This is a genomic window from Rhizobium chutanense (genome assembly GCF_002531935.1).
GTDB lineage: Bacteria > Pseudomonadota > Alphaproteobacteria > Rhizobiales > Rhizobiaceae > Rhizobium > Rhizobium chutanense.
In genome coordinates, this window is the sequence record NZ_NWSV01000004.1 from 1 (window position 1) to 56,538 (window position 56,538).

General features: G+C 61.8%; 55 protein-coding genes, 2 pseudogenes and 1 riboswitch (1 of these 58 only partly in view). Of the genes and pseudogenes, 28 read left to right on the top strand and 29 right to left on the bottom strand.

Annotation, left to right across the window (positions count from 1 at the left end):
- Positions 1–3,146, bottom strand: a 3,146-nt coding sequence (locus CO666_RS07315) for a toxin TcdB middle/N-terminal domain-containing protein (protein ID WP_179869631.1), incomplete at its 3' end; no start/stop codon positions are given.
- Positions 3,147–3,337: 191 nt separating this feature from the next.
- Positions 3,338–3,571 (bottom strand): hypothetical protein, encoded by a 234-nt coding sequence (locus CO666_RS33555; protein WP_143540258.1) that lies wholly within the window; start codon positions 3,569–3,571, stop codon positions 3,338–3,340.
- Positions 3,572–3,677: 106 nt separating this feature from the next.
- On the opposite strand from CO666_RS33555, the gene CO666_RS07320 reads away from it, so the two are divergent.
- Positions 3,678–3,959 (top strand): hypothetical protein, encoded by a 282-nt coding sequence (locus tag CO666_RS07320; protein WP_097611792.1) that lies wholly within the window; start codon positions 3,678–3,680, stop codon positions 3,957–3,959.
- 49 nt (positions 3,960–4,008) lie between these two features.
- Here the strand turns inward: CO666_RS07320 and CO666_RS07325 are convergent.
- A pseudogene (locus tag CO666_RS07325) lies at positions 4,009–6,046 on the bottom strand (SPFH domain-containing protein).
- A gap of 676 nt (positions 6,047–6,722) precedes the next feature.
- Here CO666_RS07325 and CO666_RS07330 point away from each other — a divergent pair.
- Both CO666_RS07330 and CO666_RS07335 read left to right on the top strand, forming a co-directional pair.
- Entirely contained in the window at positions 6,723–7,199 is a 477-nt protein-coding gene (locus CO666_RS07330) for a hypothetical protein (RefSeq protein ID WP_245436751.1), read from the top strand.
- Between the two features lie 81 nt (positions 7,200–7,280).
- Positions 7,281–7,697: a hypothetical protein gene (locus CO666_RS07335; protein ID WP_097611427.1), complete on the top strand. Its 417-nt coding sequence runs from the start codon at positions 7,281–7,283 to the stop codon at positions 7,695–7,697.
- 54 nt (positions 7,698–7,751) lie between these two features.
- On the opposite strand, the gene ligD is transcribed toward CO666_RS07335, so the two are convergent.
- Entirely contained in the window at positions 7,752–8,804 is a 1,053-nt protein-coding gene (ligD, locus tag CO666_RS07340; protein ID WP_097611428.1) for a non-homologous end-joining DNA ligase, read from the bottom strand.
- Positions 8,805–9,060: 256 nt separating this feature from the next.
- On the opposite strand from ligD, the gene CO666_RS07345 reads away from it, so the two are divergent.
- From CO666_RS07345 to CO666_RS07355, 3 genes and pseudogenes are all read left to right on the top strand, one after another.
- On the top strand, positions 9,061–9,243 hold the full coding sequence (locus CO666_RS07345; RefSeq protein WP_097611794.1) for a hypothetical protein: 183 nt from the start codon (positions 9,061–9,063) through the stop codon (positions 9,241–9,243).
- Between the two features lie 347 nt (positions 9,244–9,590).
- Positions 9,591–10,259 (top strand): annotated as a pseudogene (cysC, locus tag CO666_RS07350) (adenylyl-sulfate kinase); the annotation flags it as partial.
- 26 nt (positions 10,260–10,285) lie between these two features.
- The gene (locus tag CO666_RS07355; RefSeq protein WP_097611430.1) at positions 10,286–11,023 is read left to right on the top strand and encodes a sulfotransferase; all 738 of its coding nucleotides are present in this window, start codon (positions 10,286–10,288) and stop codon (positions 11,021–11,023) included.
- A gap of 69 nt (positions 11,024–11,092) precedes the next feature.
- Here the strand turns inward: CO666_RS07355 and CO666_RS07360 are convergent, their stop codons facing one another.
- The 5 genes from CO666_RS07360 to CO666_RS07380 form a co-directional block, all read right to left on the bottom strand.
- A complete protein-coding gene (locus CO666_RS07360) occupies positions 11,093–12,007 on the bottom strand; it encodes an SMP-30/gluconolactonase/LRE family protein (protein WP_097611431.1) in 915 nt (304 codons plus the stop codon).
- Between the two features lie 14 nt (positions 12,008–12,021).
- Positions 12,022–12,972: an ABC transporter permease gene (locus tag CO666_RS07365; RefSeq protein WP_097611432.1), complete on the bottom strand. Its 951-nt coding sequence runs from the start codon at positions 12,970–12,972 to the stop codon at positions 12,022–12,024.
- Positions 12,969–13,916 carry an ABC transporter permease gene (locus CO666_RS07370; RefSeq protein ID WP_097611433.1) on the bottom strand — a complete coding sequence of 316 codons (948 nt, stop codon included), beginning with the start codon at positions 13,914–13,916 and terminating at the stop codon, positions 12,969–12,971. The genes CO666_RS07365 and CO666_RS07370 overlap by 4 nt, the downstream gene beginning before the upstream one ends.
- Positions 13,913–15,364 (bottom strand): sugar ABC transporter ATP-binding protein, encoded by a 1,452-nt coding sequence (locus CO666_RS07375; protein WP_097611795.1) that lies wholly within the window; start codon positions 15,362–15,364, stop codon positions 13,913–13,915. The genes CO666_RS07370 and CO666_RS07375 overlap by 4 nt, the downstream gene beginning before the upstream one ends.
- Before the next feature lie 70 nt (positions 15,365–15,434).
- Positions 15,435–16,451, bottom strand: a complete 1,017-nt coding sequence (locus CO666_RS07380; RefSeq protein WP_097611796.1) for an ABC transporter substrate-binding protein — start codon at positions 16,449–16,451, stop codon at positions 15,435–15,437.
- Between the two features lie 111 nt (positions 16,452–16,562).
- Between CO666_RS07380 and CO666_RS07385 the strand changes: the two genes are divergently transcribed.
- Entirely contained in the window at positions 16,563–17,966 is a 1,404-nt protein-coding gene (locus tag CO666_RS07385) for a GAF domain-containing sensor histidine kinase (protein WP_425352402.1), read from the top strand.
- Between the two features lie 13 nt (positions 17,967–17,979).
- The gene (locus tag CO666_RS07390; RefSeq protein ID WP_049735793.1) at positions 17,980–18,702 is read left to right on the top strand and encodes a response regulator transcription factor; all 723 of its coding nucleotides are present in this window, start codon (positions 17,980–17,982) and stop codon (positions 18,700–18,702) included.
- A 284-nt stretch (positions 18,703–18,986) separates the two neighbouring features.
- Here the strand turns inward: CO666_RS07390 and CO666_RS07395 are convergent, their stop codons facing one another.
- The gene (locus CO666_RS07395) at positions 18,987–20,009 is read right to left on the bottom strand and encodes a class I SAM-dependent methyltransferase (protein ID WP_097611435.1); all 1,023 of its coding nucleotides are present in this window, start codon (positions 20,007–20,009) and stop codon (positions 18,987–18,989) included.
- A 199-nt stretch (positions 20,010–20,208) separates the two neighbouring features.
- The gene (locus CO666_RS07400) at positions 20,209–20,616 is read right to left on the bottom strand and encodes a carboxymuconolactone decarboxylase family protein (protein ID WP_097611797.1); all 408 of its coding nucleotides are present in this window, start codon (positions 20,614–20,616) and stop codon (positions 20,209–20,211) included.
- Positions 20,617–20,935: 319 nt separating this feature from the next.
- Between CO666_RS07400 and CO666_RS07405 the strand changes: the two genes are divergently transcribed.
- Positions 20,936–21,865, top strand: coding sequence for a TauD/TfdA dioxygenase family protein (locus CO666_RS07405; RefSeq protein ID WP_097611436.1), 930 nt, complete (start codon positions 20,936–20,938; stop codon positions 21,863–21,865).
- A 124-nt stretch (positions 21,866–21,989) separates the two neighbouring features.
- Here CO666_RS07405 and aspA read toward each other — a convergent pair whose 3' ends face one another.
- The 12 genes from aspA to CO666_RS07465 all read right to left on the bottom strand — a co-directional run bounded on the left by aspA (position 21,990) and on the right by CO666_RS07465 (position 36,084).
- Positions 21,990–23,417 carry an aspartate ammonia-lyase gene (aspA, locus tag CO666_RS07410; RefSeq protein ID WP_097611437.1) on the bottom strand — a complete coding sequence of 476 codons (1,428 nt, stop codon included), beginning with the start codon at positions 23,415–23,417 and terminating at the stop codon, positions 21,990–21,992.
- 107 nt (positions 23,418–23,524) lie between these two features.
- Positions 23,525–24,613, bottom strand: a complete 1,089-nt coding sequence (locus CO666_RS07415; protein WP_097611438.1) for an asparaginase — start codon at positions 24,611–24,613, stop codon at positions 23,525–23,527.
- Positions 24,614–24,677: 64 nt separating this feature from the next.
- The gene (locus tag CO666_RS07420) at positions 24,678–26,150 is read right to left on the bottom strand and encodes an amino acid permease (protein WP_179869632.1); all 1,473 of its coding nucleotides are present in this window, start codon (positions 26,148–26,150) and stop codon (positions 24,678–24,680) included.
- 178 nt (positions 26,151–26,328) lie between these two features.
- On the bottom strand, positions 26,329–27,033 hold the full coding sequence (locus CO666_RS07425; protein WP_097611440.1) for a FadR/GntR family transcriptional regulator: 705 nt from the start codon (positions 27,031–27,033) through the stop codon (positions 26,329–26,331).
- 52 nt (positions 27,034–27,085) lie between these two features.
- Positions 27,086–27,805, bottom strand: coding sequence for a FadR/GntR family transcriptional regulator (locus CO666_RS07430; protein WP_097611441.1), 720 nt, complete (start codon positions 27,803–27,805; stop codon positions 27,086–27,088).
- A gap of 96 nt (positions 27,806–27,901) precedes the next feature.
- Complete coding sequence (locus CO666_RS07435; protein ID WP_097611442.1) at positions 27,902–28,723, bottom strand: bifunctional allantoicase/(S)-ureidoglycine aminohydrolase; 822 nt, start codon at positions 28,721–28,723, stop codon at positions 27,902–27,904.
- A gap of 84 nt (positions 28,724–28,807) precedes the next feature.
- Positions 28,808–30,643 carry an ABC transporter ATP-binding protein gene (locus tag CO666_RS07440; protein ID WP_097611443.1) on the bottom strand — a complete coding sequence of 612 codons (1,836 nt, stop codon included), beginning with the start codon at positions 30,641–30,643 and terminating at the stop codon, positions 28,808–28,810.
- 17 nt (positions 30,644–30,660) lie between these two features.
- The gene (locus CO666_RS07445) at positions 30,661–31,857 is read right to left on the bottom strand and encodes an aminotransferase class V-fold PLP-dependent enzyme (RefSeq protein WP_097611444.1); all 1,197 of its coding nucleotides are present in this window, start codon (positions 31,855–31,857) and stop codon (positions 30,661–30,663) included.
- A gap of 69 nt (positions 31,858–31,926) precedes the next feature.
- A complete protein-coding gene (locus tag CO666_RS07450; RefSeq protein ID WP_085739953.1) occupies positions 31,927–32,439 on the bottom strand; it encodes a RidA family protein in 513 nt (170 codons plus the stop codon).
- A gap of 48 nt (positions 32,440–32,487) precedes the next feature.
- Positions 32,488–33,357 (bottom strand): ABC transporter permease, encoded by an 870-nt coding sequence (locus tag CO666_RS07455; protein WP_097611445.1) that lies wholly within the window; start codon positions 33,355–33,357, stop codon positions 32,488–32,490.
- Entirely contained in the window at positions 33,357–34,298 is a 942-nt protein-coding gene (locus CO666_RS07460) for an ABC transporter permease (protein ID WP_179869633.1), read from the bottom strand. The genes CO666_RS07455 and CO666_RS07460 overlap by 1 nt, the downstream gene beginning before the upstream one ends.
- A gap of 259 nt (positions 34,299–34,557) precedes the next feature.
- Entirely contained in the window at positions 34,558–36,084 is a 1,527-nt protein-coding gene (locus CO666_RS07465; RefSeq protein ID WP_097611446.1) for an ABC transporter substrate-binding protein, read from the bottom strand.
- A gap of 229 nt (positions 36,085–36,313) precedes the next feature.
- On the opposite strand from CO666_RS07465, the gene CO666_RS07470 reads away from it, so the two are divergent.
- The 12 genes from CO666_RS07470 to CO666_RS07525 all read left to right on the top strand — a co-directional run bounded on the left by CO666_RS07470 (position 36,314) and on the right by CO666_RS07525 (position 47,246).
- Entirely contained in the window at positions 36,314–36,898 is a 585-nt protein-coding gene (locus CO666_RS07470; protein WP_097611447.1) for a DUF1349 domain-containing protein, read from the top strand.
- A gap of 116 nt (positions 36,899–37,014) precedes the next feature.
- Positions 37,015–37,111, top strand: a riboswitch (TPP riboswitch).
- 50 nt (positions 37,112–37,161) lie between these two features.
- A complete protein-coding gene (gene thiM, locus CO666_RS07475) occupies positions 37,162–37,965 on the top strand; it encodes a hydroxyethylthiazole kinase (protein ID WP_097611448.1) in 804 nt (267 codons plus the stop codon).
- Complete coding sequence (gene thiE, locus CO666_RS07480; protein ID WP_097611449.1) at positions 37,962–38,597, top strand: thiamine phosphate synthase; 636 nt, start codon at positions 37,962–37,964, stop codon at positions 38,595–38,597. Before thiM ends, thiE begins: the two co-directional genes overlap by 4 nt.
- The gene (gene thiD / locus CO666_RS07485; protein WP_097611450.1) at positions 38,594–39,403 is read left to right on the top strand and encodes a bifunctional hydroxymethylpyrimidine kinase/phosphomethylpyrimidine kinase; all 810 of its coding nucleotides are present in this window, start codon (positions 38,594–38,596) and stop codon (positions 39,401–39,403) included. The genes thiE and thiD overlap by 4 nt, the downstream gene beginning before the upstream one ends.
- 223 nt (positions 39,404–39,626) lie before the next feature.
- Complete coding sequence (locus tag CO666_RS07490) at positions 39,627–40,106, top strand: GNAT family N-acetyltransferase (protein ID WP_097611451.1); 480 nt, start codon at positions 39,627–39,629, stop codon at positions 40,104–40,106.
- A gap of 23 nt (positions 40,107–40,129) precedes the next feature.
- The gene (locus tag CO666_RS07495) at positions 40,130–41,152 is read left to right on the top strand and encodes a glycoside hydrolase family 3 N-terminal domain-containing protein (RefSeq protein WP_097611452.1); all 1,023 of its coding nucleotides are present in this window, start codon (positions 40,130–40,132) and stop codon (positions 41,150–41,152) included.
- A 43-nt stretch (positions 41,153–41,195) separates the two neighbouring features.
- The gene (locus tag CO666_RS07500; protein ID WP_097611453.1) at positions 41,196–42,842 is read left to right on the top strand and encodes an ABC transporter substrate-binding protein; all 1,647 of its coding nucleotides are present in this window, start codon (positions 41,196–41,198) and stop codon (positions 42,840–42,842) included.
- Between the two features lie 99 nt (positions 42,843–42,941).
- Positions 42,942–43,919 carry an ABC transporter permease gene (locus CO666_RS07505; RefSeq protein WP_097611799.1) on the top strand — a complete coding sequence of 326 codons (978 nt, stop codon included), beginning with the start codon at positions 42,942–42,944 and terminating at the stop codon, positions 43,917–43,919.
- A 1-nt stretch (position 43,920) separates the two neighbouring features.
- Complete coding sequence (locus CO666_RS07510; protein WP_097611454.1) at positions 43,921–44,799, top strand: ABC transporter permease; 879 nt, start codon at positions 43,921–43,923, stop codon at positions 44,797–44,799.
- On the top strand, positions 44,796–45,599 hold the full coding sequence (locus CO666_RS07515) for an ABC transporter ATP-binding protein (protein ID WP_097611455.1): 804 nt from the start codon (positions 44,796–44,798) through the stop codon (positions 45,597–45,599). The genes CO666_RS07510 and CO666_RS07515 overlap by 4 nt, the downstream gene beginning before the upstream one ends.
- Positions 45,596–46,495, top strand: coding sequence for an ABC transporter ATP-binding protein (locus tag CO666_RS07520; protein WP_097611456.1), 900 nt, complete (start codon positions 45,596–45,598; stop codon positions 46,493–46,495). The genes CO666_RS07515 and CO666_RS07520 overlap by 4 nt, the downstream gene beginning before the upstream one ends.
- A 70-nt stretch (positions 46,496–46,565) precedes the next feature.
- Entirely contained in the window at positions 46,566–47,246 is a 681-nt protein-coding gene (locus CO666_RS07525) for a spermidine synthase (RefSeq protein WP_097611457.1), read from the top strand.
- Positions 47,247–47,340: 94 nt separating this feature from the next.
- Here the strand turns inward: CO666_RS07525 and CO666_RS07530 are convergent, their stop codons facing one another.
- Positions 47,341–47,541 (bottom strand): hypothetical protein, encoded by a 201-nt coding sequence (locus tag CO666_RS07530; protein WP_097611458.1) that lies wholly within the window; start codon positions 47,539–47,541, stop codon positions 47,341–47,343.
- An 89-nt stretch (positions 47,542–47,630) separates the two neighbouring features.
- On the bottom strand, positions 47,631–48,536 hold the full coding sequence (locus CO666_RS07535) for a choline sulfate utilization transcriptional regulator (protein WP_097611459.1): 906 nt from the start codon (positions 48,534–48,536) through the stop codon (positions 47,631–47,633).
- 95 nt (positions 48,537–48,631) lie between these two features.
- Between CO666_RS07535 and betC the strand changes: the two genes are divergently transcribed.
- Positions 48,632–50,146, top strand: a complete 1,515-nt coding sequence (gene betC, locus CO666_RS07540; protein WP_097611460.1) for a choline-sulfatase — start codon at positions 48,632–48,634, stop codon at positions 50,144–50,146.
- Between the two features lie 18 nt (positions 50,147–50,164).
- Here the strand turns inward: betC and CO666_RS07545 are convergent, their stop codons facing one another.
- Positions 50,165–51,025: a sugar phosphate isomerase/epimerase family protein gene (locus CO666_RS07545; protein ID WP_097611461.1), complete on the bottom strand. Its 861-nt coding sequence runs from the start codon at positions 51,023–51,025 to the stop codon at positions 50,165–50,167.
- A 65-nt stretch (positions 51,026–51,090) separates the two neighbouring features.
- Complete coding sequence (locus CO666_RS07550; protein ID WP_097611462.1) at positions 51,091–52,461, bottom strand: amidase; 1,371 nt, start codon at positions 52,459–52,461, stop codon at positions 51,091–51,093.
- 275 nt (positions 52,462–52,736) lie between these two features.
- Here CO666_RS07550 and CO666_RS07555 point away from each other — a divergent pair, with 275 nt between their 5' ends.
- Positions 52,737–53,015: a hypothetical protein gene (locus CO666_RS07555; RefSeq protein ID WP_179869648.1), complete on the top strand. Its 279-nt coding sequence runs from the start codon at positions 52,737–52,739 to the stop codon at positions 53,013–53,015.
- A 107-nt stretch (positions 53,016–53,122) separates the two neighbouring features.
- A complete protein-coding gene (locus tag CO666_RS07560) occupies positions 53,123–53,560 on the top strand; it encodes a DUF1810 domain-containing protein (RefSeq protein ID WP_097611464.1) in 438 nt (145 codons plus the stop codon).
- Here the strand turns inward: CO666_RS07560 and CO666_RS07565 are convergent.
- Together CO666_RS07565 and CO666_RS07570 are read right to left on the bottom strand one after the other, a co-directional pair.
- Positions 53,557–53,745, bottom strand: a complete 189-nt coding sequence (locus CO666_RS07565; RefSeq protein ID WP_085739927.1) for a hypothetical protein — start codon at positions 53,743–53,745, stop codon at positions 53,557–53,559. The genes CO666_RS07560 and CO666_RS07565 overlap by 4 nt on opposite strands.
- A 71-nt stretch (positions 53,746–53,816) precedes the next feature.
- Positions 53,817–54,437 (bottom strand): TetR/AcrR family transcriptional regulator, encoded by a 621-nt coding sequence (locus CO666_RS07570; RefSeq protein ID WP_097611465.1) that lies wholly within the window; start codon positions 54,435–54,437, stop codon positions 53,817–53,819.
- 127 nt (positions 54,438–54,564) lie between these two features.
- On the opposite strand from CO666_RS07570, the gene CO666_RS07575 reads away from it, so the two are divergent.
- The 4 genes from CO666_RS07575 to CO666_RS07590 form a co-directional block, all read left to right on the top strand.
- Positions 54,565–54,780 carry a hypothetical protein gene (locus CO666_RS07575; protein WP_097611466.1) on the top strand — a complete coding sequence of 72 codons (216 nt, stop codon included), beginning with the start codon at positions 54,565–54,567 and terminating at the stop codon, positions 54,778–54,780.
- Between the two features lie 191 nt (positions 54,781–54,971).
- Positions 54,972–55,220 carry a type II toxin-antitoxin system Phd/YefM family antitoxin gene (locus CO666_RS07580; RefSeq protein ID WP_097611467.1) on the top strand — a complete coding sequence of 83 codons (249 nt, stop codon included), beginning with the start codon at positions 54,972–54,974 and terminating at the stop codon, positions 55,218–55,220.
- Positions 55,220–55,642: a type II toxin-antitoxin system VapC family toxin gene (locus CO666_RS07585; protein ID WP_097611468.1), complete on the top strand. Its 423-nt coding sequence runs from the start codon at positions 55,220–55,222 to the stop codon at positions 55,640–55,642. The genes CO666_RS07580 and CO666_RS07585 overlap by 1 nt, the downstream gene beginning before the upstream one ends.
- 161 nt (positions 55,643–55,803) lie before the next feature.
- On the top strand, positions 55,804–56,538 hold the 5' portion of the coding sequence (locus CO666_RS07590; protein WP_097611469.1) for an IclR family transcriptional regulator. The gene runs 105 nt beyond the window's last position; the window shows 735 of its 840 coding nt (coding positions 1–735); its start codon is at positions 55,804–55,806; its stop codon lies off the right edge, out of view.

Sequence of the window (56,538 nt, forward strand, 5' to 3'; positions counted from 1 at the left end):
TTGCCCTTGACCGGCGGCGTCGCAACGGCCGTGGCGTCGTCATAGAGATATTCCTCCTTGCTGCCGACCGGTGATGCGGCATCCGGGCCGAGACGGACCGTCTTGGAGGTGGGCAGCGAGACGATGTAAGCCGACGTGTTCGGCGCATAGGTGACCGTCGTCGTCTTCTCGTCGCCGGTGGTGTTCACATTCTCGGTGCCGGCGGCGTCCACCGTGCGGCCGCGATTCTTGAGTTCGGTCACGTTGCCGTAGGCGTCGAAACTCCGCTCCGTCCGCAGATACGCCGTCGTGCCCCCCTCCGTCAGCTTCGTTGTCGTCGCAGTATTCTTGAATGAATAAGGCTTCGATGTCGTGTTGACAGTATAGGTTTCGCTGACCGTTTTGGATGCCGTATTCGCCCCGTTCTGGATCGTCGTAGTTTCTGGCAGACCGTAGCTTGCAACATCCGTTCGGTAGTAAGTTATAACCTTGGCAGGGGTCGTCTCCCCAGAGGCGATCGGCAAGGTCTTTTCCAAATAACGGTATGTATAAAACCTACGTAGCGTGGCGTTGTATGTTGCCGATGAAAATTTGTAATCTGTGTTATTTATGTTTCCTTTGCCATCGTTGACAGATATCCTGCTCACAACATTAATCACTGGCATGAAAGTGTTTGTTACCCGGGACGACGGCTTATAATCGACGGAAACAGTCGCTCCGGTTTCGAGCGTCATGCGGCGCAGAAGGTTGGGATTGCCGGCTCCGGGATTGGAGAGAAGTAGGCTGGTGCGGGACCTCATGAAATCCGGCAGACCGTCCCCGTTGAAATCGCCGGAAATATTGGAGCCGGCAGCAGCAAATGGAGACTGGACCAATCGGGTGGCTGCCGGCTCGAACCAGACTCCGTAAGCATTGGTCGTCTTATAGGGACTGGCCTCGGTAGCACCCACCGCAACCAGAATGTCAGTCATACCGTCATTGTCGAAGTCACGCAGCAAGGGCGAGCCCGAAAATGGCGCGTTCGAGAGAAATGAAGAATAACCGCGGCCTGTCCATAGCCAGATCGATAGACCGCTGTACTTCCCGTTCGAGAAGGACGTGTTCTGTACGAGGTCGGTAGCGCCGTCGCCGTTCACGTCGGCGAGAGCGCACTTTCGGTCGCGGCAATCGATCGAAGCCTCCACAACCGTCACCCAACTGCCGGTGTATCGGAAAACCTTCGTGGTTGAGGACGCACCGCCGGTGACGACGCCCTGCCGGCCGTTGCCGAGCAGGTCGGCTGCACCCAGGATGTATGCGCTGCTCCCGCCCAAGGACGCAGTAGTGAATTTGAAAAGCTGATCAACACCGTTCCCGTCAGTATCGGCTTTAAATGACTGGGTCTGAGAAAATGGGTCGACCGACGCATTGGAGGCGGAAGGAAGTGCCGCGCAAATTGCCGCGTGGCCGGACAAGCTGCAATCTGAACCGGATACCGATTGATCCCAAAACGTGGCGACCACGCCATTTAGCGTCTGGTAACCGTTTGAATTGTGGGTGATCGAGCTATAAGGTATATCAAAAGCACTTCCGGCAAAATATCTGCCAGGATAGGCGACCATATGGACCGCGTCACCGAGATCTTTCCGAGAGACATTGTCGGTATAGACCGCACGCCCATCTTCACCGAAGTGATATAGCGTCATTCCCCAAGTATGACTAACAATAAGGTTTCCGAAGCTATCCTTAGACTCCCTTCTTGTTGTTCGATTTATGTACAACTCATCCCTGGCGTCGAGATTCATGTCTCCCGTGCCGGCGGTTTCCACATCTCCAGCGTACAGAGAGGGAGGAGAAAACAATCCTTGCGCTTCATCATAAGTATAATTCAAGTCATCATAGACCATCGTCCGGATTGACTTGTAGTCCTGTCCGGACACCCCGCCGTCGGAAGTAATAACAGAGCCGCTGCCGAAGCGCTTCACCTGCGTCAGCCGGGTCCTATTAGAAAAAGGGGCTTGATTGTAAGAAAACTTATAGGCGGCCTGCACTAGACCGTTCACTTCCACCGCAAGCGATTTGAGTTTATTCTTCGTGTAAGAAAACCCATAGCCGTTGGCCATGATGATTTGGTCGGGCCGCGCTTCATATCGAAACTTTACTGCAGCATTGCCATAGGAAACCGTGTCGGGATAACAGACCGGCAGATCGGCACATGTATACGTGTAACTGACGGTGTTTCCATTCGGATCGGCAACCGAGCTCAGCAGCCAACGCGAACTGCGATACAGATCATAAAGCGGCCCCGGAGCCGGATTTACGTTGGCAATCGCGCCAACCGACCGGAATGTCAGTGTGACGCCGTCGGGATTTGTAATAATCCATTCGCCGGCGGAGGAATTGAAGGCGATGCGGCGGTTGCTTTCAACCTCGGTAGCATGGGTGCCGCCGGTCGCGCACGACGGCGAAACAGTGTTTGTCGCGCAGGGGACGAGCTCCTCGCCGTTCAACAGGTAAATATCAGTCGAATTGAATGCCGGCAGACCATTTCCAATGCTGGCGCGCTCGATCACATCGAAGCCTTTGAGCCCCCAACCATAACCCAACCAGCCCTGATAGAGCCCACCGATCTTTGTCTTGCGCGACGAGGCATACTGAAGCGCGATTTCCGGCTGAATGCCATGAAAGGCCGGGATTTCGATGCCGATTTCGTCGTTGAACGTGCCGGAGCCGGAAACTTCCGGTATCGGCGTCGTCGCACGCGCCGATGTGCCGACAGGCGGCGCATCCGGATCGACCGGTGCTGCTGCGGCCGCCGCCGCCGTGGTAGAGGTCGATGCTGCAGCTTTCGGTTTTACGCTGGGGGTCGACACGTCGCTTTTGGTCGCATCCTCGGCGGTATCGTCAGCCGGCGCCACACCAGCCTTGCCGAGAGCAGTCCGGTCGACTGCCTTATCGGGCTGAGGGGAAGTCGCCGCAGGATCGGCGCCAGCATCGGATGTCGAGGGAACATTCTCGGCTGCACCGCCAAGCCCCGAACTTCCGTTGCCAAGGCCGCCCGCGCTGGTTTTCCCGGCATCGGCGGCAAGCGCAGTCCCGACAAAGGATTGATTTAAGTCCGGCCCAAAAAACAACGCAGCAAGAACCGCTGCAGCAGAAGCTGCAACACCAGATCGAAATTTACGCATGAATCCCCCAGATGAAATCACGACGTTCTGAAATTTCCGCATTTTAAAGTCGAAAATATTTTTATTTGCAAGTAGGCCTGATGCGGAAACCGAGTTAAATGCACGTTTCTGGATGCTTTATTCACGTGCAAATGATCGGGCAGGTTTCAAACACGGGTCAATTCTCGATGGAAGTATCCGCGACTGCGGGGTCAAAAATTGGCCGCCGGAATACACTGAGCCAGTTGGGCGGCACTGATGACAATCTTCGGAATTGCTGACAAGCGAAAGCGTCCCAATCTTTCAGATTCGCTCCTCGCGCTATAGGTCTGAAAGGACAGCGGCCGATGCTTGCCGACCTCTCGAGGCATCAGCAAGGATCGACGCGAAATAGTAATTGAGCCGCCCGTCTTGCTGCACATATGCGTGAAGCGCGCGGCAGCCATGCTTTGCTTCTGCAGACATCCATCTCCATCTGACAGTCACAGCCACCCCTCTCTAATCGAGAAATCGGCGCTGCGGCCCGCCTTGGACACGCGCGAGGAGACAATCATGAACGGCATTTCGAAAACCCTGAACGACATGACGCTTGTTGAACGCTCAAGCCTGCTCGACACCGTCGCCGATGCCCTGGAAGCCACCGCCGAGGAGGCCGAAGGGGAGGGCGATGCCCGCTTCGTCGCCAACTCCGTCTGCATCGCCAACACGATCCGCGGACTGTCCGGGGCGCTTGGCCCGCACGATCTGCGGGCGGCCGAACTGCTGCTCGAGCAGGGCATAATGCTCGTCCACCAGTTCGCCAACCGGGCGAAACCACGCGGAATGGTTCATTAAAGCAGGATGCATAGATGGGCCGGCACAACCGGCCCATCTGTAATCGATGCTATTCGGCCGGCGCCGGCACCACATCAGGGGAATCCTGTCGTCCCAGCCGGTCGGCGACCAGCATCGACAACATCATTTCCACCAGGCCGTTTGCACCGCCCTTCTCGCCGCCGGCACCGCCGAGCTGGATCTGCGGCACGAGCGGCAGCCTGCCGTTCTCGATTGCCTCGGCAAACCGCATCAGAACCTGCGAATGCAGCTGGTAGTCCGGACCGCCAAAGGCTGCGACCTTCTTCTCCGTGGCTTCCGCTTCCGCCAGACCGACGGCGCGCACCTTCTGGGCATCGGCAAGGCCGGTCGCCTTGATACGTTCCGCGTCGGCAAGGGCGATCGCCTTGATCCGGTCGGCCTCGCCAAGGCCTGCAAGCCGAACCTTTTCCGCTTCGGCCTTGGCGGTGACCTGGATGGTCTCTGCCTGCTGGCGGGTGCGGGCGAGCTGCGCCTTGCCTTCGTTCTCGCTGATCTCGATGGTGAGTGCCGATGTCGTGATCTTGGCCTGCTGTTCGGCGAGCGCTTCCTTCTCGCGCAATGTGCGCTCCTGGATCGCAGCCGCCTCCTGCAATTTATAGGTCTCGACCTTTTCGACGGCGATCTGACGCTCGCGCAGCTGGATCAGGATCTGCTCTATGCTGTTCTGGCCGTTGCTGGCGCGGGGCGTACCGATCAGCACCTCCTGCAGCTCGAGGCTGTAGGAGCCGAATTTCTCGCGCATTTCGTCGCCGGATTTGCGCTGGATTTCGCTGCGTTCCTGCAGCAGTTGGATCAACGTCTTGGTCTGGGCGATATTCTTGAAATAGGCCGAGACCATCGGATCGAGCGTCTGTTCGACCAGCCGTTTGATATCGCCGAAGCGCTGCACCACCAGCGGCGCCTTCATATAGTCGATATGCACGACGACCGAGAGCGGCAGCACGGGTTCGAATGCATCCTTGGTGATCAGCGACACTTCGGAAAGATTTTCGTCCAGCCTGTGTTCGCCGAACTGTTCCTTCGTCCATTTGAGCACGAAGTTGGTTGTGGGCACGATGATGATATTGCCGGCATAGGTGTTGAAGGCATATTTGCCCGGCAGAAGCGGCGTCGACCAGACACCGCGTGCCCCCGTCTCGACCAGCTCGCCATGGCGATAGGACTGGCCTGAAATATCCGCGCTTCGCCGGCCGGTATAGGAGACGACGACGCCCACCGTGCCGACCTCGATGATGGTCTTCTCCACAAGCTCGACGGTGGCAAAGATGCGGTTGAGGAAATAACTGCCGTCGGCAAGCACCTGCAATTGCCGGCCGCGATAACCGCCGGCATTGAGAAACTTCTCCGGATCCTGGAAATTATTGTGGAAGTTCGGGTCCTTCGGGTTGTTGGCAACCGTCGGCGCGATGATCGCCGTCCGGCAGCGCCGGACCGTCATGGATGGTGACGATGCCGATCAGGTCCTCGGCATCATGGATGACGACGGGCTCGAAACCGTTGCGCTCGCTGATCAAAGTCGACATGTCGGCAAACAGTTTCTGTTCCGACGCGTTCAGGTTGACGGCATAGGTCGATTGCGCGGTCAGCACGATGAACTGGGCGAGATTGATGGCATAGGTGCCTTCGCGCAGGATCTTGCGTTGCGGACCCTTCTGGCCGCCCTTGGTGAGAAAGCTGCGCACATCCTGAAAATCATCGGCATCGATATTCGAGGCCAGTGTCTGGGTCGGCGGCAGCGGCTCGCCGTCACGGGCGAAGACATAGCCGATCTGACCCTGTGGAATGGTGACGAGATTGGCGCGATGCATCGAATACTGGAACGGCATGAAGAAATGCAGGCCGCCGCGCACGACTTCCGGCTGGAAGCCGGCCTCGCCATAGAGCGCGATGAAGCCATTGTCGACGGAGCCGCGAAAACTCCAGAGCTTTTCGAGAATGCCGAGCCTGTCGTTCGGGATATAGCGGATCACGCCGCTCCACCGGACCAGCATGACCACCACGATGAACGGAAATGCGATGACGATCGCCCTCCATCCCATCGGACCAAGATATTGCAGGTTTTCCATCTTTTCTCTCGTATGGGCGCACGGGTTCATCCACCCGATGGTCGCCCGGTTGCTATTGGTTGATAAAACGGGGAGATGGCGCGCCTGTTGGCTCGACGCACTCAGAGTGTGTCGAACGTTTAGGCTGCTCATTGTCCGGAAAAAATGACCGCGCGTCCCTGGTCGCCCATGAGGGGCGGCGTGGTCGTGAATGCTCTTACATCGGTGTCGCCTTGATAGACATGACGATGGAGGACGTAAGGATTGCGCCTACAGGTTTAAAGATGTTGGATGCGGATATCGAGCAAGTACTTCCAACGATTTCGATATTTCGAGCATTCAATTCTACTGAATTACACCATTTCAGCTAGTTGGGCGACAGCTCGTTCGTGTTTCCCGGCGCGGAGCAGCACAAACGGAACCGAAAATTGCACGTTCTTGTAGATATTTCCAATCCGCCCTTTGTTCTCAGCCAAGAACTGAGTAAGAGCTTAAACATAAGTTTAGGCATCATTAATTTCAGCGGGCCGTGAGATGCTGGTTTTAAGACCTTTCAATTTAACCGGGCACCATTCTTTGCCGCTGGGCTTTTGCTTTTCTGCAGCACTGCGCGCGATCCATATAAGGACAGCTATCGTTTCGAACGCTGGAGCGGCGTCGGTCTAAACGCTTGTCCGTCGCCGCAGGAAGTATCGTCATGAAATCTTCCGTGGCGCCAAAACACGAAATCAACAATGACAAAGAGGTTCCAATGAAGAAAGCATTTATTCTGCCGCTTGCCGCGATGTGTGTCGGTGCAACAGCATTGGCTGGTTGCACGACGATCGGTCCGGATGGCTTGGAGCATTACCAAAGGAATATTAGCGTGGCGAGCGGCGAGCGCACCAAGATTGGCGTCGCCTTCAGCCTCAACCCTGACTGTAGCGCGAAAGTTGTACCCGAGGTCCGCATCCGCGAGGCCCCGCAACATGGCAAGGTGGAGAGCCTGCGCGAACTCGCCTTTCCCCATGGCAAGGGCGAATATAAGAAGTGCAATGGTACAAAGGTACCTACCACGGTAGGGTACTATACGTCTGACAAGGGCTTTGTCGGCAAGGACAGAATTGTAATTCGCACATCCGATAAAAACGGCATTGTCACCGAAGGGGTGCTGAATATTACGGTTGTCGAATAGTCATACTGCGTCGGCGGCCGGTATCGTGATCTTGTGATACCGGCCGCCCCGGAACCCATTTCAATACTGGTGAGAATTTCCATGAACATCCGATACGGGCTTTTTGGTTCGGCCCTCCTTCTCATTGCCGTGGGACATGCCCAAGCGCAGGAAATCAAGAAGGTGAATACGTCCGGTACAACCGTCTCCGGCAGTCGAACCATCATTTATCAATCGTCATTTGTGAATCCCGACTGCAGCGTGGCTGCCGTGCCGCGTCTAAAGATTCTGGACGGCGGCAAACATGGAAAGATTGAGATCGTCCGTGAAAAGGTGTTTCCGAATTTTGAGCGAAGCAATCCCCGCTTCAAATGCAATGGCCGCAGGGTCGATGGAGCTGTGGTCTACTATACGGCCGGCGCCAAGTTCACGGGATCCGATCAAGTAAGGTTGCGCGAGTCGAGCGAGTCGGAAGCCGGCGTTTGGGAGATCACCGCCCGTATAACCGTCGTTGACTGACACAGTTCTCCAAATTTGAGATTTTCCAGGGGGATCACTGACGATCGTGATCCCTCAACTGCCGAAGCCGGCCATATCGAACACGGCCGCATTGTCCTGAACTTCACGCAGCCCCTTGTAGGAGGCGTGACGAAGGCTGCCGTCATCGGTCCAGCCGCGGAACTCGATCTCGGCGATGAGGGTCGGCTGCACGAAGACGAAGCGCTTGCCCTTCAGGGGAACGACCGGCCGGCTCGTCTTCAGCCGGTCGAGTGTCTTTTTCAGCTGCTCGGCATCCCTGGCATTGAAGCCGGTTCCAACCGACCCGACGTAAATCCAGTCGAAGCCCTTTTTGCCGGCGAGCAGCAGACTGCCGATGCCGCCGCGGGCGGATGCCGATTGTTCGTAGCCGACGATCATGAAGCTCTGGCTCTCGACGCACTTGATCTTCAGCCAATCGCCCGTGCGGCCGCTGCTGTAGGGCCGGTCGCGATGCTTGGCGATAATGCCTTCCAGCCGATGATGGCAGGCATGCGCGAGCAGCTCTTCGGCCGGCAGTTCCAGCTCTTCGGAGAAGCGGATCGTCCCATCGCCGGCTGGGATCAGGTCTTCCAGAAGGTGCCGGCGCACGGCGAGCTCTGTGCCTGTGAGGTCATGCCCGTCGAGATACAGAAGGTCGAAGACGTAGAACATGGACTCGGTCGAAGCCCGCTTGCCGCCTCGGCCGCCGAGCGAACGTTGCAGCGCGCCGAAATCCGATCGGCCGTGATCGTCCAAAACCACCGCTTCCCCGTCCAGTATGGCGGTGGCGACACCCAGTTCTTTTGCTGCCGCGGCGATGGTGGGAAAGCGGTCGGTCCAGTCATGGCCGCCGCGGGTGATGACACGAACGCCCTTCGGCTCGATGTGGATCGCCAGCCGGTAGCCATCCCACTTCACCTCATAAAGCCAGTCCGATCCTAGCGGTACCGCGGGCTTCAGCAGCGCCAGGCATGGCTCGATCCTCGACGGCATCGGGTCGAACGGCAGGCTCGGCTGGTCAGGATCGCGCTTGCGGATCGGACGAGACTGCAGCGTCGCATTGGACTCGTTGAGGAATGGCAATGAGGGGCGGCGCGAGCGCGTCATGATCGATGTTCACCCTTCCCGGACCGGTTTCGGCCTCGATCGAATATGCAGTGTGTCCAGATATTGGACGTGACGCAACCGGTGCGAGTCAACCCGATCGGCCGGCGGATTGTTCCGCGTCGAAAAGAATCAAAATTCAATGGCATGGGACCCATGCACCGCTTGTATCGCCAGCCGTGAGATGCCGTTGATTCCATGCATCTTTTTGCGGCGTCGCGCGTTCTAACCAAACGGCAACCACATAGGAATGAATCACATGGCAAAGCGCGAACTCATCGATACCGGCACCGACAAACGCTACACCCGACGCAATGAAAAGGGACAATTCAAGGAAAGCGACGATGTCGGCCGCTCTCTGTCAGCCGATCGTCGCCAAACGGCAAAGACCAAAGCAAAGCCGGGCGAGGGAGATCGCGGCGATCGGGCCGCCAAGCACTGACAAGGCACCCCGCAGTCGATCAGGCAGGGGAGGCGGCCGCTCGCAATGCCTGGCTGGCGGCCTGTGGCGCAAGTGGCGGCAACTCCAGATTGGAACGGAAATCGTCTCCGGTTCTCCGCAGAAGCGCTTCGCCCCGCCAAAGATCGCTATTGCAAATGGCTAGCATCTTATTTATGGTACCTACAGGTTCCGTAATGCGTTCACACCTCCCTTATCCGTCATATAGGAGCGCCCGTGATCACAAGCACGTCAATATCCGCCGCCGCATCGTATCGTTGCTCGTCCGTCTCATTTCGTCTTGAACACCAGATCCATGGCGGCTGCAGCGTGAACGCGATCATGGCAGACGCATCGCCAGCAATTGCACTCTGAGCGACCGGATGGCCAACCTGACTGTCGGCGCCGCTATGATCGATCTTCCGCTGTATCGAACAGAAAATATTCGTTGGCAGGCGCTTGAGGTTAGTCGCAAGTCGCGTGCCGCTCTGCTGAATCAGCGACCGGCGGTCGTTTGGCTCACCGGACTTTCAGGATCCGGCAAGTCGACCATTGCCAATAGTGTCGAGAAGCTGCTCAACGGCAAAGGGCGCTCCACTTATGTGCTGGATGGCGACAATATTCGCCACGGCCTCAACCGCGACCTCGGCTTCACCAATGAGGATCGCATCGAAAACATCCGCCGCGTTGCGGAAGTGGCCAAGCTGATGGCCGATGCGGGCCTCATCGTGCTCGTCTCCTTCATTTCGCCCTTCCGTGCAGAGCGGCAGCTTGCCCGCGAGATGATGGAAAAAGGCGAGTTCTTCGAAATATTCATCGACACGCCGATAGAGGAATGCGCCAAGCGCGATCCGAAGGGACTCTATAAGCGCGCGATGGCCGGCGAGATCAAACACTTCACCGGAATCAGCTCCCCCTATGAGCCGCCGGAGAATCCGGAACTCTGTCTTCGCACGGTGGATTCCGATCCCTATCAGCTCGCCATCCAGATCGAGGCATTGCTCGACGCCCGCCCTTAGCGGAGCGATTGCACAGGAGATATTTTTTGAACAACTTATTGGCGAGGCACATTGCTGAAGCTCGAAGCGCCCTTGCATCCCGACGGAATTTCAACAAGGTATTCGGGATCGGCGGTCACAAGACCGGGACGACGACTCTGGCCGACGTTTTTACTCTCTGCGGCCTGAAAGTCGGAAATCAGGTTGAGGGCGAGTTGACAAGCTACTCGGCGCGCCGGGGAGATTATAGTAAGCTCATTGCCTATGTGCAAAATGCCGATGCTTTTCAGGACAGTCCGTTTGCCGAAAGCGAAGTTTTCATCGCCCTCGACGCGCTCTTTCCCAACTCGCGTTTCATCCTGACGGTCCGAGATCCGGAAGACTGGTTTCGCTCTCAAATGCGGTTTACGGCCAAGCGTTTCGGCCTCGCCGACCCCAGCCGGATAACCAAGGAACATATTCAGCAAGATGAGTATATTTTCAGGGGGTACTGTGAGGAAGCGCATGCCTACGCCTTCCTGATGCGGACGCCTGACTACAAGTTTCATTCATCATTCGACATCGGCGAGGATGCGATAGAATGGGAAAACCTCTTCGATAAAGACACGTATATTCGGGCCTATCTGACCAGGAACGAGTTGATCAGACGGTTCTTTCGCGGCCGGCCACATCAGTTGCTTGAAATTGACATGACCACGGCCGAGACCATTGAAAATATCGCCGAGTTCCTGGGGCTTCCCGAAAGTCTGTCCAAGTTGCCGATGCCGCATGCAAACAAGACGTGAACTCGTGGCCTGTCAGCATGGAAGAGCAAGCAGTATGGGGCCACACCGGCCGCATCATCACGCTGCATGTCACGGCAGCTGAGCCCCATTCACCGCAAGGTACACCGCATAAACCGACCGCGTCGCCGCAATGAACAGCCGGTTGCGTCTGGGTCCGCCGAAGGTGAGGTTGGCGACGGTTTGCGGCACGCGGATCTTGCCGATCAGCTTGCCTGTCGGCTCGAAGCAATGCACGCCATCGGCCGCACTCGACCAGAGGTTTCCGTTCACGTCGGTGCGGATGCCGTCAGGAATGCCGCTGTCGATCAGGCAGAAGACGCGGCCGTTGGCGAGCCTTTCGCCGTCGATCACGTCGAAAGCGCGGATGTGGCGCGGCAGGCTTTCATCGTGGCTGGCGGCCGAATCCGCGACGTAGAGAATGGTCTCGTCGGGGGAGAAGGCGAGGCCGTTCGGCTGGGTGAAATCCTTGACGACGGCCGCGAGAGCGCCGGTTGCCGGGTCGAGCCGGTAGACGTTGCGGGTCGGCTGCTCCGGCACGGCGCGATAGCCTTCATAGTCCGACATGATGCCGTAGGTGGGATCGGTGAACCAGATCGTGCCGTCCGATTTCACCACCACGTCGTTCGGCGAATTGAGCCTGGCGCGTTCGAAACGGTCGGCGAGCACGGTGATCGAGCCGTCGACCTCGGTGCGGGTGACGCGGCGCGCGCCATGTTCGCAGGAGATCAGCCGGCCCTGCCGGTCGCGCGTGTGGCCGTTTGTGAAGTTGGAGGGTTGCCGGTAGACGGAGACGCCGCCCTCGGGCGTCCATCGCAGCATGCGCTGGTTGGGAATGTCGCTCCACAAGAGCTGGTTCGCATCGTTGAACCAGACGGGGCCCTCCGCCCAGCGGCAGCCGGAATAGAGTTCGTCGAGGCCGGCGCTGGTGACGATCAACTGCCGGAAGCGCGGGTCGTGGATTTCGTAGATGCTGGCCTCGGCCATGGCGGTCTTCCCAATTATCGCATACCGGCCCGGCGGCCGCCGGCGAGCATGATGACGCTGATGATGATGAGGCCGGTCATGATCAGCCGGATGCCGGCGCCGACCCCATAGGTGTTGAGCATGGAAACAACAAGAAACATGAAGAGCGACGCGCCCCAGATGCCCGGCACGTTGGAATCGCCGCCGGCGACCGCCGTGCCGCCGATCACGACGACGGCGATCGAGGTCAGCAGATATTCCGAGCCCATGTTGAGTGCGGCACCGCCGGAGAAGCAGGCGAGCAGATAACCCGCGACCGATGCGAGCACGGCGCAGAAGAGATAGGTGACGAAACGCGTGCCATCGACCGGGATACCGGCCATGCGCGCGGCCGGCATGCTCTGGCCGATCGCCGAGATCCAGCGCCCGTAGATCGTCTTTTCCAGCAGGAACCAGGCGAGAAGCGAGATGAGGAGTGCCACGATCGCCACATTCGGCACGCCGAGCGTATTCGCAGTGGTGAATTCCGCCAGCACGCTCGGAGGCTTGATGCGCAAGCCCCGGTTCGTCCAGATCGCGGCGGACTGCACGATGAAGCTCATCGACAGCGTCGCGATGATCGGCGGAATGCGCAGCGCCTTGATGAGCGCATAATTGCCGAGGCCGACGACGAGACCGATGACGATGGCGACGAGAAGGCCGGGCAGGATCAGACCGTTTTCAACATTCATCAGCTTCAGCGCCACCGTGCCGGCAAGCGTCATCGTGGCGGGAACCGAGAGATCGATATTGCCGGGGCCGAGGGTGATGACGAACATCTGGCCGATGCCGACGACCACCGAGAAGGCGGCAAACGTCAGGGCGGCCTGCGACAGGCCGAGCGTGCTCGCCCCGAGCGTCACCATGATCGTCAGGAACCAGACGATGAAGGCGGCAAGCCAAGACCAGATCCAGGGTCTGCCGAAAAGGCGAAGCAGCAGGGTCATCGGCGTTTCTCCCGCTTTTCCAGGCGGTTCAGCATCAGGCGCAGTGCCAGCACGATGATCAGGATCGCCCCCTGCGCCCCGATCTGCCAGTCCGGCGAGATCCGCAGGAAGGACAGGAACGAGCCGGCGAGCGTCAGCGTCAGCGCGCCGATGACCGCGCCGACGGGGGAGACGCGGCCGCCGATGAATTCGCCACCGCCGAGGATCACCCCGGCGATCGACAACAGCGTGTAGCGCAGCGCGATATTGGCGTCGGCCGAGGTGGTCAGACCGACGAGGGCGATGCCGGCGAGCACCGCGAAGAAGCCGGCAAGTCCATAGGCAGTGGCCCGCGCCCCGACGATCGACCAGCCGGCGCGTTCGACCGAGCGCTGGTTGCCACCGATGCCGCGGATCAGCACGCCGAGCGAGGAGCGCATGACGAGAAGATGGGCGACCGCGGCGATGACGATGCTGGCGACGATCGCCATCGGCGCCAGCGGCGGCTTGACGGTCATCAGCCAGCGCACCCAGTCCGGCGCCTGGCCGCCGGGTGCCGGCAGCAGCAGCACGGCGAGCCCGCCCCAGACGAAGCTCATGCCGAGGGTAACGACGATGGAGGGCAGGTTGCGCAGATGGATGACGACGCCGAGCGCCGCGTAGGTGGCGATCGCACCGGCCAGGATCAGCATGCCGGTCATAGGGGCATCTCGCAGAAAGGTGGCGGTGACGCAGGCGACGAAGCTGACGAAGGTGCCCATCGACAGATCGAGATCGTTGACCGCCATGACAAGCATCTGGGCGATCGTCGCCAGCGCGATCGGCACGGCCAGATTGAACAGAAGGTTGAGGCCGACATAACTCATGGCGCGCGGCTGCAGCCAGAAGACGGCGGCAAGCAGCAGCGTCAGCGACAAAGCGGGAATGGCGAGACGCAGGGCGTCGGACGACAGCCGGACCGTCATGCGGCGACCCCTTCGAAGGAGGCGGCGATGATATTCGTCTCGTTGACGGCGTCACCGGCGAGCTCGGCGGTGATGCGGCCTTCGCGGAAGACATAGACGCGGTCGCAGAGGCGCACCTCATCCATTTCGGTCGAGTACCAGATGAAGGTGCGGCCGTGCGCGGCCTCCTCGCGGATGATCGCGTAAACCTCCTGCTTGGTGCCGACATCGACACCGCGCATCGGATCGTCCATCAGCACGACGGGCGCACGCGTCGCAAGGGCACGGGCAAAGAGCACCTTCTGCTGGTTGCCGCCGGAAAGCGACAGGATGCGGTTGGCCATATCGGGCGTGCGGATCTCGATCCGCCGCCTCCAGTCGGCGCCTTTCGTCTCCTCCTCGTTTGCGAGGATCAGGCCGCGCCGGGACAGGTCACCGAGCGAGGCGATGGAGAAGTTGCGCAGGATGCTCCAGAGTTCGAAGACGCCGTTGAGGCGGCGGTCGCCGGCGACGAAGGTGACGAGCGGATCGCGCTCCGGCAGCCAGTTGCCGGACTGGGCGGCATGGAGCGCCAGCAGCAACTCGGTCTGCCCGTGGCCGGCCAGCCCCGCCAGTCCGATGATCTCGCCCTTGCGGGCCGCAAAGGGCAGGCCTTTCGCCTGATGCGACAGAATGAGCGGCGCGGTGGACAGTTCGCGCGCCGAACGCTGCGCGGTCTCTTCCTTGGCAACAGTGCCCATCGCTTCGACGAGGCCGTGATGGTCGAAGTCCTGCGCCAGGCGCTCGGCGACGACGCGGCCGTCCTTCATGACGATGATGCGGTCGGCGGTTTCGAGGATCTCGTGCAGGATATGCGAGATGAAGATGACGGCGCCGCCCACGGCGGTGAAGCGGCGGACATGGTCGAGCATCTGGCGGGCAAGGCTGGCATCGAGCGACGAGGTGGGTTCGTCGAGGATGACCAGCCGCGGCGGGGTGCCGGCGTCGGAAAAAGCCATCGATATCTCGACCATCTGCCGCTCGGCGATCGAGAGATCGCCGACCGCCCGGCCGCTGTCGATGCCATGGCCGGGAAAAACGGTATCGAGGCTCTTCTCGATGATGTCGGCGGCGCGCCTGCGCCAGCCGAAGCCGCCGAGATGGCGATGCATGATGCGTGTATTCTCGACGATCGAGAGATTGGGGCAGAGCGACAGCTCCTGGAAGACGCAGCGCACGCCGCGGGCACGCGCCGCGTTGATGCCGTAGCGCTCCAGCCGCTCGCCGTCACTCGCCACACTTCCCTCATGCGGCGTGAGGCCGCCGTTGATGACGCTGACGATGGTGGATTTGCCGGCGCCATTGTGGCCCACCAGCCCGACGCATTCGCCCGGCATGACGCGGAGCGTGACGCCGTCGAGCGCTCTGACCGCGCCGAAGCTCACCTTGGCGCCATCGACGGCAATCACCGCCTGCAAAACCTCATCCATGCTGCCCGCCATGCCTGCTCGCAAAGAATGCCGCACGGCCATTTGCGGCCGCGCGGCAGTCGCCGGGAGATTACTTTGCCTGCTCGATCACCTTGATAGCGTCAGCCTGCGTGTATTCCACGTTGGCGACGCCGCCGGCCTGGGTATTGGCGAGGTTGGTTTCCAGATTGTCCTGGTCGATGCGCAGGAAAGGCACGACGAGGTCCTTCTTCACCTGCTTGCCGTCGAGGATCTGCTGGGCGACCCAGAAGGCGAGGGTGGAGACGCCCGGCGCGATCGACACCGACATGGTCTCGTAGCCCTTGGCGTCCTTCTGCTCCTTCCACCACTTCAGCTCGTCTTCACGGTTGCCCATGATGATGGTCGGCATCTTCCGGTCGGTCGCGGCAATCGCCTGCGCGGCGCCGTAACCGTCGCCGCCCTGCGTCACCACGCCGACGATGTCGGGCAGGCTCGGCAGGATGCCGGCCACCGCCTTCTGCGCCACGTCCTGCGCCCAATCGCCGTGAACCGAGCCGACGACCTTGAACTGCGGGAACTGCTTGACGCCGTCGTGGATGCCGGCCGAAATCTCGTCGTCGACGAAGACGCCGGCAAGGCCGCGGATCTCGAGCAGGTTGCCGCCGGCCGGCAGTTTCTTCGAGAGGTATTCCACCTCGCTGCGGCCCATTTCCTTGAAGTTGACGGCGATGCGCCAGGCGCAGGGTTCGGTGACGATGCCGTCGAAGGAAACGACGGTGATGCCGGCGTCGCAGGCTTCCTTGACCGCGCCGTTCAGCGCCGTCGGCGAGGCGGCGTTCAGCACGATCGCGTCATAGCCCTGCAGGATCATGTTCTGGATCTGCGCCGCCTGTTCCGTCGCCTGGTTTTCGGCGGTGGTGAAAGGGTCGGCTGCGGCAACGACGCCTGATTTCACGGCTTCGCCGGTCACCTTGCCCCAGCTCGTCAGCATGGCCTGGCGCCACGAATTGCCGGCATAGTTGTTGGAAAGAGCGATTTTCTTGGCCGACGTATCGGCAAAGGCGGAAACGGGCATCGCGGCGCAAGCAATGGCGGCCGATGCCAGAAGCATCTTGCGGATTGTCATGTCTTCCTCCCTGATGATCGCCGGTCGGCGGATCGCTTCACCCTGCCGGCCCAACAGGGCTCGAGTGAAAATTGTTCTTGCACTGAGCTTCCTCCTCTCAGTAAGGGCAGGATGCGGGAGATCGACCGGCCTGTACAGGGGCAAGGCAGCACGTCGTTTGCGGGTTTTGCGCAACAAGCTGCGGGTTTATGCAAGACGCGGCGCTTCCGCGGGCGCTTACTGCGAAGGGACCGCGGCGGGTTGAGGAGCCTGTTGCCGTCTCGGGGAGGAACTATCATGCTGCAGCCTGCACCGGCAGCCATGTTCGACCACTATCTCGGTATTTCCCGGCTGCTCGCGGGCCAGCTCGACTTCCGTTCGGCCATCCGCTCCGTCGCAGCCGAAGTCGCCCATATCATCCCGCACGACCATCTCGATGTCTGCGTGCTGCTGGAGGGCGGCAATTACCATACGGCCTACGAAACGGGCATCGAGACTGCCTGGGGCGAGATTGCCGGCGCGCCTGTCGTCAACAGCCCGATCCGCTCGCTGCTCTGGGGGGAGGTGGATTTTCTGCTGGCCGACGACGCCATGACCGACCCGCGCTTCCACTTCGAGGGTGCGTTCAAACGGCCGATCGTCGAACAGTCGCTGAAGAGCCGCCTGCATGTGCCGATGAAAGTGCAGGGCACGATCATCGCCGCGCTTTCCTGCTCGTCACAAACGGCCGGCGTCTATACGATGGAGGATATCGAACGCGCCCGCATCATCGCCGACCTGCTGACGCCCTATTTCTTCGCGCTGCAGGCGGCCGAGCAGGCGCAGCGCTCGGCGATCGTCGAGGCCGAGGCCCGCGCCCGCGAGGAGGGGCTGCGGCAAGGCGCGCTGAAGCTGACCGAAGCGCTGGAGCAGGAACGCCAGCGCATCGGCATGGACCTGCACGACCAGACGCTCGCCGACCTGACGCGGCTCGCCCGCCGGATCGATCGGCTGTTGCGCAACGGCGAGGTGGCGCCCGAGGCGCTGGAGCCGGTCTCCCGTTCGCTGCAGCATTGCATGCAGGATCTGCGGCAGATCATCGAGCAGGCCAAACCCTCCGTGCTTCAGCTCTTCGGCCTTTCCCAGGCGATCGAGCATCATCTCGACCGCTCGACCCGCGACACCGGATCGGCGATCGAATGGGGCCTCGTCGATGAGACGCACGGCGCGCTGGACCGGCTGGAGCCGACCGTCAGCGTCGCGCTGTTTCGGATCGCCCAGGAGGCGATCAACAATGCCGTGCGCCATGCCGCGCCGCTCGCCGTCACGGTGCGGCTCGAGGCCGACGACGAGCGGCTGTCGATCGAAATCTCCGACGACGGCAGCGGGCTCGCCAAGGCCAGGGGGCGGATCGGCGGCGGCATCGACAATATGAAGACCCGGGCGCGGCTGATTTCGGCGCGTTTTGCGGCCGGGCCAGGCCACAACAATCGCGGCACCGTCGTGCGCGTCGTGCTACCGCTTAGCCCGCACGACCCGGCGAACGAGCCGAACTGAGGAGAAGGGCGCAATGAAGGTTCTGATCGTCGAGGACGACCCGCTGCACCGCTCCTATCTGCACGAGGCTGTCAACGCCGCCCTGCCGGAATGCGACACGGTGATCGAGGCCGAGAACGGGACGGCCGGCGAGAAGCTCGCCCGCGACCACAAATCGGCGCATATCGTCATGGACCTGCAGATGGCGAACCGCAACGGCATCGAGGCGGCGCGCACCATCTGGAAGGAGCGGCCGGAGACCCGCATCCTGTTCTGGTCGAATTATTCCGACGAGGCCTATGTGCGCGGCGTCTCGCGCATCGTCCCGGATGGCGCCGCCTACGGCTATGTGCTGAAATCCGCCTCCGACGAGCGGCTGAAGCTTGCGCTGCGCTCGATCTTCATCGAGAGCCAGTGCGTCATCGACCGCGAGGTGCGGGGCCTGCAGCAGAAGAGCCTCGGCCAGACGAACGGCTTTACCGATTCCGAATACGAGATACTCGTCGATATCGCCCTCGGCCTCACCGACCGGGCCATCGCCAAACGCCGGGGCCTGTCGCTGCGTAGCGTGCAGAACCGCCTGCAGCAGCTCTACGACAAGCTCGACGTCTACCAGAGCGCCGGCGACGACCACGAGGACGGCCGCTTCAATCTCCGCGCCCGCGCAGTCACCGTCGCTTTCCTGCGCAAGCTGCTGAACTACAGCGCGCTGGAGCGGGCCGAGGCGGAGCTGCAGGAGTGGCTGGATGGGAAGTAGGTTCGAGACGACCGGAGATCGATCGAATGTCGGAACCGGTACCGACGTTAGAGATGAGGACTCAAAGCGGGTCATGGGATGCAAGTTCCATAAGATACATTACGCCACTTTTACAATTAAAAGTTTTTTTAATTGGAGAGTATTTCTCTCATAGCGAGCGTCGCGACCGGTTTCGTGCTATCCAATCCGGCAAGATCGCGAGTAAAGGTTGGGCGGGATCAGCTGCGAAATTGTCCGCCGCGCCTGTTCTTGCGTCCTCAGGGTCTTCCCGCGCAGCGGCGCGGCTATTCAAAGAGAATGATGCTTGCCGGCGTTGGTGGCATCGGTTTGACCGTGACGCCGGCAAGGCCGGCCAGTCTTGCCATCGCCGTCAGCTCACTTTGCGTATAAGCCTGGCCCGCCGGCGTGCTCGCCAGCATCTCCCAGGAGAAGGCCGCGGGAAAAGGCGGCGACACGCCATCTTCGTTCGGCACGAAATCGACCGCGACGATCCGGCCTTCCGCTGCAAGGCTGGCGATGATCTTTCGCAACAGTTCAGCACATGTCGGCAAATCGAAGTGGTGCAGAAAATTCGGAAGCAGAACGAGGTCATAACCCGTACCCCAATCCACATCGAAGGCACTGCCGGCGATCGTCCGGTAACGGTCGGCGACGCCGGCCTTTTCCGCATTCTGTCTCGACAGTTCCAACACGGCGGCCCAGTCGACGGCGACGATCTCCGCCGATGGAAAGGCCTTCGCAATTTCGATCCCGAACATGCCGGGACCTGCCGCGATGTCCAAAACCTTTTTGGCAGGCCTCCGCCAGCCGGAAATTTCGCCGGCCAGTATTTTGGCGCTGAGACCGGTAAAGGAGCCCATGCCGCGCGCAAACTTCAACCAGACGGGGTTGTCTGCGGACATGTTCGCAAGGCCGGCCGAACCGCCGTTTCGCACGGCGGCGGCCGGATCGCGCAGAAAGTTATCCAGGATTTCAGGTGCGGCGACGAACTCGACGGCAGAGCCCATATAGGCCGGCGAATTGCGATCGAGGAACATTCTGGTCGAAGGCGTCATTCGGTACTGGCCGCTCTCCTTTGTCAGGAAACCATGGACCACGAGATAGTCGCACAGGATGCGCACCCCACGCTCCGAGGCGTTTGTTGCCGACGCCAGCAATTCTGCCGGTTTGCCCTCGCCGATATGCGTAAAGAGATCAAGTTCGATGGCCGCCCTCATCGCCGCGGTCTTGCGGCATGCAAAGAGTGCATCGACCACGAGTTCGGGTGACACGACACCGGTGTGGGCGTCCGCAGCAATTGTTTCCATCGGATCCCCCGAGCTCTCAACCGATTTTGCCCGGCAGCGCCGGCCGCAGGAATTATGCGTAGATTGGCATATTCTACAATACGCACTGCGCTAACCCTATCGGGTGTTCCCCGGCTCAACGGCCGAGCTGTCCTGCCGGCCGCTCCCGCCCGCATGACGTGATGACGGCGCCTGTCTTTGAGCCCGGACTCCGTCTTTCCTATCGCACCTCAAATTCCGGATCGGACGGAACCTGCATGGCCAGGGCAAGATGGTTTGTCTGCGCGGCAAGGCCGATGATCGTCAAAAGTTCGCCATGTTGGGCATCCGTCATCCCGCGGGCCCGGGCGACTGCGGTGTGGGATTGAATGCAATATTGGCAGGCATTGGCCGTCGATACCGCGATGTAGATCATCTCACGCGTCAACGGATCGATCGCACCTTCGACCGTCATGACCGCTTTCAGCGTTTCCCATACCCGCTTGAGGTTGGCCGGATCGTTCGCCAGGGCACGCCAGAAATTGTTGATGAAATCGGTCTTGCGCGTCGCCCGGATGTCGTCGAACACGGCTTGAACGGCCGGAGTGGCGGCCGCCTCCTGGTCCGACAGGAGTTTGACTGTTGTCATCGAAAGTTCCTTTCTCGGGCGCCGCTGCACGGGCGCAAGCGTGATCCTTTCTTCGGCTGCCCTGCCGGTCAAACTGCCCGGCGCTCCAGCGCTGCCTGCAACCGGAATTCGATCCGAAGATAGAGGTTCTCGGGAAGATAGGAAAAAATGACAGCGACCGCCAGACCCCGCTCCCGGTGAGGGAAACATCGGCCGGCTGAGATATCGAAGGCGGCTGTTTCAGGAAAACCGGCAAAATTAGAAATATTTCTCTATAGATTTTATAGATTATTTTGTTTCATGACCCTGTCGATTTCGGCGATATCAACAGGAGATTTCCATGAGCAATCCAGTTCTCGTCAATCAGATCATTCCCGAGTCCGATGTCGTGCCGCTGACCGGCCGCGTCGGCGCCGAAATCAGAGGGGTCCGTCTCGGCGGAGAACTTTCGGACGCGCAGGTGGCCGCCATCAACCAGCTTCTGCTGAAACACAAGGTCATCTTCTTCCGCGATCAGGGGCATCTCGACGATTTGGAACAGGAAGCCTTCGCGCGCCGCCTGGGCGACCTTGTACCGCATCCGACCCAGGGCCCGGCGGCGGGAACGGCTTCCATCCTCAACCTCGATTCCAGCCGCGGCGGCGGCCGAGCGGACCAGTGGCACACCGACGTCACTTTCGTCGACGCCTACCCCAAATTCTCCGTCCTGCGCGGCGTCGTCATTCCGGCGGCCGGCGGCGATACGATCTGGTCCAACACCCATGCCGCATACGAAAGTCTGCCGGCGTCGCTCAAATTGCTGGCGGATAATCTGTGGGCCATTCACAGCAACGCCTATGACTACGCCGCCGTGCGCCCGCGCGCCACGGCCGAAGAGAAGAAGCATTTCGAGGAAGTCTTCACCTCGACGGTCTACGAGACCGAGCATCCTGTCGTGCGCGTCCACCCGGAAACCGGCGAAAGATCGCTGCTGCTCGGCAATTTCGTCCAGCGCCTGGTCGGGCTGTCGAAGAGCGACTCTTCCAAGCTCTACGAGCTGTTCCAGTCCTATGTCACCGCCCCGGAAAATACGGTGCGCTGGCGCTGGAAAGCCGGGGATGTCGCGATCTGGGACAATCGTGCCACCCAGCACTATGCCGTCAACGACTATGGCGACCAGCACCGGGTGGTGCGTCGCGCAACCGTCAACGGCGACGTGCCCGTGAGCATCGACGGTCGCCGCAGCATCACTCATGTCAAGGCTGCCAAGCCGCAGGCAAAGGCGGCGTGATCGCGCGCACATGAGCGTTGCCCGGCACATGAAGTGATCACAGCTTCATGTGCCGGTTGACATCCTTATAGAGCAGATGGCGGCCCCTTCGCAGGAAGCCCGCGGACAAAGTGGGCCGCATGCCTTACGAGAAGGAAAGCTTTTCGCTCGGCCGTGTCAGCGTTTCCGGACGCAGGATCGCATCGAGATGCTCCTTCTGCATCAGGCCGCGTTCGAGAAGGATTTCATAGACTCCCCGTCCCGAATGATGCGCTTCCAGCGCAACCTCCGTGGCGTTGCGATAGCCGATATAGGGGTTCAACGCCGTCACGATGCCGATCGATTGCTCGACGGTCTGCCGCAGCCGCTCGCGGTTGGCGGTGATGCCTTGAATGCAATTCGCCTCGAGCGTCAGGCAGGCATTGGTCAGGTGGCTCAGGCTGCGATAGAGGCTGTAGAAGATCACCGGCTCGAAGGCGTTCAGCTGAAGCTGGCCCGCCTCGGCCGCCATCGTGATCGTCACGTCATTGCCGATTACCTCGAAGGCGACCTGGTTGACGACTTCCGGGATCACCGGGTTGACCTTGCCCGGCATGATCGACGAACCGGCCTGGCGCGCAGGCAGGTTGATCTCGTTCAGTCCGGCGCGCGGCCCCGAAGACAGAAGCCGCAGGTCGTTGCAGGTTTTGGACAGCTTGACCGCGACGCGCTTGAGGACGCCCGAAAGCTGCACGAAGGATCCGCAATCCTGCGTCGCCTCCACCAGGTCCGGCGACGTCACCAGATCGACGCCGACGATTTCCGACAGGCGCTCGCGCACCAGCGCGGCATATTGGGGATGGGCCGTGATGCCGGTGCCGATCGCCGTGGCGCCCAGGTTGATCTCGCGGATCAGCGAGACGGCTTCCAAGAGGCGCGCTTCGTCCTCCGCGAGCATCAGCGCATAGGTGCCGAATTCCTGCCCCAGCGTCATCGGCACGGCGTCCTGCAACTGGGTCCGGCCCATCTTGAGGACGTCGGCAAACTCGATCGCCTTGGCCTCGAACGACCGGCGCAGAACCGCCATGGCGTCGACGAGACGGTGAACGCCGATCCATGCGGCGAGCTTCAGCGCCGTCGGATAAACGTCGTTGGTGGATTGCGAGAGATTGACATGCTCGTTCGGATGCAGGTGCTGATAATCGCCGCGCCCATATCCCAGGATTTCAAGCGCCCTGTTCGCAATCACCTCGTTGGCGTTCATGTTGGTCGAGGTGCCGGCGCCGCCCTGAATCAGATCAACGACGAAGTGGTCGTGCAGCGCACCGTCGCGGATCTCGACACAGGCGGCAATGATGGCATCGGCTCTTGCCCGATCCAGAAGGCCGAGGCTTGCATTGGCCTGCGCCGCCGCCTGCTTGATCGCAGCGAGCGACGCAATCAGGTCCGCCGATTCCCGCAGGGTCTGACCGGTGATGGGAAAATTTTCGACCGCACGCAGCGTGTGCACGCCGTAATAGGCCGAGGCCGGCACGTCGCGGTCGCCGATCAGATCATGCTCGACGCGGATTTTCGCAATATCGGAGATAGTCATGGCTGGACTTTCGAGAAGCGGCGCTGCGGACCTGAACTGCGGCGGCAGGCCGGAGAAGATGATGGATGGAGATGCGGCAGGATTGCCGCATCCGGAGTGTCATCGGGTCAAGTCGCAAGACGAGAATCGTGTCCGTCCGGTTTCGGTTCGCGCAGCTTGAACGGAAACGACACACCGCCTGTCGCGACACCCGTCGTGTTCATGCGGCTGGGATGATGGAACGTCGCAAGCGGGTTGCGCAGTTCCGGCGAACCGATGCCAAGCTGATCGAGGAGTTCCGTCACCGCGGCGTAGAGGATTTCGAGGTTGCCATCCTCGATCTTGACCGAGATGCCGAGTGCCCCATCCGCTCCCAATCGCCTGGTATCGTCCGACGCCCGCACGCCGATCGCGTAGCTGGCATCGGCACCGAGCTTGCCGATCAGCGCGCCGTCGAATGCGCGCATGAGCACCGTGCAGTAGCGCCCCTCGCCCGCGACCATTTCCGGGTAGCGCGCCATCGCCCGGAAAATGCGAGCCAGCGCTGCGCCTTGCGTCGACAAGTCCTCGCCCCCGTCGTGCCGATCCGCCGCCGAAGCAAGCTTGGCATAGATGCGCGCCAGTCGATCCAGCGGAAAGGCGGGCGTCGGAAGATTGCATCCGTCGACCCCCCATTCCACCTTCTGCGCGTCCAGATCGCAGAGTTCGGCAACCGTGCGCTTCACGAGTGCCTGCATCGGATGATCCGGCAGGTGATACCCTTCCACGCCCGCGCCGATCGCCCGGGCGCCAGCGATCATCCCGACATGCTTTCCCGAACAGTTGCTGCAAACCGCCGTCGGCGTGTAGTCCTGCTTGATCCAGGAACGGTTCACCGTTTCGGAGAGGGAAGGATGGCCGCCGCAGCGAAGATCGGTCTCCTCGGCCTGAACCTTCGACAGCATGGTCCGCGTCCGCGCGATATGCCGCTCTTCGCTGCTGTGGGAAGCGCACATCAGCGCAAGATCCGCATCCTCGAAACCGTAACGATCGAAACCGCTCGCCTCCAGGATGGCAAGCGCCTGAGCCGGCTTGGCGGCAGATCGGGCAAGCGTCTGCCGCATCGGATTTCCCAGCGCGTAAAGCAGCCTGCCTTCAGCATCGACCACCGCCGCATGGATGCGGTGACTGTTCTCGACGATCCCGCCACGATCGGTGACGACGAAATCCTCACTCATTTCTCTCTCCATTCAAGCGGCGCCCCGGCAACTCGGCTCCGGGGCACCTTTGCCATCCGGCGATTCAGGCCAAATCGAAGCCGCCGCGATCGTCGCCCTGTTCGGCCGCGATCATCTGGATGCGCTCACGCATGAGAAGCCAGCCGACCATCAGCGCCGGAATGATCAGGGCCAGGGAGGCGACGGTATAGGTGCCGACAGGATAATCGAGGGCCATCAGGATCACGACGACCGCCAGGAACCCGAGCGTCAGCAGGCCGGTATAAGGCGCGCCGAACATCCGGAATTCAGGCCGCGCAAGCTTGCCCTGACGCGACAGTTGCCACAGCTTGAGCTGGCACAGGACAATCACCCCCCATGCGGCAATGATGCCGAGAGCCGCGACATTGAGCCCGATCTCGAAAGCCTCCCCCGGAACGACGGCATTCAGAACGACGCCGAACGCGGTTACAACAGCCGTCACCGCGATGCCGCCATAGGGCACGCCTGATCTGTTCATTTTCGCCAGCGCCGCCGGCGCCGAGCCTGAAATCGCCATGGAATGCAGGATGCGGCCGGTTGAATAGAGGCCGGCATTGAGCGACGAAAGGACCGCGGTCAGCACGACGAGGTTCATCACGACGTCGGCGCCCTGGACGCCGATTTTGCCGAAGAAGGTGACGAACGGGCTCTCACCGCCCTTGTAAGCGGTATAGGGCAGCAGCAGCGACAGCAGCAGAACCGAGCCGACATAGAAGACCACCAGGCGCAGCACGACCGTCCGGATCGCCCGGGGCATGACCTTGCGCGCATTCTCGGTTTCGCCTGCGGCAGTGCCGATCAGTTCGATCGAGGCATAGGCAAAAACCACGCCCTGGATCACGACCAGCGCCGGCAGGATTCCGTTCGGGAACATGCCGCCGAAATCGACGATCGTATTCAGGCCCGGAACGTGGCCGTCGATCGGCGTGCCGGTGACGACGAAGTAAATCCCCACGACCAGGAAGATGGCCAGGGCGAGAACCTTGACGAGACTGAACCAGAACTCCAATTCGCCGAAGACCTTCACCGACAGAAGGTTCATGGCGAGAACGAGGACCAGCGCCGCCAGCGCAAAGACCCACTGATCGATCATGGCGATCCACGGGACATAGGCCTTGAAGAAATTCATGTAGAGGGCAACGGCGGTGACGTCGGCAACCGCCGTCATCGCCCAGGTCAGCCAATACAGCCAGCCGACCGCGAAGGCGAGCTTTTCGCCGTAGAATTCACGGGCGTAGGAGACGAACGAGCCGGAGGTCGGGCGGTGCACGATGAGCTCGCCCAGTGCCCTGAGAACGAGAAATGCAAAAAAGCCGCACAAGGCATAAACCAGCACAAGCGCCGGACCGGCCGCGGCCAGCCGGCCGCCCGCGCCGAGAAACAACCCCGTGCCGATTGCTCCGCCGATGGCGATCATCTGGATCTGCCGCGGCTTCAGCGCCTTTTTGTAGCCGAGGTCCTCCTCGGCATAAATCTGGCCGTCGGCCTCGGTTCTGCTGGATTCCATGACTGTCATTTCTCCTCCCTATCCACGGTCGGCGGCTCCCGGCCGCTGCCGCGCAGCTATCCGTAAAAGATGTTAATCTGCTATGCGGTCTGACAGGTTTGGCGATTAAATGGAAAAATGCCGTGCAGTCAAGGATTTTTCAATCACAGCGGAAGGACGCGCAAAAAAGGAGATTATGCCCGCTGATCTAACGCGGCTCGGAGCCGATGATGCGACTGACCGCCGCCTCGACCTTCTTCAGATGAAGGTCCATCGCAGCCTGAGCCTCGACATCCGAGCCTTTTCGGATGGCTTCAACGATCGCTCGATGTTCTGCGTTGGATTCCTGACGCCGCGGCCCCAAGACGGTCAGCAGCCCGGATTGCCGGGCCATCGCCTCGCGGACGTCCTCGACGATATCGCGGAACACCGCGTTCTTGGACGCTTCCGCGATCAGCCCGTGAAAATCCGAATCAAGCCGCACCCAGGCCTCGGTATTGTCTTCTTGCTCCATCCGGTCGCAAAGTCCGAGCAGCCGGGACAGTTCGTCGTCGGTTCGCCGCAGAGCCGCCCAGCCGGCGGCGGATACCTCGACGTAGGGCCGCGCTTCGATCAGATCCCGCGCCGAATAATCGCCGTAACTGATATCGCCGCCGCCGCCGGCGAGCACATATGTTCCGCTCCCGGTCCGCGTCTCCGTCAGCCCCAAAATCTGCAGCGAGCGCAGCGCCTCCCGCACGATCGGGCGGCTCACCCCATATTTTCCTGCCAGCTTGGCTTCCGACGGAAGCTTCGAACCGGCAGAAAACTGGCCGGAGAGAATGAGAGTGCGCAGCTCCTCGAAGATCAGTTCCGAGGCGCTTTTTCGACTGATAATCGCAGGGTCGGACAGCCAGCTTTCCAGATCGTTCATCGCTTTGCTTTCGATCGGCCGCGCATCCGGATATTCGGGCGCAGATCTGAAATCATCCCTTCAACGCAGTTCGTCTTTCATCGGCAATGCCGATGATGGACCGCTTCACCTCCAGCAGGTGCTCTGCCATGGCTCCACGCGCCTCCCGCTCCCTGCCCGCGGCAATGGCCTCCAGAATGCGGCGGTGCTCCGCGTTGGACGCTTTGCGCCGCCCGCGAACATGCTCCACGAGTTCGGATTGCGTCGAAAGCGCGCCGCGAACATCGGCAACGACTTTCCTGAAGATCGCGTTGCCCGAGGCTTCGGCGATTTCTCCGTGAAACGCGGCATCCATCCGCACCCATTTCTGGATATCCTCTTCCTCCTGCATCCGATCGCACAAGGATGTCAGGGAGGCGAGCTGTTCGCTCGAACGGCGCGAGGCCGCCCAACCGGCAGCCGGGATTTCGATGCAGGGCCGCGCTTCCATCAGGTCGCGGGCAGAATAGGCACCTTCGCCGAGCTGCCGCGCCGGGCTCTCCGAGACGACGAAGGTGCCCCGGCCGGTTCTGGTTTGCGTGAAGCCCAGCGTCTGCAGCGAGCGAAGCGCTTCACGTACGATCGCACGGCTGATGCCGTAACCTTCGGCCAGTTGCAGCTCCGAGGGAAGACGGGTACCGAGAGCCAGCTTCCGATCCACAATGGCCGTGCGGATATCTTCGAAGACCGCTTCGGCAGCGTTTCTTCGGCCGATTTCCTTCCTGTCCGATAGCCATGAATCCATATCCCGCATCGAACGACGATGCGGGCAATCGATAGAGCTGTCAAGCAACCGAACAGGTTGGCCGCGACGGCGCCGGCCGCCGTCCACGCCCTTCGTAAAGGCGGCCTACCAGAGCTTCATGTGGCGGTTGACATCCTTGTAAAGCAGATAGCGGAAACGGCCGGGGCCGCCGGCGTAACAGGCCTGCGGGCAGAAGGCGCGCAGCCACATGAAGTCGCCGGCCTCGACCTCGACCCAATCCTGGTTCAGGCGATAGACCGCCTTGCCCTCCAGTACATAGAGGCCATGCTCCATCACGTGGGTTTCCATGAAGGGGATCACCGCGCCCGGCTCCAGGGTGACGATATTGACGTGCATGTCGTAACGCACATCCGCCGGGTCGATGAAGCGGGTCGTGCCCCAGCGCCCGTCGGTGTCGGGCATGGCGCGGATCGGATGCTCGTCCTCATGGGTGACGATCGCCGGCGGCGGCTCCAGCCCCTCGACCTCCTGAAACGCTTTCCTGACCCAGTGGAAGATCGCCGCGGTCGAACCGTCGTTTTTGAGGCGCCAGACAGAACCCGCCGGAATATAGACGAAGGAACCGGCGCGCAGCGCGTGGCTGACGCCTTCGAGTTCCACCGTCATGCCGCCTTCGACGACGAACAGCACCGCTTCGGCTCGCTTGTCCGGCTCCGGCCGGTCGCTGCCGCCACCCGGCTGAACCTCCATCACATATTGCGAGAAGGTTTCGGAGAAACCGGAAAGCGGCCGTGAGAGAACCCATGCCCGCGTTCCCGTCCAATGTGGGAGGAGGCTCGTGACGATATCGCTCATGACACCGCGGGGGATGACCGCATAAGCCGTGGTGAAAACGGCCCGGCCGGAAAGCAGCTGGGTCTGCGGCGGCAAACCGCCAAGGTTCGAATAATACTCTGTCTTGTCCATTTGTACGGCTTTCCAGGCAGGTGTCTCTACATCTGCTTTATGCGCCGCTGACCCGTTAGGCAACTCCCAATAGCCAAGCCAGATCTACCGGTCGGCCATCACCAGATGGCCCGGCCCGACCTCGCGATAGACGGTGGCCGGAGGCCGATAATCGACCGGGCGCATCGGGCTCTTGATCTCGTCATTCGCCACCATCCGCTTCTCGTGCCGGCGGTCGGGATCCGGCACCGGCACGGCTGAAATCAGCTTTTTCGTATAGGGATGCTGCGGATTTTCGAAGACGGCGGCGCGCGGTCCGATCTCGACGATCTCGCCGAGATACATCACCGCCACACGGTGGCTGACGCGTTCGACCACCGCCATGTCGTGCGAGATGAACAGGAAAGCAAGATTGAGGCTTTGCTGCAGGTCGAGCATCAGGTTGATGACCTGCGCCTTGATCGAGACGTCGAGCGCCGAAACGCTTTCATCGGCAACAATGACCTTCGGCTGCAAGGCGAGCGCCCGGGCGATGCAGATGCGCTGGCGCTGGCCGCCGGAAAATTCATGCGGATAGCGCGCGGCCATATCCGAGGACAGGCCGACCTTGACCAGCAGGTCGGCGACGACCTCCTTTGCCTCTCTCGCATTGCCCATCCTATGTTCGAGATAGGGTTCGGCGATCGCAGCTCCCACCGTCATGCGCGGATTGAGGCTGGCGAAGGGATCCTGGAAGATCATCTGCACGGATTTGCGCATCTCGCGCAACTCCTTCCTGTCGAGGCCGAGCACCTCCCTGCCCTCGACGAGAACGGAACCCGCCTGCGGCTCGATGAGACGCATGATGGCGCGCCCCGTCGTCGATTTGCCGCAGCCGGATTCGCCGACGAGCGACAGCGTCTCGCCGGCATGCAGATCGAAGGAGACGTTTTCGACCGCGTGCACCCGGCTCGTCAGCCGGTTGAACAGACCTGAGTGAATATCGAAACGTTTGGTGAGGTTCTTCACCTGTAGAACAGGCGCCGCTGCCACCGTATCGGCCGCCTCGGCGGGAACGTCCGATTCCCCGGTCGCCGTGTTGACCACCGGGAAGCGCAGCGGCCTTTGCCGGCCCTGCATCGAGCCGAGCACCGGCACGGCCGACAGCAGCGCTCGCGTATAGGGATGTCTGCCACGATGGAAGATATCGGTGGTGGCGCCGCTTTCCACCTGTTCGCCGCGATACATCACCACCGTCCGGTCGGCGATCTCGGCAACGACGCCCATGTCATGGGTGATGAACAGAACCGAGGTCCCCTCCTCCTCCTGCAGCATCTTGATGAGATCGAGGATCTGGCCCTGGATGGTCACGTCGAGCGCCGTCGTGGGCTCGTCAGCGATCAAGAGCTTCGGCCGGCTGGCGAGCGCCATGGCGATCATCACCCGCTGGCGCATGCCGCCGGAAAAACGATGCGGATATTCGTCGAAGCGCGAGGCGGCCGAGGGAATGCGGACCTTTTCCAGCAACCTGATCGTCTCGGCCCTGGCATCCGCCTTGCTCATCTCCGAATGGCAGAGCAGCGCCTCGGAAATCTGATCGCCGATGGTGAAGAGCGGATTGAGCGATGTCATCGGCTCCTGGAAGATCATCGCCACTTCATTGCCCCGCACCTGCCGCATGGCATTTTCTGGCAGGGTCAGAAGGTCGCGTCCACCAAGCATGACGCGGCCCTCGATGCGGCTGGTGTCGGCCTGTAATAGCCGCATGATCGACAGAGAGGTGACGCTCTTGCCGGAGCCGGATTCGCCGACGATCGCCACCGTTTCGGCAGGTGCGACGGTGAAGGAGACGTCGCGCACGACCGGTTTCCAGGCGCCATCCACCAGGAAGGACGTGGTCAGCGCCTCGACGGAAAGTACGGCGGCGGCTGTCTCGATCGATTGTGCTTGCACGCTGCCCATATCGGCTCCCCTTCGGCTCAATCCGGCCAGCGCAGCAGCCCGTCGAAGCGGTGCCGGCTGCGGTTTTCGATCGGTGTGGCGATGATCTCGTTGGAGGCGCGCGCCTTGTCGAGTTCCTCAGCGAGGCGGTTTGCGACGATGACGTCCTGGCCCGGATGCAGGTTGCACGGGTCGAGATAGAAATAGCGGTGCTCCACCTCGTGATCGCGCACGATGATCGGCGGGCTGCCCTTGGCGAGCGCATCGGCCAGATCCCAGGCGGTGATATGGGCCTCTTCTGGATCGACGATGAGCCGCAGTCGGTCGAGCGGATTGTTGGTCGGGTCGGGCTCGATCAGCGCGGTGACGCCGGGGCGGCCGTCGAGTGTCTTCTTCCAAAGGTTGAGAGAGCCGGTTTCGCGTTCGCGGATGCCGGCATGGTCGCGGTTTTCCCAGGCTTCGAGTGCGGCCATGACACCGAAGATGCTCTCCTTGCCGACCTTCATGCCGCGGCCGATACCCATATTCTGCAGGAAGGCATGGCGCACCAGTTCCTTCCTGCCGGCGACGATACCCGAGGTCGGGCCGCCGAGGAACTTATGGCCGGAATAGAGCGCGATATCGGCGCCCTGCCCCAGGAAAATCCGGAGATCATATTCCGAGGCGGCATCGACGATAACAGGCACGCCCCTGGCATGGGCGATCTCGACGAATTCCTTGAGATTCAAGAGACCGTAATCGACGACATGGTGGGAGACGACATAGACGGCGGCTGCCGTCCTGTCGGTGATGGCGTTTTCCATGTGAAAGCGATGCGTCGAGGTTGCCTGGCCGATCAGCACGACCTTGCCGCCGGCAAGCCGGATCGCCTGGTCAACCGGTGCACCGTAGCTCACCACATGGCCCATCTGCACCAGCACTTCGTTCTTCTCGGAGGTGACGTCCGGCAGCTTCTCGATCGCCAGCAGATTATCGCCAGTAATGGCGCCGGCAACGGCAAGCGAAATGCCGGCCGAGCAGGAGGCGGTGACGAAGCCGGCCTCGCCGCCGGTCAGCCGGGCGATGACGGCACTTGCCTTGCGCTGCAGGTCGTTGATCTCGACGAAATGCGGCAGGATCGATGCCATCGCCGCGATCGCCTCCGGCACGACGATCGAGGCGCCGAGGCTGGTCATCGTGCCCGATACATTGATGACGGGGCGAAGGCCGATCGATGGACGGATGTCATTGGACATAAAATTCTCCGGAATTCTGGCTCTGGAAGCGGGATATGTGGAACGCTGCTCCCAATATGAAACTTATCGTCAGCCGTGCAAGGCGACGATGGCCTCTATCTCGACGGTGATATTGCCCGGCAGCGAGCCGAAGCCGACGGCCGAACGGGCATGTTCGCCGGCCGGCCCGAAGACTTCGATGAAAAGATCCGAACAGCCGTTGATGACGCTCGGATGATCCTCGAAGTCAGGCACGGCATTGACCATGCCGAGCAGCTTGACCACCCGCCTGACGCGGGAGAGATCGCCCAGCGCCTCATGCATGACGGCAAGCAGGTTGATGCCGGTCAGCCGGGCATGGCCGTAGGCCGCCTCGACTCCGACGCCGCCGCCGACCTTGCCGGCATGCAGCAAACCGTCGGCCTCGCGCGGCCCCTGGCCGGAGAGATAGAGCATGTTGCCCTCCAGCACATGCGTCACGAAATTGGCGATCGGTGGCGGCGGCGGCGGCAGCGTTATGCCGAGCGCGGCAAGCCGTTCGTAAGGCGAACTCTCGACCTTGCCGGCGGCGGTGGGAAACTGATTCACGCAAACTCCTGTCATGCAATTTTCGATTTGGCGAATTTGGCAGCCGACCGAGAGGCCGGCGGATTAAAGATCCTTGCGAAGTCTTGGGTCGAGCATGTCCCTGAGGCCGTCACCGACCATCTGCAGCGACAGCACCGAAAGAATGATCGCGACACCGGGAAACAGCGTCATCCAGTCGGCCTGGCCGATATATTGCCGGCCGGCGGCGATCATCGTTCCCCAGGTCGGAATCTCAGGGCTGACGCCGAGGCCGAGGAAGGACAGGCCGGCTTCGGCAAGCATGGCGCTGGCAAAAAGGAAGGTCGCCTGCACCAGGATCGGCGACAGCAGATTGCGCAGCACATGCCGCGTCATGATGTGGAAGGTCGAAATCCCAAGCGCTCTTGCCGCCTCGACATAGGGCAGCTCGCGAATAACCAGCGTCGAGGCGCGGACGATGCGGGCAAGACGTGGCGCATAGACGATCGACAGGGCGATGATGACGGTCGTCAGCGAAGGCCCGAGGGCGGCGACCAGCGCGATCGCCAGCAGAATATCCGGGAATGCCATCATCGCATCGATCAGCCGGGCGATCGGCGTATCGAGCTTCTGAAAAAAGCCGGCGAGCAGGCCGAGCGTCACGCCGATCACTGCCGACAGGGCGACGACCGCAGCACCGACGAGCAGCGACAGCCGGCCGGCAAAGATCGTGCGCGAGAAGACGTCGCGGCCGAACTCGTCCGTGCCGAAGAAGAAGGTATCGCCAGGCGGCTTCAGCCGGTTGACGATGGAAAGTTTGGAGGGTGAATAGGGCGCGACCATGGGCGCGAAGGCCGCAAGCAGCACGAAGACCGTCAGGATCAGCAGGCCGAAGGCGACCGTCTTGCGCTTCAGCAGGCGGCGGGCGAATTTGCTGCTTTCGCTCTCGGCTGATTTGATTGCGATATCGGCCATCAGTAGCGCACCCTCGGATCGACCAGCAGATAAAGCATGTCGATCGCAAAATTGATCAGCACGTAGAGAGCGGCGATGACGAGCAGAGCCCCTTGGATGACGGGATAGTCGCGGCGCAGCACCGCCGAAACGACGAGATTGCCGACACCCGGCAGGCCGAAGACGGTCTCGGTGACGACGGCCCCTGAAATCAGCACCGCCGCCGTCAGGCCGATCACCGTCAGGATCGGGATCAGCGCATTCTTCAGCGCGTGTTTGAGGATGACCCGGCGCTCGACCAATCCTTTGGCGCGCGCCGTGCGGATATAATCGTCGCCGAGCACATCAAGCATCGAGGCGCGCGTGAAGCGCAGGATCAGTGCCGAAGAGACGATGCCGAGCGCGAAAGCCGGCAGCGTCAGGTGATACATGCGCTCGACAAAACTCGAGCCGGGACCGCCATAGCCGGAGACCGGGAAGAGGTTCAGCCGGACGGCAAAGAATTGCATCAGGATGAGACCGAGCCAGAAGCTTGGAATGCTGGCGGCAAACATGGCAAGCGTCGTTGCCGCCTGATCGACCAGCGAGCCGCGCCGATAGGCGGCATAGATGCCGATCGGCAAGGCGATGATGCTGGCGATGGCGAGCGAAAACAGCGTCAGGAAGAAGGTCGGCTCGGCGCGGTCGAGCAAGGCCGAGGTAACGGGCATGTTGAGGAAGATCGACTGGCCGAGATCGCCCTTCAGCAGTTGGCCGATATAATAGACATATTGCAGGCCGAGCGACTGATCGAGGCCAAGCCGGGACCGGAGATCAGCGATATCCTGCGGCGTCGCATCCGGCCCGAGCATGACGGCGGCCGGATCACCCGGCGTCACGCGCACGATGACGAAGACGATCGTGACGACGAGAAACATCACGACGATCATGCCGAACAAGCGCTGGAGGATGTAGCGTATCATCCGCACCTTGCTCCTATTGTTGATGCATGTCCGTGACGTAGCGGATTCCGCTGCCCTCCCTCATCCCTGTCCTCGGGCTTGACCCGAGGGATGTCACAGGGATCCAGCCACGGCGCGTCTGCGCCGTGATTGACCCTTATTCGGCCAAGAGGTCCTTCGCGCCCAAGGACTTGGGCGCGCTGGATTCCTGTGACATCCCTCTGGCGAAGCCATGAGGACACAGGAATGAGGGAGCAAGTGGCAGCCACGGAATACCCCATCACTTCTTGATCGAGGCATTCCAGAAATACGGCCACGGCGCCGGATCGACGCCGTCGAGCTTGACCGACTTTGCCGAGACGGCGTTGAAGTCGCCGATCTTCATGAAGGGCGCGTCGGTATAAACCGCCTTCTGAACATCGGCCCAGAGTGCCACGCGCTTCTTCGGGTCGACCTCGGAGGTGAAGGCATCGACGGCGGCCTTTCGGGCCGGCGTATCCCACCAGCCCGGCGAGCTGGTCGAGAGCGAGCCGATGAGGGCCGGCTCCGGCAGGAACGGGCTGTGGGTGATGTAGATATCCCAGAGCTTCGGATCCGTGCGGCGCTGCGTCAGCGTCGCCCAGTCCACCACCTGCATATCGACGGTGAAGCCGGCAAGCTTCAGATATTCAGCGGCGACCTGCGCCATCTTGTAGTGGAACTCATACTGGCGGCTGGTGAGAATCCGGATCGGCTCGCCGTTGTAGCCGGCCTTCTTGGCGGCGGCGGCCGCCCCTTCCGGATCGGCGACGTTATAGGCGCCCTCGACGCCGGCATCTGTATTCCACGCGAAGGTCTTCGGATAGATCGCGCCATCGAGCGCATAGAAATCCGTACTGCCGAAAGCGGCGGCCAGCATGTCTTCCATGCTGAGCGCCTGGCGGATCGCCTTGCGGACCTCGATATTGCTGGCGGCACCCTCCTTCGTGTTGAAGACGAAGACCGGATAGCCGAAGGGTTTCAGCATCACTGGCTGCGAGGCCGTCGACGCCTTCAGCTTGTCATAGGATTCGACCGGGATCGAATCGACATAATCATACTGGCCGGAGATGGCGGCTTCGACGCGGGTGTTCGGGTCCGGCACCGGCACGAAGCGGATCTCGTCGAGATATTGATGACGGGCGCCGCCATAACCATTGCTGTCGCCTTCGCGCGACTTGTAGCCATCGAAACGGACGAGCTGGATATACTGGTCGGCCTTGCGCTCCTTCAACATATAGGGACCGGTGCCGATGAAATCCTTCATCGGCTCGTCCTGCTTTTCGGCCGGAATGATGATCGCCGCCGAATTGTTGAAGGCGAGCAGCGAGGTCAGCGGCGCATAAGGCTGCTTCAGCGTGATGGTGACGGTCGAAGCATCGCCAGCGGTGATCTTGTCGATGAAGCCGGCCACCTGCTTGCCGCGCGAGGCGATCTTCATCCAGCGGCCAAGCGAGGCGACGACATCCTCGGACGTCATGTCTGTATTGTCGTGGAACTTGATACCGGTCCTGAGCTTGATCGTATAGGTTTTGCCGTCGGCGCTGATCTCGGGCAGGCTCTCGGCCAGAAGCGGCGTGACATTCCAGCTCTTGTCGAACGTGTAAAGCGTTTCGAAAATATGCTGGGTGACGATCCCGACCAGATCGGCCGTCGACGACATCGGATCGAGCGTCGGCGGCTCGCCGATCGTCGAGACATTGATGACGCCGCCCTTTTCCTGGGCAAGCAGGGTCGAAGGCAAAGCGACGAGCGCCGTGCCGAGCAGGAATGCGACCAGTGTTTTCATGTGACGGCTCCCGTTTAGTTCCATTATTATGCAATTCATCTTTTTGTAACAGAATAAGAGCTGGATCCATCCTGTCAAGCGCGGGCGATGGAATATGCAGCCGCGGATAGCGCTATGCCGAAAAAACACCATCGTCGGCTGCGGCTGGCTGCGCTGCACGAAAGCGGCGTGATATGCCAAAGTCAGGTGGTCGCCCTGCGGTCAGGCTTCAACGGAACGGGAGAACGGGATGAGCATCGATTTCAACAAGGGAAAATGGCTGAACGAGCCGGCCAGCTGGCGCGCAGACGAAACCGGCCTCACCCTGACGACCGACGAGAAAACCGATTTCTGGCGAGAAACCCATTACGGCTTCACCCGCGACAACGGCCATTTCCTCGCTTTTCCCACCGGCGACAGCTTCACCGCTGAGATCCGCGTCCAGGGTGAATTCCGCACCCTCTACGACCAGGCCGGCTTGATGGTGCGCCTCGACGAAAAACGCTGGGTGAAGTCGGGCGTCGAATTCACCGACGGCGAAGCCTTCCTCAGCACCGTCGTCACCGACGGCAGATCCGACTGGTCCGTGGCGCAGCCCTTCAAGGAATTGGAGGATTTCCGCATCCGCATCACCCTCGCAGGCGGCGCGATGCGCATCCAGGCCTCCCGCGACGGCAGTTTCTGGCCGCTGCTGCGGTTAGCACCCTTCCCGGCCGCGACGCGCTATGAGATCGGGCCAACGGCCTGCACGCCGGAGCGCAGCGGGTTGACGGTGCGGTTTTCGGAGTTTTCGATCGGGCCGGCGGTTACGACCGATCTTCATGATTTGAGTTAGCCGGATAATATGCGATCGGGATTGCATTCCGCAGGCACGAGCAGCAACGTTCGCGCCTAGTACCAGGCCTCCATTTTCGAGATGACATCCGCCCCGTTCTCTGCGAAAAAGAGCGCGATGAGAGACAGGGGCGCCCGTCGACAGACGGGCTGAGAAGCACCCTTCGAACCTGAACCGGATAATGCCGGCGGAGGGAGTCGCTCGGGGTCGCGGTTTCGCCCGCACGAATTGCCCCGTGCCCGCCCCCGCCTGAAAGGGGCCACATGCAGACCTTGACCACACCAGGAGCAATGCTGAAGGCGATGCGCGAGAAGCCGCCGCTCGTTCAGTGCATCACCAATTACGTCGCCATGAATATCGCCGCCAATGTCCTGCTTGCGTCGGGCGCCTCGCCGGCCATGGTGCATGCTGCTGAGGAAGCCGGCGAATTCGCCGGCATTGCTAGTGCGCTGACCGTCAATATCGGCACGCTGTCGGCGCAGTGGATCGACGGCATGCAGGCAGCGGCGAAGGCGGCGACCTCGGCCGGCAGGCCCTGGGTGCTCGATCCGGTCGCCCATTATGCCACGGCTTTCCGCCGCAATGCGGTCGCGGGGCTGCTGGCGCTCAAGCCGACGATCATTCGCGGCAATGCTTCCGAGATCATCGCCCTTGCCGGCGGAGAGAGCCGCGGCCAGGGCGTCGACAGCCGCGACCCGGTCGAGCAGGCGGAAGGGTCGGCGCGCCGGCTCGCCGCGCGCCAGCAGGCGGTTGTTGCCGTCACCGGCGCCGTCGATTTCGTCACCGATGGTGAAAGGGCCGTGCGCATAACCGGCGGATCGGCCCTGATGCCGCAGGTCACCGCGCTCGGCTGTTCGCTCACTTGCCTGGTCGGCGCCTTTGCCGCGACCGCGCCTGAGGATATATTCGGGGCGACGGTCGCCGCGCTCGCAACCTTCGCCGTCGCCGGCGAGGACGCCGCGCTCGGAGCCGCCGGCCCCGGCTCCTTCGCCTGGCGTTTCCTCGATGCGTTGGCCGCCCTCGACGCCGAAACGCTCGATGCCAGGGCAAGGATATCGGCCGCATGAAGGCTTTCGACCTTTCGCTTTATCTCGTGCTCGACCCGGAGCTTTGCGCCGGAATCGGCATGGTCGAAACTGCGCGCCTCGCCGTTGCCGGCGGCGCGACGATGGTGCAATTGCGCGACAAACAGGCCGGCACCGCCGCGATGATTACGACCGGCCGCGCCTTGAAACAGGCTCTTGACGGGACCGGCGCCCTGCTCATCGTCAACGACGACGTCGAGGCGGCGATCGCCATCGGCGCCGACGGCCTGCATATCGGCCAGGAGGATATGGATGCGCGCATGGCGCGAGGGATGATCGGCCCCAAGATGATCCTCGGCCTTTCGGTCGAGACCGAGACGCTTGCCGCTGCCGTCGATCCCGACCTCGTCGATTATACCGGCGTCGGACCGGTATTTGCCACACCGACCAAAGCCGATCACAAGCAGCCGATCGGCTTTGATGGCCTGGCGAGGCTGATAAAGACCTCGCCGGTACCGTCGGTGGCGATCGGCGGCCTCAAGGCGGAGCATGTGGCGCAAGTGTTTGCAGCCGGCGCCAAGGGGCTTGCCGTCGTCTCGGCAATCGCGGGCACGCCCGACCCTGAAGCGGCCACGCGCCGCATCGCCGCCGAAATTCGAAAGGTGCGCCCATGATCCGCAATGTTCTCTCCATCGCCGGCTCCGACCCCTCGGGCGGCGCCGGCATCCAGGCCGATCTCAAGGCCTTTTCCGCCCGCGGCGTCTACGGCATGGCTGTGCTGACGGCGTTGACGGCGCAGAATACCCAAGGCGTCAGCGGCGTACATCTGGTGCCGCCGCAATTCGTCGCCGACCAGATCGACGCCGTCTTTGCCGATGTGCGCGTCGACGCGATCAAGATCGGCATGATCGCCAATGCCGGCATTGCCGAGGCGGTTGCCGGCGCACTCGCCGATCGACGCAGCATTCCCGTCGTCCTCGACCCGGTGATGATCGCCAAGGGTGGGGCCGCCCTGCTCGCGCCCGAAGCGGTCGACGTGCTGACCCATCGGCTGCTGCCGCTTGCGACGCTTCTCACTCCGAACCTGCCCGAGGCCGCCGCCCTGCTGCATCAGCCGGTCGCGACCAACCGCGCCGAGATGGCGGCGCAGGCCGAGCGGCTGCGTGCGCTCGGGCCTGCAGCGGTGCTGGTCAAGGGCGGCCATCTCGACAGCGACGAGAGCCCTGACGTGCTTGCCACCGCCGACGGTCTATACTGGTTCGAAGCCAGCCGCGTGCCGACCAAAAATACCCACGGCACCGGCTGCACGCTGTCCAGCGCGCTGGCCGCCGAGCTCGCCAAGGGCGCCCCGGTGCAGGAAGCCGTCGCCATCGCCAAGGATTATCTCGCCGGCGCGGTCGCTGCCGCCGGGAACCTTACCGTCGGCTCCGGCCATGGCCCGGTGCAGCATTTTCATGCGCTTTGGAAGGATGGCGGCTAAGCCCGTTCATCCGCCTGTTGAAAGTTCCCTCCCCAAAAAACGGCCCGGCTTCCCCGGGCCGTTTTGCGTTCGACAGCTACTTTGCGTTGAAACCGGGGCTCCGTCGCAGGTCATCTCTTTGTCTCGTTGAAAAACCTTGTTGACAAGAACGGCGAGATGGCCAAGTCTATAACACTAAAAGGGGATACATTCCGCAATAACGGAATAAGAGGAGGAGGGACAGGTGCCAGACCTGCTTGTGAACCTATATTCCACTGAACTCGCCGACCTGCAGCAAAAAGCCGACCGCGTCGGCGTCTCCATCCGCCCGGCCCTCCCCCCGGAACTGCATCTCGTTCTCGGCTGGGTTCGCGACCGGTTTAGCGAGAACTGGGCAAGCGAGGTCGCCGTCGCCTTTTCCCGCCAGCCCGTTGCCTGCCTGATATCGGTCGAAGGCGGCAAGCTGCTCGGTTTTGCCTGCTATGACACGACGGCGCGCGGCTTCTTCGGCCCGACCGGCGTCGATCCGCAAGCGCGCGGCAAGGGCATCGGGCTCGCGCTGTTTTCCGCCTGCCTTCAGACCATGAAGACCCTCGGTCACGCCTATGCCTTCATCGGCGATGCCGGTCCGGTCGATTTTTACGCCAAGACCGCAGGCGCAACCATCATCCCCGCCCCCGACAAGGGCATCTACGAAGGCATGCTGAAAAGCGCGCCGAAATGACCCTCTGATCCGGAGTTCCAGACTTGTCCTCGACCCCGCTCGCCCTTTTCGTCGGCCTTCCCACCCCCACGATTTCGAATGATGAATTCGCCCTCTTTCGCGACACCAATCCACTCGGCCTGTTCGTCGGCCGGCGCAATCAGCGCGAGCCGGAGCAGACGAAGCGGCTGATCGACCGTTTCCGCGAAGCTGTCGGCCGCGACGACGCGCCTGTCTTCACCGACCAGGAGGGCGGTCGCGTCCAGCATCTCGATGCCGGCCCCTGGCCGCTCTTCCGCAGTTTCGGCCAGTTTGCCGAGCTTGCGCGCCGCGATTTCGATCTCGGCAAAAAAGCACTGCGCCTTTCCTCCCAGGCCATGGGCGCGATGATGACGGAACTCGGCCTTTCCAGCGGCTGCTCGCCCGTTCTCGATCTCGTCTTCGAGACGACGAGCGCGGTCATCGGCGCCCGCTCCTTCGGCCCCGATCCCGACTTCATCGCTGCCCTCGGCCGCGAGGTGGTCGATGGCCTGCTCGAGACCGGCAACATGCCCGTCATGAAGCACATTCCCGGCCACGGCCGCGCGACACTCGATTCCCACAAGGAGCGCCCGGTCGTCGATGCCAGCCGCGAGACGCTCACCGCCACCGATTTCAAGCCCTTCGTTGCACTCAAGGATACGCCCTGGGCGATGGTCGCCCATGTCGTCTACTCGGCCTATGACGCCGAGCTCCCGGCCTCGATCTCGCCTGTCATGCACGACGTGATCCGCAAGGATATGGGCTATGACGGCGTGCTGATATCGGACTGCATCTTCATGCAGTCGCTCTCCGGCACCCTGCCCGAGCGCGTCGCCCAAGTGCTTGACGCCGGCTTCGACATCGCCCTCCACAGCCATGGTGACGTCAGGGAAAGCGAAGCCGCCGCCAAGGCCGCCCGGCCGCTGACGGATGCCGCCTTGGCGCGCATCGCCGCCGGCAAGGCCCGGCTCGGCACTCTCAAGGTCGATGTCCGTGCCGCCCACCAGCAAGTCGAAGACATGTTTGCCAGCGCGCCGGCCGCCTGACCGGCAGTTCATTTTTCACGCATAAGAAAAAGGGGAATGGAACATGAAAAAATATCTTCTTGCAGCCGCAGCACTGACACTGCTTTCGGGATCCGCCATGGCGCAGACGATCCTGACGGCGAATATCGAACCGGCGACGACCTGGGTTCGCAACTTCAACCCGTTCAACCAGACCTCGGCGCGCCAATCGACGCTCGATTTCATCTATGAGCCGCTGGTCATCTTCAATCGCTTCGACAGCAACAAGCCGATCTATCGCCTGGCCGAAAGCTTCAAGCTTTCCGACGACCTGAAGAGCATCGAATTCAAGCTGCGTCCGAACCTGAAATGGTCCGACGGCAAGCCGCTGACCGCAGCCGACGTCAAGTTCACCTATGATTACCTGAAGAAATTCCCGGCGCTCGATTTCGTCAGCATCTGGACCTTCGTCACCGACATCAAGGCCGTCGACGGCCAGACGGTGCGCTTCACGCTTGCCAATCCGAGCTCGCTTGCTGCCGAGCAGATCTCGCAGCTGCCGATCGTTCCCGAACATGTCTGGAAAGACGTCGCCGATCCCGTCACCTTTGCCAACGAGACCCCGGTCGGCAGCGGCCCGCTGACGGAGGTGCCGCGCTTTACCGGCCAGACCTACGACCAATGCCGCAACCCGAATTATTGGGACAACGCGCATCTGAAGGTCGATTGCATCCGCTTCCCGCAGCTTGCCGACAACAACCAGATCCTGACGGCGACGGCCGATGGCACACTCGACTGGGGCGTCTCCTTCATTCCCGATATCGACAATGTCTATGTCTCGAAGGACCCGGCGCATTTCCACTACTGGTATTCGCCGAGCAGCATGGTCGCCTTCCTGTTCAATCTCGAAACGGCAAACGAAAACAACAAGAAGGCCTTCAACGATGTGAAATTCCGCCGCGCCGTCGGCATGGCGCTTGACCGCAAGACGATGATCGACGTCGCCGGCTACGGCTATCCGACGCTGAACGAAGACCCCGGCCTGATGGGCGAGCTCTACAAGAGCTGGGCGGACCCTTCCATCAAGGCCGACTTCGGCAAGTTCGCGACCTATGACGCCGCCGCCGCCAAGGCGCTGCTCGACGAGGCCGGCTACAAGGACAAGGACGGCGACGGCTTCCGCGACAATCCCGACGGCAGCAAGATCTCCTTCTCCATCATTGTCCCGAACTCCTGGACGGACTGGGTCGACACCGTCAACATCGCCGTCGAAGGCATGCAGGCGGTCGGCATCGACGCCAAGATCGAAACGCCGGAGGAAGCCGTCTGGACCGGCAACCTCATCAACGGCACCTTCGATGCGGCGATCAACAGCCTGCCGGCTTCGGCCTCGCCTTACTATCCCTATAAGCGCGCCTTCAGCGCCTCGGACAAGGGCAAGACCCGCTTCACCGCGCAGCGCTGGTTCAATCCGGATGTCGAGAAACTCGTCACCGAGTTCACCCAGACCGCCGACCTTGCCAAGCAGAAGGAAGCGATGAACAAGGCGCAGCGCATCGTCGCCGAAAATATGCCCATGATCCCGGTGTTCAACAATCCGAACTGGTATCAGTACAACACCAAGCGTTTCACCGGCTGGTCGACCAAGGAAAATCCCTTCGTCAATCCTTCGATCTCGCGCACCAATCCGGCCCGCCTGTTGAACCTGCTCGCGCTCGAGCCGGTCAAGTAAAGCATCTCCCAGGAGCGGCGTCAGAGCATGATGCCGAAAAGGTTTTCGGATGACGTCACGCTCATCCAGAAGCGCCGCTCCTGTCACGACGGAGTTCCCATGGCTTTCCTCTTTCGCCGCCTCGTCTTCTACATGGCGGCCTTCATCGCGGCAGCGACGATCAACTTCTTCCTGCCGCGGCTGATGCCGGGCGATCCCGTGCAGATCATGTTTTCGAGCGCCGGCACCGAATTGCCGCCGGAAAGCCTGCAGGCGCTGAAGCTGACCTTCGGTTTCGTCGACGGTCCGCTCTGGCAGCAATATCTCACCTATCTCGGCAGCATCTTCACCGGCGATCTCGGCCGCTCGATTAAGTATTTCCCACTGCCGGTCACCTCGGTGCTCGGCCATGCCTTGGTCTGGACGATCGGCCTGATGGGCACGGCGACAGTCGTTAGCTTTGCGCTCGGCACCTTCCTCGGCATCCTCGCCGCCTGGCGGCGCGGCAGCCGGTTCGATGTGATCGTCTCCGTCGGCGCGATTTTTGCGACCTCAGTGCCGGCCGTCGTCACCTCGCTGATCGTGCTCTTCATCTTCGGCTTCACGCTTGGCTGGTTTCCGAGCGGCTATGCCGCCGATCCCTCACTCGATCCGGCCTTCAGCCTGCACTACATCGGCAGCGTCGCCTATCACGGCATCCTGCCGATGGTGACGCTCTGCACCGTGCTGATCGGCGGCTTCACCGTCACCATGCGCAACAACATGATCAACCTGCTCGGCGAGGACTATATCGTCATGGCCCGCGCCAAGGGCCTTTCCGACCGGCATGTGATGCTCTGGTATGCGGCCCGCAACGCCCTGCTGCCGACCGTCTCCAGCCTTGCCATCGCCATCGGCACGATCCTCGGCGGCTCGCTGGTGACCGAAGTGGTCTATAACTATCCCGGCCTCGGCAACATTCTCTACCAGGCGATCCTCGCCCGCGACTATCCCGTCATCCAGGGCCAGTTGCTGATCATGACCGCCACCATGCTGATCGCCAATTTCATTGTCGACGTCAGCTATATCGCGCTCGACCCGCGGCTGAAGGGAGCATGAGATGAGGAGCCTGCTTCGAAACCGCAAGGCGCTGATCGGCATCGTCATCATCGCCTTCATCATCATCGTCGCGATCGCAGCGCCGCTGCTGACGCAATACGATCCTGCCGCCCGCACCGGCAGGCCGCATCAGCCGCCGTCGCTCGACCATATTCTCGGCACCACCCGCATCGGCCAGGACGTCTTCGCCCGTCTGCTCTACGGCGCGCGCACCTCGCTTGCCGTCGGTATCGGCGCCGGGCTGCTGATCACCTTCGTCGGCACCGCGCTCGGCATCATATCAGGCTATCGCGGCCGCAAGACCGACGAGGTCATCAGCTTCTTCACCAACATGGTGCTGGTCGTTCCCAATCTGCCGTTGCTCCTGGTGCTTGCCGCCTTCATCGGCCAGGCAAGCCCGCTCGTCATCGCGCTGATCCTGGGGGCCACCTCCTGGGCCTGGGGCGCACGCGTCACCCGCGCCGAAACGCTCTCCGTCAAGCACAAGGATTTCGTCAAATCGGCCGAGATGATGGGCGAGCCGCAATGGCGCATCATGACATTCGAGATCTTCCCCAACGTGATCTCCATCGTCGGCATCAATTTCATCGGCAGCGTCATCTTCGCCATCATCACCGAGGCGACGCTGGAATTCTTGGGGCTCGGCGATCCCAAAGCAATCTCCTGGGGCACCATGCTCTACAATGCACAGAAGGCCTCCGCCCTTTCGGTCGGCGCCTGGTGGGATATTCTCACCCCCTGCTTCGCACTCGCCTTCCTCGGCATCGGTATGTCGCTCCTGAACTTCGCCGTCGACGAGATCGCCAATCCGCGGCTGCGCACCGGCAATCATCTGAAACGCTGGTCTCTGCTCGTCCGCTCCGGGGAGGGCCGCCTGTGACACAACCGCTGCTTTCGGTGAGAAACCTCACCATCGATTATATTGGCGAGGAAAAGGATTTCCGTGCCGTCAACGATGTCAGTTTCGACGTCGCACCCGGCGAAGTCTTCGGCCTTGCCGGCGAATCCGGCTGCGGCAAGAGCACCATCGCCTTCGCCATCAGCCGCCTGCACAAGCCACCGGCGCTGATCCGTAAGGAGGGCCGTATCCTGCTCGACGGACGCGACGTGCTCGGCCTCGACCGGCAGGCGCTCAGCGCCTTCCGCTGGCGCGAAGTCGCCATGGTCTTCCAGAGCGCCATGAATTCGCTGAACCCGGTGCTGCGCATCGAGAGGCAATTTTATGACGTGCTGCGTACCCATAAGAACATGAGCCGCGCCGAAGCCCGCGAGCGCACCGCCGAGATGCTGAAGCTGGTCGACATCGCGCCGGAGCGCATGCGCGACTATCCGCACCAGTTTTCCGGCGGCATGCGCCAGCGCATCGTCATCGCCATCTGCATGGCGCTCGACCCGAAGCTCGTCGTCATGGACGAGCCGACGACGGCGCTCGATGTCGTCGTCCAGCGCGAGATCCTCCAGCGCATCAACGAATTGCGCCGCAGCTTCGGCTTCTCGGTGCTGTTCATCACCCACGATCTCGGGCTGATGGTGCAGTTCTGCGATCGCATCGGCATCATGCTCGCAGGCAAGCTCGTCGAGCAGAACAGTGCAGAGGCGATCTACAGGACGCCGCAGCACACCTACACGAAAAAGCTCTGGGCCTCCTTCCCCTCGCTGCATGGAGGCATGCTCTTATGAGCGAAACCATCCTTACCCTCGACAGGGTGACGAAGACCTTCGGCCACGGCACGTCAGCCGTGCATGCCGCCCGCGCCATTTCCTTCTCACTGCAGGCCGGCCGGGCGCTGGCGCTCGTCGGCGAATCCGGCAGCGGCAAGACCACCTGTGCCCGCATGGCAATGCGCGAATATCAGCCGACATCAGGGCAGATTCTTTACAAGGGCCGCCCCGTCGAAGGGGCCAAGTCAGATGAGATCGCCCGCTATCGCCGGTCCGTGCAGATGATTTTCCAGGACCCGTTCGCCTCGCTCAACCCTGCCCATACCATCGCCCACCATCTCAGGCGGCCGCTGAAGCTGCACCGACCGGAGATCAAAGGCACCGACATCGACTCCACGGTGCGAGAGCTGCTGCAGCGCGTCAGGCTCGATCCCGATCTCGTTGCGCCGAAATATCCGCACGAGCTCTCCGGCGGCCAGCGCCAGCGCGTCAGCATCGCCCGCGCCTTGGCCGCCAAGCCGGAGGTGATCGTGGCGGACGAGCCGACCTCGATGCTCGACGTCTCGGTGCGCCTCGGCGTGCTGAACCTGTTGAACGAGATGAAGCAGGAGATGAATCTCGGCCTGCTCTACATCACCCATGACATCGCCACCGCCCGTTATGTCGCCGAGGACATTGCGGTGATGTATGCCGGCCAGATCGTCGAATGGGGCAGCGTCGCGGGGGTGATCGACAATCCGCAGCATCCCTATACCAGGCTGCTGCTCTCGGCCGTGCCCGATCCCGATGTCCGTTTCGAGGATCCGAAAGCCCGGCTGAGGCCCGAGGAGGTGGAGAATATCCGCCGCCGTTCCGCCGCGCCGCAGGACGAGATCGTCGAATTGGAGCCGGATCATTTCATGCGGATGGTCTGAGGCCGGCTTGCTGGCCTCGCACTTCGCCCTATGCTAGGGGACGGTCCCTTTCATGTGAGGCAAAGCCGTCATGCTGCCCTGGATCCAGCTCGATTCCGCGACCATTCCCGGCGAAAGCGGGGAACTCAGGCTGAAACAGCGCGGCAGCGAGTTCTCGATCATGCTCGGCGCCAACGAGTTGATGAACAGCCGCCTGAGCGGTTCGGAGGAGGCGCTCGCGACGCTTTCCTGGGAGCGGATCAAGGCGCATCCGAAGCCAAGAATTTTGATCGGCGGTCTCGGCATGGGCTTTACGCTGCGCGCCGCTCTCGCCGTCCTTCCCGAAGATGCCGGCGTCACCGTCGCCGAACTGGTGCCGGCCGTGGTCGCCTGGGCGCGCGGGCCGATGGCCGAGGTGTTCAAGGGCTGCCTCGACGATCCCCGCGTCGGCATCCATCAGGGCGATGTCGGCGAAGCGATTCGCGCCGGCAAGGCCGCCTATGACGCCATCCTGCTCGATGTCGACAACGGCCCGGACGGGCTGACCCGCAAATCCAACGATCGGCTCTACGATTTTAACGGCCTTCGCGCCGCGCGCGACGCGCTTCGCCCCGGCGGTGTGCTCGCCGTCTGGTCGTCCGGCCCGGACCCCGATTTCACACGCCGTCTCAAGGATAGCGGCTTTTCCGTCGATGCCGTCAACACCCGCGCCAACGGCAAACGCGGCGGCGCGCGCCATGTGATCTGGCTGGCGGCGAAGCCGGCCCGCTGACGAAAATGGGAACCCCTGCTGAAAGCTGAGGGGCGTCCGCTCATGCCATTTGCCGGACCGCGAGTGCCAGATCATTGCCGCCGGGCGGCTCAATTCACCCTCTCGGGCGCAGCCGCGAGACGATGACCATGACGGCAATTCCGGCCGCAGCCAGAACGGCGCCCCAAACTACCCAGATCGTCTGGGCGATCATGAAGCTGGACGCCGGATAGGGGAAATAGCCGCTTCCCTGTCCAATCCAGATCAGCCCGAGGACGACCATCAGCAGTCCGACAATATATCCGATCGTTCGCATGCTTCCGCCATTTCGTTATGGATTCGGCCCCACAATGTCGGTCGGCGCCGCCGATGACAAGGCTTCCCCGCGCCGAAAATAGTCCGGCGCTAGCCGCTCCTTCCGACCGCGTCCACCAGCCAGGCCCCGAGCCCGTCGCTGCGCGCGCTTGGAGACCGTGGCGGCACTAGCCAGTAGCCGCGGTCCTGCGCTTCGAGCGGCGGGCCGGCTTCGACAAGCATGCGTGCGCAGAGCAGCGTATCGACGAGCCCCATCCAGCCGATCGCCACGCCCTGGGCGCTCAGCGCAGCCTGGACGACCAGCGAATAGGTGTTGAAGCTGATATCGCCGCGACCGGCATTGATGTCGCGCGTGACGGAAAATTCGGTCAAATAGCTGCGCCAATCGAACCAGGGTGATGGCATCGGCGTGTCGAGATGGATCAGCACCGCCTTGGCAAGCTGCCTCGGATCGTCGAACGGGCCGTTGCGATCGAGAAATCCCCGCGTGCAGACCGGCACGACCTTTTCCGGCAGCAGAAGCGTACCGATAGCGCCGAATTCCGCCCGCGTGCCGAAAACCACGGCGACATCCGCCTCGTCGCGAAAACCGGCGGCAAACCTCTGCGTCGCGACGATCTGTATATCCGTTTCGGGATGAAGAAGACGAAAGCCGTCCATGCGCGGGATCAGCCAGAGCGATGAAAAGGCATAGTCGGTTCGGAGCCGGACGACCGGTCTTTGGGCTTCGGCACGGAAACTGCGGGCAAGCACATCGATATCGCCGACCGCCTTGGCGGCAACCTCAAGAAGCCGCTCGCCTTCGGCCGTCAGCGCCACGCCGCGGTGCTGACGGCGCAGCAGGCTGACGCCGCACTGCTCTTCCAGCCGGCGGATCTGATAGCTGACGGCGGGTTGAGTCAGGCCGAGAAGCACTGCCGCCTGCGAAAAGCTGCCGAGCCGCGCGACCTCGACGAAGATCCGCATCCATCCAAGTTCGAGCGGGCGGTCTGGCATAAAAATTCCTTTAGTCACTTATCGAAAAATGTCGTCTTTACAGCTGTAACAATAGGCGTTTCAATAAAATCTTCAAATAGCATAGGAAGAACCGGATGGCCCGCCCGAATATTCTCATCCTGATGGTCGATCAGTTGAACGGGACCTTGTTTCCCGATGGGCCTGCCGATTTCCTGCATGCGCCGCATCTGAAAGCCTTGGCGGAGCGTTCCGTGCGCTTCGCCAACACCTACACGGCAAGTCCGCTCTGCGCACCGGCGCGGGCGTCCTTCATGTCCGGACAATTGCCGAGCCGGACGCGCGTCTACGACAATGCCGCGGAATTTGCCTCCGACATTCCGACCTATGCGCATCATCTGCGCGCCAGCGGATATCAGACGGCGCTATCGGGCAAGATGCATTTCGTCGGCCCCGACCAGCTGCACGGTTTCGAGGAACGACTGACGACGGATATCTATCCGGCCGATTTCGGCTGGACGCCCGACTATACCAAGCCGGGCGAGCGCATCGACTGGTGGTATCACAACCTCGGTTCGGTGACCGGCGCCGGCGTTGCCGAGATCACCAACCAGATGGAATATGACGACGAGGTCGCCTACAACGCCACCCGCAAGCTGTTCGATCTGTCGCGCGGCCACGACGAGCGCCCCTGGTGCCTGACCGTCAGCTTCACCCATCCGCACGATCCCTATGTCGCGCGCCGCAAATTCTGGGATCTCTACGAGGATTGCCCGGCTCTCGACCCGGCGGTCGCGCCGATTGCCTTCGAGCGGCAGGACCCGCACTCGCAGCGGCTGATGAAAGCCTGCGACCACGACGCTTTCGACATCAGCCATGAGCAGATCCGCCGGGCAAGGCGGTGCTACTTCGCCAATATCTCCTATGTCGACGACAAGATCGGCGACATTCTCGGCGTGCTGGAACGGACCCGCATGGCCGACAACACCATCGTCCTCTTCGTGTCCGATCATGGCGACATGCTCGGCGATCGTGGCCTCTGGTTCAAGATGAACTTCTTCGAAGGATCGGCGCGCGTCCCGCTGATGATCGCGGCACCCGGCTGGAGGCCTGGGCGCATCGATCATCCCGTCTCCACCCTCGATGTGACGCCGACGCTGGCTGCCCTTGCCGGGATCGATATCACCGCGTTGAAACCATGGACCGAGGGCGAGGATCTTTCAGCGCTGGCCGCAGGCACCGGCAGCCGCAGCCCGGTGCCGATGGAATATGCCGCCGAAGGTTCGGAAGCGCCGCTCGTCTGCATCCGGGACGGGCGCTACAAGCTCTCGCTCTGCGAGAAGGACCCGCCGCTGCTGTTCGACCTCGAAACCGATCCGCAGGAGCTCGACAATCTGGCGGGAAAGCCGGCGCATGCCGACACCCTGGCACGGCTTGTCAAACAGGCAGGCCGGCGCTGGAACCTTGCCGATTTCGACGCTGCCGTGCGCGAAAGCCAGGCACGCCGCTGGGTGGTCTACGCGGCGCTGCGCAACGGCGCCTATTATCCCTGGGACTATCAGCCGCTGCAGAAAGCCTCGGAGCGCTACATGCGCAATCACATGGATCTGAACGTGCTGGAGGAAAACCAGAGATTCCCGCGCCAGGAATGAGCGACAGCTGCTCGCCGTTTAAGCCGTCAGGCGCGTCGGCGCCTCGCGCAGGAAGTCCTCGATGAAGGCCTTTTGCAGCAGGATACCGTCCCATTCGTCGGGGAAAAAGGCCGAGTCGTAGATCAGCGTGAAGGGACCGGCATAACTGGCCCGCCCGCACATCTCCAGGCACTTGCGGTAATCGTCGGCATCGAGACCGGCAACGCCGTAGTCGGCCTTGGCATGGCAGATTTCCGCCCGGCGCATGATGTCGGCAAGACCCTCGTATTTCGCCGGTGCGGCCCAGTTGCCGAGATCGCCGTTCAGGCCGACCTTGCCGTCCAGCCGGTCCAGCAGCCAGTTCATCTCGACGGGCGACGGCAAGAGGTCGAACCAGTTCTCGACGACGACGCGCACGCCGCTGCCTTCGGCTTGTTCGCCCAGCCAGCCGAGATGACGGGCGGCACGGCTCAGATTTTCCTCGGTTGGCTTCTGCTTGCCGGCGATGACACGCATCTTCTGCGCTCCAAGCGCTGTGGCGATATCGATCCACTCCGCCATCCATCTGACGTCGCGTTCGGCCGTCTCGGGATGGCTCGGATCGCCATCCTCGACGAGCAGCGTCTGCAACAATACGTTCGAAGCCGCCATCGCATCACGCAATTCGCCGATATAGCTGGCCTCGAGGCTCGGCAGATGGAAGGAGCAGACCTCCAGCCGGTGGATGCCGCGCGCTGCGAGCGCCGCCGGCATATCGATCAGCGCCGCAGCCCCGGGACCATAAGGCTCCTTCGGCGCGGCACTTTTGTCGGGATCGGGGCTATAGGCATAAATGGCGCCGAGCAGCCGATGCAGCGACCATGTCGAAACCGCGAAACGTCCGTTCTGCAAGATCTGCACGTGCCGTCCTCCAGGATCTCCTCATGCCATCAATGGCAACAAAAGCCCGGCGGTTCAATCGCCAATCAGGCGAAATCGCCGCGAATGACCGGCTCGGCGGCAAGACCTATGCCCAGCAGCGCCTCGTCGCGGCGGGCGGTCGCCGATAGCAGCAGACCGACCGGCATGCCTGAAAGGCCGGTGCCGCAGGGAATGGAAACGCCGCACCAGTCGAGGAAATTGCCGAGCGCGGTGTTGCGCAGCGTCTTGTTGTTCGTCGCGAAAAACAGCTCGTCATCCTGCTGCAGCGGTGCGATCGGCGGCGCGACATGAGCGACCGTCGGAAAGGCGATCAGCCGGTCGCCGACGAGACGCTCGACATCGGCGATCAGCCGGCGGCGCGCCTCGAGAATTCGGAGGTAATCAGGCAGCGTCGTCCGGCTTCCCAAGCGGGTGCGCATGACGACGCGGTGGTCCATACGCTCCGCCTCCGGCCCTGCCAAACGTTCACAATGAAGCGCGAAAGCCTCCGCCGTCACCAGCGGACCATATCGCGTCATCAGATCGAAAATCTCGTCGAAGGCTGGAATGACGGCGCGGGAAACGCGGGCTCCGGCCTTTTGAAGACGTTCCAAGGCAGCCTCGAACGCGGCGACGACGCCGGGTTCCGCTCCGTCGAAGACGGCATTCTCGGGCACCAGCAATTCCAGCCCCTGCAGCGGACGCTCGACCACATCAGGCGCCGTGCGGCCGCGCATCGCCGCATCGACCCAGACCGCGTCGCGGACGTTGCGGCAGAGCGGCCCGAGCGAATCCAGGCTCTTTGCCAGCGGATAGACGCCGTCCATCGCATAGCGGCCCGATGTCGCCTTGTAGCCGACAATGCCGTTGAAGGCGGCGGGAATGCGCACCGAGCCGCCGGTATCCGTGCCCATCGCGACCGGCACCAGGCCGGCTGCGACAGCGACACCGGCACCGGAGGACGAGCCGCCCGGAATGCGCGGCAGATCGGTGCCGCGCGGATTGACCGGCGTGCCGTAATGCGGATTGATGCCGAGGCCGGAAAAGGCGAATTCGCTCATATTGGTGCGGCCGACGGCGACCATGCCGGCCTGCCGGAGAAGAGCGACGACGGCCGCATCGCACTTGGCCGGCGCATCCCCGGCCAGCACGACGGAACCCGCCGTCGTCGCCAGGCCCTCGATGTCGAAAAGATCCTTCCAGGCGATCGGAATACCGTCCAGCAATCCGAGCGAGCGACCTTCCCGCAACCGTTTCGAGGAGGCACGCGCCTCCGCCATCGCCCGGCTTTCGGTCAGCACGGTGAAAACGGCCTTATCGGCATAATTGGCGATGGATTCGAAGACCGCCTCGGTCACGTCGACCGGATCGGCCGCGCCACTTTGAATAAGGACGGAAAGCTGCGCGACCGACATCGCGCCGAAGGATTTGCTCATGGGACGATCCAGACGAAAGATGATGCTCTCGATTATCCCGGATCATTCCGGCGAGCCAGAGCTTCACGATATTTTGCATTTATTAGGACGATTTTTTGAACACTGAGTTTGCATATCGCCCCTTCAATTGCCGCGATTAAAGACACACATGCTGCACGCATGCGGGAGTCGGTCCGCCATGAGGGTTGAGAGTTTATTCTTGAGAGACCGGCATCGCATGCGTTGCAGGAGTAATTGAAATGACAGATTGTGAAACTTTGACCCGTCGCCACGATATGGTGACCCATCATGTGAAAGAGGACGAAACCGCCGGCTCGGGCGAACGCGACTATGCCGAACATGTCAGCGCCCAGAAACTTTCAGGCTTCGAGCGTGTTGTCGTGGTCGCAGCACTGGCTCTCTTGAGCTTTGTCGGTTTTGCCGCATATTCTTCCAATCAGACGGATCCAGTGACGACGTCGGCCATTGCCGCTCCGTCAGGCGACAGCGGGCCGCACCATCAGCCTTACGGCCATTGCCGTGACAGCAGCCCCTACGCTGAAAGGGTTTGCTGAGGGCGAGCGGCCTGCCCGGGCGAGCGTGGCTCGCCGGGCAAAACGACCTCGCCGGGCATGGAAACCTTGGCCCAGGCTGCACTGACAGCGGAAAAGGGACAAGGACCATGGCCGGTGGTATCGATTACAATCTCGATCGCTTCGTCAATGCCCAGAACGGCGTCTACGAACGGGCGCTCTCCGAGCTGAAAGCCGGACGCAAAACCTCCCACTGGATGTGGTTCATCTTCCCGCAGATATCAGGTCTCGGCACCTCGCCGATGGCAGAAAAATATGCCATCCGCTCGGCCGAGGAAGCTGCCGCCTATCTCGCCGATCCCATTCTCTCGAGCCGGCTGTTGCGCTGCGTCGAGGCGATCCTGTCGGTCGATGGCCGATCCGCGCATGAGATCCTGGGCTCGCCCGACGACCTCAAGCTGCGGTCGTCGATGACCTTGTTTGCGGCGATCAGCGACCACGGCTCGCCCTTCCACCGGGCGATCGAGCGTTTCTATCAAGGGAAATTCGACGAACGGACGATGGAAATCCTCAGCGCTGGGGATTAGCGGCCCGGCCTGCTCTCCAGCGCGTCGATTTCGTCGGAAATTTCGCTCAGCCGCTGACGCAGATCGCTGTCGGTGCCGTCATCGACCTCTTCTTCGCCGAAACAATAGCGCGCATCGTGAAGCTCAAGCTTGGCTTCGAGCTCGGCGCGTTTGTCATACAGGCGCTTGAGATAGACGTAGTTCATCTCCCGGTCTCCACTTGTCCTCCGGTGACGGAAAAACGGCGTGGAAGCGGTAAGGTTCCCGAAAGACCGGTTTAGGCGAAAGAAGCGATCGCCGCGTTGCAGGCCTTGGCGAAATGACCGCAGCAGCTGGCAGCGCCCATGGCCTGGCGGCTGACGCGGGCGCCCTCGAGCAGCAGCGTCAGCGTATCGGCAAGCAGCTCGGCTTCGCGGGCGCCGGCCGCCGAACAGAGCGCAGCCAGGCGATCTCGCTGTTCGGACTTGTGCCGCTCGATCATTTCATGGGCGGGATGGCCCTCACCCTTGAGCTCGATGGCGGCATTGGCGAGATCGCAGCCGGCGGGCTCGCCGTTCAGACATTGCGCCCGCATCTCCACCCAGGCGTATAGCTGGGCGCGCGGATTGCCGGGATAAGCCATCTCCAGGTCGCGCCAGATGGCGCCTGCCTTTTCGGAGGCGCGACGCAGCGTCTCGCAGACGAGTTCGTCCTTCGAGCCAAAATGCCGGTAGAGCGTCATCTTGTTGGTCGAAGCGGCGTCGGCAATGGCATCGACGCCGATGCCGCGGATGCCGCGCTCGCGAAAAAGCTCCGATGCGGTCGAGACGATGCGCTCCCTGGGCGGGATGCGATCTTCTGGACCGATGGAGATTTCATTCGAAGTTTCTGATTTTTTTGCGGACGTAGTCCTTGACATCGATGTGACCGATCGGTAACAAATGCATTGTTACTTACCGGTAACACCACGAAACGCGAAAGTCAATGTTTGAAGCATGGCGGCGGAAAGTGGAACACGGGCGACCGCCCACGAAAGGAGGACAACCATGAGAAAGACCAGAGACGACCTGACGATATCCGAAGCCCTTCGCGACCCCCTGATCGCCATGGTGTTGCGCGCCGACGGCGTGAAGCTTGACGATTTCAAGCAACTCCTGGAGACGGCCGCCGGCAAACGCGAACCGCGCCCGACGCCGGTGGGCAAAATGATCGGAGCGCTGGCGAACCGCGCCAATCTGCCGGCGATGCCCTGCTTCGGCTGAACAGACCGCCTGAACATTTCGGGGGATCTCTCCCTGCCCCCGGTCAAGGGCTGCCGTCATAAAGAGGCGGCGGCCCTTGCCGCTTGATCGCATCAAGGCAAACTCGGGCTATAGCTTGTTGTCCCAGCTGTATTGCGGCAGATCCATTTTCGGATTAAAATGACCAGAAAACTGGTCATAAAGGGCGTCTCATGGCAAGTGTCAACCTGGCGGAAGCCAAGGCCCATCTCAGCGAATTGCTCAATCGCGTCGAAGCCGGCGAGACCGTCGAGATCTTGCGGCATGGCAAGCCGGTGGCGCAACTCGTCCCCGTGAAGACGCCGAAGAAACCGATCGATGTCGAGCGGCTGAGGGCTTTAACCGCCTTGATGAAGCCGCCCGCCGAACCGGTCGATTCCGCAACCTTCATTCGCGATCTGCGCGACACCGACCGTTATTGATGTTTTACATCGACACATCAGTTCTCGTCGCCGCCGGGACGCTCGAAAGCCGCACGGAGGACGCGCAAAAATGGCTGGCGGAGTTTGCCTCCGAAGAGATGGCCGTCAGCGGCTGGACGATCGCCGAATTTTCGAGTGCCATCGCGCTCAAAACAAGAAACGGGCAGATCGATCCCGTCGACCGCGGCAAGGCGTTGGCGATGTTTAGAGAACTGTGCTCGACGACGTTCGAGCTTCTGTCGATTTCGCGTGCGCACTTCATCGATGCAGCCCGCATGACCGATCAATTCGAGATCGGTCTTCGCGCCGGCGATGCTCTCCACCTCGCTATCGCGGTCAGCAGCGACGCCACACTGATCACGCTGGACAAGGGGCTGGCAAAGGCCTGCGGCATTGTCGGTGCGCGTCATCGGTTGTTATGAAGCTGAAGGTATCGTGACGGATGGATGCCTGCAATCACGCGGGCTCTCCAGGATTCCCCCGCTGCTGCATTCGCTTCACGATCAACCTACAAGATGTTGCGATTTGCCACAGCGACGGCTATGCCATAGTAATGTAACATGATCGCAGTTTACCGAGGTATGTGGAATTGGACGGAAAGACATCACCCGCAGTTTACACCGAAGATGAGGACCTTGCCGGCGAGGCCGGTGGCAAGGGTGCGCGGCGCGCGCGCGTCAGCGGCATCGACCGGGCGCTTCAGGTGATCGATCATCTCTATGAGACCGGATCGCCGGCCGGCGTCTATGCTATCGCCAAGGCGGTGAAGGCGCCGCTGTCGACCGTTTATGTCATCGTCGACGATCTCGTCGAGAAGAACATGCTGACGCGTCAGGCGGATGGTTCCGTCTGGCTCGGCGCCCGGCTTTATCACTACGGCCTCGCCTATGCCCGGTCGCTGGATTTCATGAGCATCGCCACCCACGAAATGCACGATCTCTGTCGCCAGGCCGGTGAAACCGTGCAGGTCTGCGGCCGCGATGGCGACCATATGCTGGTGCTGGCCATGGCCGACGGCCCGAGCCACTTCCAGGTGGCGTCGCGCGTCGGCACCCGGGTGCCGCTGAACTGGACGGCGTCGGGCCGCCTGCTCGTCGGCCATCTGGCCGAGGAGGAGCGGATCGAACTGTTCAAACGCTGCGCCCGCTCGTCACCGACCGGCCGCGCCGAGATCGACCCGGGCACGCTGTCGGAAGCCGCCGCCAAGGCTTTCGAGTCGCGCCTGTCGATCCAGGCCGGTGAATCCGACTATGCGGTTGCCTGCATCGCCTCGCCGATCTGCGACCGCGACGGCCAATGCGTCGCCACCATTTCGATC

Excerpts from the sequence above, each read along its gene's own strand:
- CO666_RS07555 (WP_179869648.1), top strand. The coding sequence starts at position 52,737 with ATGGTGACCCATCATGTGAAAGAGGACGAAACCGCCGGCTCGGGCGAA.
- CO666_RS07465 (WP_097611446.1), bottom strand. The coding sequence starts at position 36,084 with ATGAAAACACTGGTCGCATTCCTGCTCGGCACGGCGCTCGTCGCTTTG.
- CO666_RS07415 (WP_097611438.1), bottom strand. The coding sequence starts at position 24,613 with ATGAGTGAGGATTTCGTCGTCACCGATCGTGGCGGGATCGTCGAGAAC.
- CO666_RS07460 (WP_179869633.1), bottom strand. The coding sequence starts at position 34,298 with ATGATACGCTACATCCTCCAGCGCTTGTTCGGCATGATCGTCGTGATG.
- CO666_RS07330 (WP_245436751.1), top strand. The coding sequence starts at position 6,723 with ATGAAATCTTCCGTGGCGCCAAAACACGAAATCAACAATGACAAAGAG.
- CO666_RS07375 (WP_097611795.1), bottom strand. The coding sequence starts at position 15,364 with ATGGATGAGGTTTTGCAGGCGGTGATTGCCGTCGATGGCGCCAAGGTG.
- CO666_RS07430 (WP_097611441.1), bottom strand. The coding sequence starts at position 27,805 with ATGCGGGATATGGATTCATGGCTATCGGACAGGAAGGAAATCGGCCGA.
- CO666_RS07520 (WP_097611456.1), top strand. The coding sequence starts at position 45,596 with ATGAGCGAAACCATCCTTACCCTCGACAGGGTGACGAAGACCTTCGGC.
- CO666_RS07360 (WP_097611431.1), bottom strand. The coding sequence starts at position 12,007 with ATGGCCGAGGCCAGCATCTACGAAATCCACGACCCGCGCTTCCGGCAG.
- CO666_RS07565 (WP_085739927.1), bottom strand. The coding sequence starts at position 53,745 with ATGAACTACGTCTATCTCAAGCGCCTGTATGACAAACGCGCCGAGCTC.
- CO666_RS07380 (WP_097611796.1), bottom strand. The coding sequence starts at position 16,451 with ATGACAATCCGCAAGATGCTTCTGGCATCGGCCGCCATTGCTTGCGCC.
- CO666_RS07500 (WP_097611453.1), top strand. The coding sequence starts at position 41,196 with ATGAAAAAATATCTTCTTGCAGCCGCAGCACTGACACTGCTTTCGGGA.
- betC (WP_097611460.1), top strand. The coding sequence starts at position 48,632 with ATGGCCCGCCCGAATATTCTCATCCTGATGGTCGATCAGTTGAACGGG.
- thiD (WP_097611450.1), top strand. The coding sequence starts at position 38,594 with ATGATCCGCAATGTTCTCTCCATCGCCGGCTCCGACCCCTCGGGCGGC.
- ligD (WP_097611428.1), bottom strand. The coding sequence starts at position 8,804 with ATGACGCGCTCGCGCCGCCCCTCATTGCCATTCCTCAACGAGTCCAAT.
- thiE (WP_097611449.1), top strand. The coding sequence starts at position 37,962 with ATGAAGGCTTTCGACCTTTCGCTTTATCTCGTGCTCGACCCGGAGCTT.
- CO666_RS07570 (WP_097611465.1), bottom strand. The coding sequence starts at position 54,437 with ATGTCAAGGACTACGTCCGCAAAAAAATCAGAAACTTCGAATGAAATC.
- CO666_RS07435 (WP_097611442.1), bottom strand. The coding sequence starts at position 28,723 with ATGGACAAGACAGAGTATTATTCGAACCTTGGCGGTTTGCCGCCGCAG.
- CO666_RS07585 (WP_097611468.1), top strand. The coding sequence starts at position 55,220 with ATGTTTTACATCGACACATCAGTTCTCGTCGCCGCCGGGACGCTCGAA.
- CO666_RS07385 (WP_425352402.1), top strand. The coding sequence starts at position 16,563 with ATGCGGGAGATCGACCGGCCTGTACAGGGGCAAGGCAGCACGTCGTTT.
- CO666_RS07335 (WP_097611427.1), top strand. The coding sequence starts at position 7,281 with ATGAACATCCGATACGGGCTTTTTGGTTCGGCCCTCCTTCTCATTGCC.
- CO666_RS07535 (WP_097611459.1), bottom strand. The coding sequence starts at position 48,536 with ATGCCAGACCGCCCGCTCGAACTTGGATGGATGCGGATCTTCGTCGAG.
- CO666_RS07440 (WP_097611443.1), bottom strand. The coding sequence starts at position 30,643 with ATGGGCAGCGTGCAAGCACAATCGATCGAGACAGCCGCCGCCGTACTT.
- CO666_RS07580 (WP_097611467.1), top strand. The coding sequence starts at position 54,972 with ATGGCAAGTGTCAACCTGGCGGAAGCCAAGGCCCATCTCAGCGAATTG.
- CO666_RS33555 (WP_143540258.1), bottom strand. The coding sequence starts at position 3,571 with ATGGCTGCCGCGCGCTTCACGCATATGTGCAGCAAGACGGGCGGCTCA.
- CO666_RS07400 (WP_097611797.1), bottom strand. The coding sequence starts at position 20,616 with ATGACAACAGTCAAACTCCTGTCGGACCAGGAGGCGGCCGCCACTCCG.
- CO666_RS07395 (WP_097611435.1), bottom strand. The coding sequence starts at position 20,009 with ATGGAAACAATTGCTGCGGACGCCCACACCGGTGTCGTGTCACCCGAA.
- CO666_RS07345 (WP_097611794.1), top strand. The coding sequence starts at position 9,061 with ATGGCAAAGCGCGAACTCATCGATACCGGCACCGACAAACGCTACACC.
- CO666_RS07450 (WP_085739953.1), bottom strand. The coding sequence starts at position 32,439 with ATGACAGGAGTTTGCGTGAATCAGTTTCCCACCGCCGCCGGCAAGGTC.
- CO666_RS07575 (WP_097611466.1), top strand. The coding sequence starts at position 54,565 with ATGAGAAAGACCAGAGACGACCTGACGATATCCGAAGCCCTTCGCGAC.
- CO666_RS07510 (WP_097611454.1), top strand. The coding sequence starts at position 43,921 with ATGAGGAGCCTGCTTCGAAACCGCAAGGCGCTGATCGGCATCGTCATC.
- CO666_RS07455 (WP_097611445.1), bottom strand. The coding sequence starts at position 33,357 with ATGGCCGATATCGCAATCAAATCAGCCGAGAGCGAAAGCAGCAAATTC.
- CO666_RS07530 (WP_097611458.1), bottom strand. The coding sequence starts at position 47,541 with ATGCGAACGATCGGATATATTGTCGGACTGCTGATGGTCGTCCTCGGG.
- CO666_RS07470 (WP_097611447.1), top strand. The coding sequence starts at position 36,314 with ATGAGCATCGATTTCAACAAGGGAAAATGGCTGAACGAGCCGGCCAGC.
- CO666_RS07420 (WP_179869632.1), bottom strand. The coding sequence starts at position 26,150 with ATGACAGTCATGGAATCCAGCAGAACCGAGGCCGACGGCCAGATTTAT.
- CO666_RS07370 (WP_097611433.1), bottom strand. The coding sequence starts at position 13,916 with ATGACGGTCCGGCTGTCGTCCGACGCCCTGCGTCTCGCCATTCCCGCT.
- aspA (WP_097611437.1), bottom strand. The coding sequence starts at position 23,417 with ATGACTATCTCCGATATTGCGAAAATCCGCGTCGAGCATGATCTGATC.
- CO666_RS07505 (WP_097611799.1), top strand. The coding sequence starts at position 42,942 with ATGGCTTTCCTCTTTCGCCGCCTCGTCTTCTACATGGCGGCCTTCATC.
- CO666_RS07405 (WP_097611436.1), top strand. The coding sequence starts at position 20,936 with ATGAGCAATCCAGTTCTCGTCAATCAGATCATTCCCGAGTCCGATGTC.
- CO666_RS07365 (WP_097611432.1), bottom strand. The coding sequence starts at position 12,972 with ATGACCCTGCTGCTTCGCCTTTTCGGCAGACCCTGGATCTGGTCTTGG.
- CO666_RS07390 (WP_049735793.1), top strand. The coding sequence starts at position 17,980 with ATGAAGGTTCTGATCGTCGAGGACGACCCGCTGCACCGCTCCTATCTG.
- CO666_RS07560 (WP_097611464.1), top strand. The coding sequence starts at position 53,123 with ATGGCCGGTGGTATCGATTACAATCTCGATCGCTTCGTCAATGCCCAG.
- CO666_RS07525 (WP_097611457.1), top strand. The coding sequence starts at position 46,566 with ATGCTGCCCTGGATCCAGCTCGATTCCGCGACCATTCCCGGCGAAAGC.
- CO666_RS07320 (WP_097611792.1), top strand. The coding sequence starts at position 3,678 with ATGAACGGCATTTCGAAAACCCTGAACGACATGACGCTTGTTGAACGC.
- CO666_RS07425 (WP_097611440.1), bottom strand. The coding sequence starts at position 27,033 with ATGAACGATCTGGAAAGCTGGCTGTCCGACCCTGCGATTATCAGTCGA.
- CO666_RS07550 (WP_097611462.1), bottom strand. The coding sequence starts at position 52,461 with ATGAGCAAATCCTTCGGCGCGATGTCGGTCGCGCAGCTTTCCGTCCTT.
- CO666_RS07445 (WP_097611444.1), bottom strand. The coding sequence starts at position 31,857 with ATGTCCAATGACATCCGTCCATCGATCGGCCTTCGCCCCGTCATCAAT.
- thiM (WP_097611448.1), top strand. The coding sequence starts at position 37,162 with ATGCAGACCTTGACCACACCAGGAGCAATGCTGAAGGCGATGCGCGAG.